57 protein-coding genes and 1 pseudogene are annotated in these 50,044 nt (G+C 59.5%); 14 read left to right on the top strand and 44 right to left on the bottom strand.

Annotated elements, in window-relative coordinates; all coding sequences use genetic code 11:
• From ACIOVB_RS18265 to ACIOVB_RS18255, 3 genes are all read left to right on the top strand, one after another.
• Positions 1-100 (top strand): hypothetical protein (locus tag ACIOVB_RS18265; protein ID WP_401270044.1); only part of this gene is annotated, 100 nt, incomplete at its 5' end.
• Positions 100-1,395, top strand: coding sequence for a virulence factor family protein (locus tag ACIOVB_RS18260; protein WP_401270041.1), 1,296 nt, complete (start codon positions 100-102; stop codon positions 1,393-1,395). The genes ACIOVB_RS18265 and ACIOVB_RS18260, both read left to right, overlap by 1 nt.
• Positions 1,396-1,945: 550 nt before the next feature.
• A complete protein-coding gene (locus ACIOVB_RS18255) occupies positions 1,946-2,257 on the top strand; it encodes a DUF3077 domain-containing protein (protein ID WP_187679494.1) in 312 nt (103 codons plus the stop codon).
• Between the two features lie 75 nt (positions 2,258-2,332).
• On the opposite strand, the gene ACIOVB_RS18250 is transcribed toward ACIOVB_RS18255, so the two are convergent.
• From ACIOVB_RS18250 to ACIOVB_RS18240, 3 genes are all read right to left on the bottom strand, one after another.
• The gene (locus ACIOVB_RS18250) at positions 2,333-2,620 is read right to left on the bottom strand and encodes a type II toxin-antitoxin system RelE/ParE family toxin (protein WP_401270036.1); all 288 of its coding nucleotides are present in this window, start codon (positions 2,618-2,620) and stop codon (positions 2,333-2,335) included.
• 11 nt (positions 2,621-2,631) lie between these two features.
• The gene (locus ACIOVB_RS18245) at positions 2,632-2,922 is read right to left on the bottom strand and encodes a type II toxin-antitoxin system Phd/YefM family antitoxin (RefSeq protein ID WP_401270033.1); all 291 of its coding nucleotides are present in this window, start codon (positions 2,920-2,922) and stop codon (positions 2,632-2,634) included.
• Between the two features lie 174 nt (positions 2,923-3,096).
• A complete protein-coding gene (locus ACIOVB_RS18240; RefSeq protein WP_095126536.1) occupies positions 3,097-4,998 on the bottom strand; it encodes a potassium transporter Kup in 1,902 nt (633 codons plus the stop codon).
• A 290-nt stretch (positions 4,999-5,288) separates the two neighbouring features.
• Between ACIOVB_RS18240 and rimO the strand changes: the two genes are divergently transcribed.
• The 6 genes from rimO to tsaA all read left to right on the top strand — a co-directional run bounded on the left by rimO (position 5,289) and on the right by tsaA (position 10,450).
• Positions 5,289-6,626 carry a 30S ribosomal protein S12 methylthiotransferase RimO gene (rimO, locus tag ACIOVB_RS18235; RefSeq protein WP_401270030.1) on the top strand — a complete coding sequence of 446 codons (1,338 nt, stop codon included), beginning with the start codon at positions 5,289-5,291 and terminating at the stop codon, positions 6,624-6,626.
• Positions 6,627-6,849: 223 nt separating this feature from the next.
• Entirely contained in the window at positions 6,850-7,323 is a 474-nt protein-coding gene (locus ACIOVB_RS18230; RefSeq protein ID WP_401270027.1) for a GNAT family N-acetyltransferase, read from the top strand.
• Positions 7,324-7,425: 102 nt separating this feature from the next.
• Positions 7,426-8,136: an rRNA pseudouridine synthase gene (locus ACIOVB_RS18225; RefSeq protein WP_187679499.1), complete on the top strand. Its 711-nt coding sequence runs from the start codon at positions 7,426-7,428 to the stop codon at positions 8,134-8,136.
• A 72-nt stretch (positions 8,137-8,208) separates the two neighbouring features.
• Positions 8,209-8,679: a DUF1456 family protein gene (locus ACIOVB_RS18220; RefSeq protein WP_401270023.1), complete on the top strand. Its 471-nt coding sequence runs from the start codon at positions 8,209-8,211 to the stop codon at positions 8,677-8,679.
• A 131-nt stretch (positions 8,680-8,810) separates the two neighbouring features.
• Complete coding sequence (locus tag ACIOVB_RS18215) at positions 8,811-9,581, top strand: SDR family oxidoreductase (protein WP_187679501.1); 771 nt, start codon at positions 8,811-8,813, stop codon at positions 9,579-9,581.
• A 170-nt stretch (positions 9,582-9,751) separates the two neighbouring features.
• Positions 9,752-10,450: a tRNA (N6-threonylcarbamoyladenosine(37)-N6)-methyltransferase TrmO gene (gene tsaA, locus ACIOVB_RS18210; RefSeq protein ID WP_401270019.1), complete on the top strand. Its 699-nt coding sequence runs from the start codon at positions 9,752-9,754 to the stop codon at positions 10,448-10,450.
• Positions 10,451-10,559: 109 nt separating this feature from the next.
• Here the strand turns inward: tsaA and fpr are convergent, their stop codons facing one another.
• Entirely contained in the window at positions 10,560-11,339 is a 780-nt protein-coding gene (gene fpr / locus ACIOVB_RS18205; RefSeq protein WP_002554680.1) for a ferredoxin-NADP reductase, read from the bottom strand.
• Positions 11,340-11,481: 142 nt separating this feature from the next.
• On the opposite strand from fpr, the gene ACIOVB_RS18200 reads away from it, so the two are divergent.
• Positions 11,482-12,408 (top strand): LysR family transcriptional regulator, encoded by a 927-nt coding sequence (locus ACIOVB_RS18200; RefSeq protein ID WP_187679092.1) that lies wholly within the window; start codon positions 11,482-11,484, stop codon positions 12,406-12,408.
• Here the strand turns inward: ACIOVB_RS18200 and ACIOVB_RS18195 are convergent.
• The 3 genes from ACIOVB_RS18195 to ACIOVB_RS18185 all read right to left on the bottom strand — a co-directional run bounded on the left by ACIOVB_RS18195 (position 12,405) and on the right by ACIOVB_RS18185 (position 14,461).
• Positions 12,405-12,767: a diacylglycerol kinase gene (locus ACIOVB_RS18195; RefSeq protein ID WP_129390014.1), complete on the bottom strand. Its 363-nt coding sequence runs from the start codon at positions 12,765-12,767 to the stop codon at positions 12,405-12,407. The two genes, ACIOVB_RS18200 and ACIOVB_RS18195, sit on opposite strands and share 4 nt — an antisense overlap.
• Positions 12,768-12,841: 74 nt before the next feature.
• Positions 12,842-13,492, bottom strand: coding sequence for a response regulator transcription factor ErdR (gene erdR / locus ACIOVB_RS18190; protein WP_042557931.1), 651 nt, complete (start codon positions 13,490-13,492; stop codon positions 12,842-12,844).
• A gap of 222 nt (positions 13,493-13,714) precedes the next feature.
• Positions 13,715-14,461 carry a tRNA-uridine aminocarboxypropyltransferase gene (locus ACIOVB_RS18185; RefSeq protein ID WP_187679093.1) on the bottom strand — a complete coding sequence of 249 codons (747 nt, stop codon included), beginning with the start codon at positions 14,459-14,461 and terminating at the stop codon, positions 13,715-13,717.
• A gap of 189 nt (positions 14,462-14,650) precedes the next feature.
• Between ACIOVB_RS18185 and ACIOVB_RS18180 the strand changes: the two genes are divergently transcribed.
• Positions 14,651-15,076, top strand: coding sequence for a PA3611 family quorum-sensing-regulated virulence factor (locus tag ACIOVB_RS18180; RefSeq protein WP_187679094.1), 426 nt, complete (start codon positions 14,651-14,653; stop codon positions 15,074-15,076).
• Here the strand turns inward: ACIOVB_RS18180 and ACIOVB_RS18175 are convergent, their stop codons facing one another.
• Positions 15,077-15,271: a hypothetical protein gene (locus ACIOVB_RS18175; protein WP_401270014.1), complete on the bottom strand. Its 195-nt coding sequence runs from the start codon at positions 15,269-15,271 to the stop codon at positions 15,077-15,079.
• Between the two features lie 353 nt (positions 15,272-15,624).
• On the opposite strand from ACIOVB_RS18175, the gene ACIOVB_RS18170 reads away from it, so the two are divergent.
• Entirely contained in the window at positions 15,625-16,743 is a 1,119-nt protein-coding gene (locus ACIOVB_RS18170) for an LOG family protein (RefSeq protein ID WP_401270011.1), read from the top strand.
• 55 nt (positions 16,744-16,798) lie between these two features.
• On the opposite strand, the gene recX is transcribed toward ACIOVB_RS18170, so the two are convergent.
• The 35 genes and pseudogenes from recX to ACIOVB_RS17995 form a co-directional block, all read right to left on the bottom strand.
• The gene (gene recX, locus ACIOVB_RS18165) at positions 16,799-17,266 is read right to left on the bottom strand and encodes a recombination regulator RecX (RefSeq protein WP_187679097.1); all 468 of its coding nucleotides are present in this window, start codon (positions 17,264-17,266) and stop codon (positions 16,799-16,801) included.
• A 9-nt stretch (positions 17,267-17,275) separates the two neighbouring features.
• Complete coding sequence (gene recA / locus ACIOVB_RS18160) at positions 17,276-18,334, bottom strand: recombinase RecA (protein ID WP_187679098.1); 1,059 nt, start codon at positions 18,332-18,334, stop codon at positions 17,276-17,278.
• 83 nt (positions 18,335-18,417) lie between these two features.
• On the bottom strand, positions 18,418-18,918 hold the full coding sequence (locus ACIOVB_RS18155) for a CinA family protein (RefSeq protein WP_187679099.1): 501 nt from the start codon (positions 18,916-18,918) through the stop codon (positions 18,418-18,420).
• Between the two features lie 68 nt (positions 18,919-18,986).
• Positions 18,987-19,505: a lysis system i-spanin subunit Rz gene (locus ACIOVB_RS18150; RefSeq protein WP_401270006.1), complete on the bottom strand. Its 519-nt coding sequence runs from the start codon at positions 19,503-19,505 to the stop codon at positions 18,987-18,989.
• The gene (locus tag ACIOVB_RS18145) at positions 19,484-20,050 is read right to left on the bottom strand and encodes a glycoside hydrolase family 19 protein (RefSeq protein ID WP_401270003.1); all 567 of its coding nucleotides are present in this window, start codon (positions 20,048-20,050) and stop codon (positions 19,484-19,486) included. The genes ACIOVB_RS18150 and ACIOVB_RS18145 overlap by 22 nt, the downstream gene beginning before the upstream one ends.
• 137 nt (positions 20,051-20,187) lie before the next feature.
• Entirely contained in the window at positions 20,188-21,348 is a 1,161-nt protein-coding gene (locus ACIOVB_RS18140; RefSeq protein WP_401270000.1) for a phage tail protein, read from the bottom strand.
• Positions 21,349-21,359: 11 nt separating this feature from the next.
• On the bottom strand, positions 21,360-21,959 hold the full coding sequence (locus ACIOVB_RS18135) for a YmfQ family protein (protein ID WP_401269997.1): 600 nt from the start codon (positions 21,957-21,959) through the stop codon (positions 21,360-21,362).
• Positions 21,947-22,990 carry a baseplate J/gp47 family protein gene (locus ACIOVB_RS18130; RefSeq protein WP_401269995.1) on the bottom strand — a complete coding sequence of 348 codons (1,044 nt, stop codon included), beginning with the start codon at positions 22,988-22,990 and terminating at the stop codon, positions 21,947-21,949. Before ACIOVB_RS18130 ends, ACIOVB_RS18135 begins: the two co-directional genes overlap by 13 nt.
• Positions 22,980-23,378 carry a phage GP46 family protein gene (locus tag ACIOVB_RS18125; protein WP_187679114.1) on the bottom strand — a complete coding sequence of 133 codons (399 nt, stop codon included), beginning with the start codon at positions 23,376-23,378 and terminating at the stop codon, positions 22,980-22,982. The genes ACIOVB_RS18130 and ACIOVB_RS18125 overlap by 11 nt, the downstream gene beginning before the upstream one ends.
• On the bottom strand, positions 23,378-23,887 hold the full coding sequence (locus ACIOVB_RS18120) for a phage baseplate assembly protein V (RefSeq protein WP_401269992.1): 510 nt from the start codon (positions 23,885-23,887) through the stop codon (positions 23,378-23,380). The genes ACIOVB_RS18125 and ACIOVB_RS18120 overlap by 1 nt, the downstream gene beginning before the upstream one ends.
• A 134-nt stretch (positions 23,888-24,021) precedes the next feature.
• On the bottom strand, positions 24,022-25,071 hold the full coding sequence (locus ACIOVB_RS18115) for a phage baseplate assembly protein (protein WP_401269989.1): 1,050 nt from the start codon (positions 25,069-25,071) through the stop codon (positions 24,022-24,024).
• Between the two features lie 3 nt (positions 25,072-25,074).
• Positions 25,075-26,310, bottom strand: a complete 1,236-nt coding sequence (locus ACIOVB_RS18110) for a DNA circularization protein (protein ID WP_401269986.1) — start codon at positions 26,308-26,310, stop codon at positions 25,075-25,077.
• Positions 26,297-27,877 carry a phage tail protein gene (locus tag ACIOVB_RS18105; RefSeq protein WP_401269983.1) on the bottom strand — a complete coding sequence of 527 codons (1,581 nt, stop codon included), beginning with the start codon at positions 27,875-27,877 and terminating at the stop codon, positions 26,297-26,299. The genes ACIOVB_RS18110 and ACIOVB_RS18105 overlap by 14 nt, the downstream gene beginning before the upstream one ends.
• A 130-nt stretch (positions 27,878-28,007) precedes the next feature.
• Positions 28,008-28,303, bottom strand: a pseudogene (locus ACIOVB_RS18100) (phage tail assembly protein).
• On the bottom strand, positions 28,300-28,647 hold the full coding sequence (locus tag ACIOVB_RS18095) for a phage tail tube protein (RefSeq protein ID WP_007908779.1): 348 nt from the start codon (positions 28,645-28,647) through the stop codon (positions 28,300-28,302). The pseudogene ACIOVB_RS18100 and the gene ACIOVB_RS18095 overlap by 4 nt, the downstream one beginning before the upstream one ends.
• 67 nt (positions 28,648-28,714) lie before the next feature.
• Positions 28,715-30,211, bottom strand: a complete 1,497-nt coding sequence (locus tag ACIOVB_RS18090; RefSeq protein WP_401269980.1) for a phage tail sheath subtilisin-like domain-containing protein — start codon at positions 30,209-30,211, stop codon at positions 28,715-28,717.
• Complete coding sequence (locus ACIOVB_RS18085) at positions 30,211-30,393, bottom strand: DUF2635 domain-containing protein (RefSeq protein ID WP_095188872.1); 183 nt, start codon at positions 30,391-30,393, stop codon at positions 30,211-30,213. Before ACIOVB_RS18085 ends, ACIOVB_RS18090 begins: the two co-directional genes overlap by 1 nt.
• Complete coding sequence (locus tag ACIOVB_RS18080) at positions 30,390-30,974, bottom strand: hypothetical protein (RefSeq protein ID WP_401269977.1); 585 nt, start codon at positions 30,972-30,974, stop codon at positions 30,390-30,392. Before ACIOVB_RS18080 ends, ACIOVB_RS18085 begins: the two co-directional genes overlap by 4 nt.
• A gap of 146 nt (positions 30,975-31,120) precedes the next feature.
• Complete coding sequence (locus ACIOVB_RS18075; RefSeq protein WP_401269974.1) at positions 31,121-32,137, bottom strand: phage late control D family protein; 1,017 nt, start codon at positions 32,135-32,137, stop codon at positions 31,121-31,123.
• 9 nt (positions 32,138-32,146) lie between these two features.
• Positions 32,147-32,359, bottom strand: a complete 213-nt coding sequence (locus ACIOVB_RS18070) for a tail protein X (protein ID WP_100847353.1) — start codon at positions 32,357-32,359, stop codon at positions 32,147-32,149.
• Positions 32,352-32,735 (bottom strand): phage tail protein, encoded by a 384-nt coding sequence (locus ACIOVB_RS18065; protein WP_401269971.1) that lies wholly within the window; start codon positions 32,733-32,735, stop codon positions 32,352-32,354. The genes ACIOVB_RS18070 and ACIOVB_RS18065 overlap by 8 nt, the downstream gene beginning before the upstream one ends.
• Entirely contained in the window at positions 32,732-34,936 is a 2,205-nt protein-coding gene (locus ACIOVB_RS18060; protein ID WP_401269969.1) for a phage tail tape measure protein, read from the bottom strand. Before ACIOVB_RS18060 ends, ACIOVB_RS18065 begins: the two co-directional genes overlap by 4 nt.
• A 129-nt stretch (positions 34,937-35,065) precedes the next feature.
• The gene (locus tag ACIOVB_RS18055) at positions 35,066-35,647 is read right to left on the bottom strand and encodes a phage tail assembly protein (protein ID WP_401269966.1); all 582 of its coding nucleotides are present in this window, start codon (positions 35,645-35,647) and stop codon (positions 35,066-35,068) included.
• Between the two features lie 169 nt (positions 35,648-35,816).
• Positions 35,817-36,323, bottom strand: a complete 507-nt coding sequence (locus ACIOVB_RS18050) for a phage major tail tube protein (RefSeq protein WP_095188865.1) — start codon at positions 36,321-36,323, stop codon at positions 35,817-35,819.
• Positions 36,323-37,489, bottom strand: coding sequence for a phage tail protein (locus tag ACIOVB_RS18045; protein WP_401269964.1), 1,167 nt, complete (start codon positions 37,487-37,489; stop codon positions 36,323-36,325). The genes ACIOVB_RS18050 and ACIOVB_RS18045 overlap by 1 nt, the downstream gene beginning before the upstream one ends.
• 2 nt (positions 37,490-37,491) lie before the next feature.
• A complete protein-coding gene (locus tag ACIOVB_RS18040) occupies positions 37,492-37,677 on the bottom strand; it encodes a hypothetical protein (RefSeq protein ID WP_003222199.1) in 186 nt (61 codons plus the stop codon).
• Positions 37,678-37,778: 101 nt separating this feature from the next.
• Positions 37,779-38,207: a phage tail protein gene (locus tag ACIOVB_RS18035; protein WP_401269961.1), complete on the bottom strand. Its 429-nt coding sequence runs from the start codon at positions 38,205-38,207 to the stop codon at positions 37,779-37,781.
• 2 nt (positions 38,208-38,209) lie between these two features.
• Positions 38,210-40,579, bottom strand: a complete 2,370-nt coding sequence (locus tag ACIOVB_RS18030) for a phage tail protein (RefSeq protein ID WP_401269959.1) — start codon at positions 40,577-40,579, stop codon at positions 38,210-38,212.
• Entirely contained in the window at positions 40,580-41,215 is a 636-nt protein-coding gene (locus ACIOVB_RS18025) for a phage tail protein I (RefSeq protein WP_221732474.1), read from the bottom strand.
• Complete coding sequence (locus ACIOVB_RS18020; RefSeq protein WP_401269957.1) at positions 41,212-42,207, bottom strand: baseplate J/gp47 family protein; 996 nt, start codon at positions 42,205-42,207, stop codon at positions 41,212-41,214. Before ACIOVB_RS18020 ends, ACIOVB_RS18025 begins: the two co-directional genes overlap by 4 nt.
• The gene (locus ACIOVB_RS18015) at positions 42,204-42,536 is read right to left on the bottom strand and encodes a phage baseplate protein (RefSeq protein WP_095188860.1); all 333 of its coding nucleotides are present in this window, start codon (positions 42,534-42,536) and stop codon (positions 42,204-42,206) included. The genes ACIOVB_RS18020 and ACIOVB_RS18015 overlap by 4 nt, the downstream gene beginning before the upstream one ends.
• 14 nt (positions 42,537-42,550) lie before the next feature.
• Entirely contained in the window at positions 42,551-43,159 is a 609-nt protein-coding gene (locus ACIOVB_RS18010; protein WP_401269954.1) for a phage baseplate assembly protein V, read from the bottom strand.
• 3 nt (positions 43,160-43,162) lie between these two features.
• Positions 43,163-43,684 carry a hypothetical protein gene (locus ACIOVB_RS18005; RefSeq protein WP_187679134.1) on the bottom strand — a complete coding sequence of 174 codons (522 nt, stop codon included), beginning with the start codon at positions 43,682-43,684 and terminating at the stop codon, positions 43,163-43,165.
• A gap of 70 nt (positions 43,685-43,754) precedes the next feature.
• Entirely contained in the window at positions 43,755-44,093 is a 339-nt protein-coding gene (locus tag ACIOVB_RS18000; protein ID WP_038357950.1) for a phage holin family protein, read from the bottom strand.
• 527 nt (positions 44,094-44,620) lie between these two features.
• Complete coding sequence (locus ACIOVB_RS17995) at positions 44,621-45,355, bottom strand: XRE family transcriptional regulator (RefSeq protein ID WP_095191963.1); 735 nt, start codon at positions 45,353-45,355, stop codon at positions 44,621-44,623.
• A 208-nt stretch (positions 45,356-45,563) separates the two neighbouring features.
• On the opposite strand from ACIOVB_RS17995, the gene mutS reads away from it, so the two are divergent.
• Both mutS and fdxA read left to right on the top strand, forming a co-directional pair.
• A complete protein-coding gene (mutS, locus tag ACIOVB_RS17990) occupies positions 45,564-48,146 on the top strand; it encodes a DNA mismatch repair protein MutS (protein ID WP_401269950.1) in 2,583 nt (860 codons plus the stop codon).
• Between the two features lie 163 nt (positions 48,147-48,309).
• Positions 48,310-48,633 carry a ferredoxin FdxA gene (gene fdxA / locus ACIOVB_RS17985; RefSeq protein WP_401269947.1) on the top strand — a complete coding sequence of 108 codons (324 nt, stop codon included), beginning with the start codon at positions 48,310-48,312 and terminating at the stop codon, positions 48,631-48,633.
• 485 nt (positions 48,634-49,118) lie between these two features.
• On the opposite strand, the gene rpoS is transcribed toward fdxA, so the two are convergent.
• Positions 49,119-50,044, bottom strand: a 926-nt coding sequence (rpoS, locus tag ACIOVB_RS17980) for an RNA polymerase sigma factor RpoS (protein ID WP_401269944.1), incomplete at its 5' end; no start/stop codon positions are given.

The following is a 50,044-nucleotide window of genomic DNA, read 5'->3' as shown; positions in this document are numbered from 1 at the left end:
CCGTTATATGGCCGTGCCCGCCGGACTCGATCCGCTGGTGGCGCTGGCCGACACTGCTGCCCTGATCGCGGGCGGCTTGACTGGATTGGTGAAACGCTGATGATTCAACGCTCCCTGAAGTACATCCTGGCCGCACTGATCGTGCTGGCCGTGATTGCCGGCGGCGGTTTCTGGTACCTCAAACGTCCGGCACCGGAACCGACCGTCGAACAGCTGACTCCGGCCGATGGCCCGGCCATGACCCGTGTGATTCCCGGCACCAAGCCGAAGTCTCAGGTGCTGGTAGCCGTCAATGACGATCAGAAGCTCAGTGAAAAGCAACTGACCACCCTGAGCCGCAGCGCCTCGGCGCAAATCGTTCAGGTGATTCTGCCCAAGGACTGCCTGCTGCAAAGCCGCGCTCTGCAAACCGGTCTGCGCGAACTGAACGGCCCGGCCACGCTGGTCAGCGGTATCGGCCCCGGCGCTGTGCTGGCCTGGCGCTGGTTGGCCGAGCAAAAAAACGACAAGGCCCAAGCGATTTCCGTGGACCTGGCACTGGAAAAAGGTGGCTGCACGCACCTGCTGCCTAAATCCGCCACCCACGGTCACTGGCTGGCGGCATGGAACGACAACCCGGACGACGCCAGCGCGGGTTTTGTGCGCGATCAACCGAACGCCGAAACCAGCATCAGCGACTACGACATCAACCTGCCGCAAGTGCTGAACAACGAGCTGCGCAAGATCCTCGTCGGCGGTGACAAGGCCAACGGCGGTCTGGCGATCCCCGTGGTTGAAGTCCCGGCCGGTCAAGCGAAAGACACCGTGACCCTGTTCCTCAGCGGTGACGGCGGCTGGCGTGACCTCGACCGCGACGTAGCGGGTGAAATGGCCAAGATCGGCTACCCGGTCGTCGGCATCGACACCCTGCGCTACTACTGGCAGCACAAGAGCCCGGAGCAAAGCGCCCTGGACCTGACCGAACTGATGCAGCACTACCGGCAGAAATGGGGCACCAAGCGCTTCATCCTCACCGGTTACTCGTTCGGTGCCGACGTCCTGCCGGCGATCTACAACCGCCTCCCGGAGACCGAGCAGCAACGTGTCGACGCGATCATCCTGCTGGCCTTCGCCCGCACCGGCAGCTTCGAAATCGAAGTCGAAGGCTGGCTCGGCAACGCCGGCAAAGAAGCCGCCACCGGCCCGGAAATGGCCAAGCTGCCACCGGCCAAGGTCGTGTGCATCTACGGCGAAGAAGAAACCGATGAGAGCGGCTGCACCGACAAGACGGCGGTTGGTGAGGCGGTGAAACTGCCTGGCGGCCACCACTTCGACGAGAACTACCCGGCACTGGCCAAACGCTTGGTGGATCTGATCGAGAAGCGTCAGGCGGCGAGTCAGGTAGCTGAAGAGTGATCTGAAGCGCACCCACAAAAAGCCCCCGCCATCTCACGATGTCGGGGGCTTTTTACATTCAGATAATCACCCCATTCCCCTGTAGGAGTGAGCCTGCTCGCGATAGCGGAGTATCAGTCACTGATTTGCAAGCTGACACTCTGCTATCGCGAGCAGGCTCACTCCTACAGGGAATTGCGTGTCAGGCGTTTAGTTTCGTTTACTTCTCGTCTCGCAATATCGGATGACGCCGACAGACCTTGTAGGCAAACTCCGAATCGCGTGTTGCGGCGCCTTGCCGCCCTGTTGCGCTGTTTTTTGACGGGATACTCTCCGGACGTCGCTGACCCATTCAGCGATCGGGCTTGGTAACCCGGTGGAATAAGGCGCAACAGCGCACTCGACACGACTCAGGCGTATCTCGTCCGAGTCCCTGTGTTATGGCAGCTGTGCGTGGGACGCTTTCGGGCGTGCCGGTTTCCTTGGTTCCCCGGTTTACCAACCTGCGCACAGCTGCCACCCATTCGCTTGGTATCGGATGCGGCAGCTCTCGAAATCAAGGGAATTGAACATGAGCAATCAATCTGATCTGAAAACAATCGGCTTCACCCCCTTCCTCTACAACTCGGATCAAGCGTATTTCAACGTTCGCTCCGGCATCCCGATCATCGATGCCTTGTCCCAATCCTCCGATCTGCTGTACCTCGCCAAATCCTTCGCCGAGGATGCCGCCTACACCAAAGACACCGACCGCCACGCCTGGGCCGCGCATTATCTGACAGTGATGGGCAAAGCCTTGATTGATGACGTGATACAAGCACTGATCCCACGACCTGCGCGGACGAAGACCGAGTCTGAAGAAGATTTCCCTGAAAGCCTGTAAAGGCAACCGAGACAAAAAAGCCCCCGCAGCCTTTAAGGCTACGGGGGCGCTTGATCTTGCTCAATCCTCACTTGATTACAAGCGGCGCTCTGCGGCGTCGTAGACTTCTTCGTCACGTCGAGCACCGACTGCAACGATCAACACCTGAATGGCTATACCATCGACGCGGTAGACGATTCGTGTGTCCCCCGTTCGAGTCCTTCTACAACCCGCAAGGCTGGCTCGAAGGGGTTTACCACTCTTATCCGGCTCGCCGTTGATGATCCGTTCCTCGATAACATCAAGTATCCGGTTGGCAGCCGCCGATCCCAGTTGATCCAGATCTCCTTGGACCTCCGGATGATAAATTACTCCCCAAACCATCCAGCGCTCCTTTAATCCTTCTTGGCATACCTTGCCCGCATAGCGTCATGGCTGACTGCTTTGGTTTGATCAAAATTGCTCAGACGCTCACGAGCTGCCGCCTCGATGCGAAGCTCCTCAAGCTCATCCAGCATTTCCTGGTAGGCCTGCACATTGATAATGACCGCTGCCGGTTGATTGTCCTTGAAGATAACCAGACGCTCAGTGGCACGACTGGAAATCTCCTTGAGCCTCGCACTGAAGCTCCTGACCATGGCAGTCACGGAAATAGCCTGGTCAGCACGTTCTAATAATGCCGTCATAATCACCTCTTGCTCAGTTGCTGCAGCGCAGAATAATGCACAGAGTATTGCGTTGAATTAAACACCCTGCAACTTTGTATTTCTTTTGACTGACCAAATGAAAATCCGCCGGGCGCCCACAAAAAAGCCCCCGCCAGCCGCAAGGCTGACTGGGGCTTTTCAGTTGAGGCGGGGTTACATCTCCACCTGCGTCCCCAGCTCAATCACCCGGTTCAGCGGCAGATTGAAGAACCGCAAATTGCCATTGGCATTCTTCAACATGAACGCGAACAGCGCTTCACGCCAACGCGCCATACCCTCGAGCTTCGAGGCGATGACCGTTTCACGGCTGAGGAAGTAAGTCGTGCGCATCGGGCTGAAATCCAGATCATCCAGATGACACAGCTTCAAGGCTTGCGGCACGTCCGGCTCGTCGGTGAAGCCGAAGTGCAGGATCACCCGGAAGAACCCCTCCCCGTGCGCTTCCACTTCGAAGCGGCGCGATGGTGGCACGCGCGGGATGTCTTCGTAGACCACGGTCAGCAACACCACTTGCTCGTGCAGCACCTGGTTGTGCAGCAGGTTGTGCAACAGCGCGTGGGGCACGGCGTCGGAGCGCGCGGTGAGGAACACGGCGGTGCCCTGTACGCGGTGCGGTGGTTGCACGCGGATGCTGCTGATAAAGATCGGCAGCGGTAGCGCGCCTTCGTCGAGACGATCGACCAGCAGCTCCTTGCCGCGCTTCCAGGTGGTCATCAGGACAAACAGCACAATACCCGCCAACACCGGGAAGGCACCGCCCTGGATGATCTTCGGTACGTTGGCAGCAAAGAACAAACCATCGACCAACAGGAACCCGAGCAGAATCGGCACCGCCAACAGCGGTGGCCATTTCCACAGCAGCAGGATCACCGCCGACACCAGGATGCTGGTGATCAGCATCGTGCCGGTCACGGCCACACCGTAAGCAGACGCCAGCGCGCCCGAGGATTCGAAGCCGATGACCAGCAGGATCACGCCCACCATCAGCGCCCAGTTCACCGCGCCGATGTAAATCTGGCCCTGTTCGGCACTGGACGTGTGCTGAATGTGCATGCGCGGAATGTAGCCGAGCTGGATGGCCTGACGAGTCAACGAGAACGCGCCGGAAATCACCGCCTGCGAAGCAATGACAGTGGCCAGGGTCGACAACACCACCAACGGCACCAGTGCCCAGTTCGGCGCCAGCAGGTAGAACGGGTTACGCGCCGCTTCCGGGTTTTCCAGCAGCAACGCGCCCTGACCGAAGTAGTTCAGCACCAAAGCCGGCAGCACCAGAATCAGCCAGGCGCGTGCGATAGGCTTACGGCCGAAGTGACCCATGTCGGCATACAACGCTTCAGCACCGGTCAGCGCCAGAACTACCGCACCGAGGATCGCTACGCCCATACCAGGATGTACGATGAAGAAACGCACGCCCCACACCGGGTTCAATGCGCTCAGCACTTCAGGGTGTTTGACGATACCGTTGACACCCAAAGTGCCCAGCACCAGAAACCACGCCACCATCACCGGGCCGAACATCTTGCCGATGCGATCGGTGCCGTGTTTCTGAATCAGGAACAAGGCAACCAGCACGATCAACGACAGTGGCACCACCCAACGCTCAAGTCCGTCGAAGGCCAGCTCCAGGCCTTCAACCGCCGACAATACGGAGATGGCCGGCGTGATCATGCTGTCGCCGTAAAACAGCGCTGCACCGATCAGCCCCAGAATCACCAGCACCGTTTGCAGTTTCGGGTAGCGGCTGGATGCACGTCGCGCCAGAGCGGTCAGCGCCATGATCCCGCCTTCCCCCTGGTTGTCAGCGCGCAGTACGAACAACACGTACTTGATGGTGACGACCCAGATCAGCGACCAGAAAATCAACGACAGAATCCCGAAGACTCCATCGTGGTTGACCGGCACACCATAATGACCGGCGAAGACTTCTTTGAGGGTGTACAGCGGGCTGGTGCCGATGTCGCCGTAAACCACCCCGACCGCGGCGACCAGCATGCCGATCGGCTTTGCCGTCGAATGCTCGGCGCCCGCCGCCTGACTACTTGCCTGACCCATCCAACACTCCTACTTCTCAGAACCGGCTTCTTGGAATGAAGCACTATGCTTTGTGGTGCAGCATGCGCTGTTTTACCTGCTGTTACAGACGTTTTGTTGACTGTAAATAATCGGTAAAGCTCAACGGCGCGAAGCATAGCGCAGCACTCGTCGCATTTCCCGGCATAAAGCTGGTCAAGTGCGCTCCTCACCGCTAGAATTGCGCACTTTTTGATCAGAGGCGCGCCCTAAGCGCCCATCCGTCGGCTTTCCCACACGGCAAGCGACGTCACAAAATACCGAGGTTAGACATGTCCACCACTCCTGCGCCGGCCAATCCAAAGGTTGGCTTCGTATCTCTGGGTTGCCCGAAAGCACTGGTCGACTCCGAGCGCATCCTGACCCAGCTGCGCATGGAAGGCTATGACGTGGTGTCCACCTATCAGGACGCCGACGTCGTGGTGGTCAACACCTGCGGCTTCATCGACTCGGCCAAGGCTGAATCTTTGGAAGTGATCGGCGAAGCGATCAAGGAAAACGGCAAGGTGATCGTCACCGGCTGCATGGGCGTGGAAGAAGGCAACATCCGCAACGTGCACCCGAGCGTGCTGGCCGTGACCGGTCCGCAGCAGTACGAGCAAGTGGTCAACGCTGTGCACGACGTCGTGCCGCCACGCAAAGACCACAACCCGCTGATCGACCTGGTGCCACCGCAAGGCATCAAGCTGACCCCGCGTCACTACGCCTATCTGAAGATTTCCGAAGGCTGCAACCACAGCTGCAGCTTCTGCATCATCCCGTCGATGCGCGGCAAACTGGTCAGCCGTCCAGTGGGTGATGTGCTCGACGAGGCCCAGCGCCTGGTCAAATCCGGCGTCAAAGAGCTGCTGGTGATCTCCCAGGACACCAGCGCCTACGGCGTCGATGTGAAATACCGCACCGGTTTCTGGAACGGCGCGCCGGTGAAAACCCGCATGACCGAACTCTGCGAAGCGCTGAGCACCTTGGGCGTCTGGGTCCGTCTGCACTACGTTTACCCGTACCCGCACGTTGACGAGCTGATCCCGCTGATGGCCGCCGGCAAGATCCTGCCGTACCTGGACATCCCGTTCCAGCACGCCAGCCCGAAAGTGCTGAAGTCGATGAAACGCCCGGCGTTCGAAGACAAGACCCTGGCGCGCATCAAGAACTGGCGCGAAATCTGCCCGGATCTGATCATCCGTTCGACCTTCATCGTCGGCTTCCCAGGCGAAACCGAAGAAGACTTCCAGTACCTGCTGAACTGGCTGACCGAAGCCCAGCTCGACCGCGTCGGCTGCTTCCAGTACTCGCCGGTTGATGGCGCACCGGCCAATGACCTCGATCTGGACATCGTGCCGGACGACGTCAAGCAAGACCGTTGGGACCGCTTCATGGCGCACCAGCAAGCGATCAGCTCTGCGCGCCTGCAAATGCGCATCGGCCGTGAAATCGAAGTGCTGGTGGACGAAGTCGACGAGCAAGGCGCGGTCGGCCGCTGCTTCTTCGACGCCCCGGAAATCGACGGCAACGTGTTCATCGACAACGGCAGCAATCTCAAGCCGGGCGACAAGGTCTGGTGCAAGGTGACTGACGCAGACGAATACGATCTGTGGGCTGAGCAGATCTAAGCATCACCCAGTACCTGTGGGAGTGAGCCTGCTCGCGAATGCGGTGGGTCAGTTGCTGAAATTGTTGACTGAACCAACGCCTTCGCGAGCAGGCTCGCTCCCACAAGGGGAATAGTGTTGTATTGAAAAGCCCCGCTCTTTTTACGAGATGCGGGGCTTTTTTACGTCTATCGTTTGCTGAGGGAAGGATCCTCATCAAACCAGGCACAAGAGGCACACAGGCATGCGTCACCATTCGGTCATCCACACGCCGAAACTCAGCGATTATCAGGAACTGACCCGGGTCTGGGAGGCCTCGGTCCGCGCTACCCATGATTTTCTGCCGGACAGCTATATCGAATTGCTGCGCAACCTGGTGCTGACCCGCTATCTCGACTCCGTGATGCTGATCTGCACCAAGGATCACGAGCAACGCATCACCGGTTTCGCTGGTGTCGCAGCGGGCAAGATCGAAATGCTGTTCATCGATCCTGCGCATCGTGGCCAAGGCCTGGGCAAGAAACTATTGAATTACGCCATGCAGCATCTGAACGCCGATGAACTGGACGTCAACGAGCAGAACCCGCAGGCGCTGGGGTTCTACTTCAAGCAGGGGTTCGAGGTGATCGGCCGTTCGGAGGTGGATGGCATGGGTCAGCCGTATCCGTTGCTGCACATGCGCTTGCGCCAAAACCAGCAGCGCTCGGGCAATGGCTGATACACCACAGCTCCCGCATGATTTCACTGCCTGCAAATGGAACCGGGCTTAACCGGCGCCACACAGGTACAATGTCCACCCCTTTTTTGTTACGGCCCTGTCATGACTGACCCGATTCGCCTCTCCAAACGCCTCATCGAACTGGTGGGTTGCTCCCGCCGCGAGGCCGAGCTGTTCATTGAGGGCGGCTGGGTTACCGTGGACGGCGAAGTCATCGACGAGCCGCAATTCAAGGTCGGCGACCAGAAGGTCGAGCTCGACAAGGACGCCAAGGCCACCGCGCCGGAGCCGGTGACCATCCTGCTCAACGTGCCGGCGGGCATGGATGCGGACAGCGCGATGCAAACCCTGAGTGCCGAAACCCTCAGCGAAGAGCACCGTTTCAGCAAACGCCCGTTGCGTGGCCACTTCCTGCGCCTGACCGCCAGCACTGATCTGCAGGCCAAGGCCAGCGGCCTGTTGGTATTCACTCAGGACTGGAAGATTCTGCGCAAGCTCACCGCCGACTCGGCCAAGATCGAGCAGGAATACATCGTTGAAGTCGAAGGTGACATGGTCGCCCACGGCCTCAACCGCTTGCAGCACGGCCTCACCCACAAGGGCAAGGAGCTGCCGCCGGTCAAGGCCAGCTGGCAGAACGAAAACCGCCTGCGCTTCGCCATGAAAAACCCGCAGCCGGGCATCATCGCCCAGTTCTGCGAAGCGGTAGGCCTGAAGGTTATCGGCATCCGCCGCATCCGTATCGGCGGCGTCTCGATCGGCAAAGTACCGGTCGGCCAATGGCGCTACCTGTCCGGCAAAGAGAAGTTCTAAGACTTCCACTGCCGCCACATATTTCGGCATTGCCCCCGCGCGATGCCCACAACGCCTATCAGGATTACTCACATGATTCATAACGACGTATTGCGCAGCGTGCGCTACATGCTCGACATCAGCGACAAGAAGGTTGTCGAGATCATCAAACTCGGCGGCATGGACGTGACCCTCGCCGACGTGATCACCTGGCTCGACAAGAAAGAAGAAGACGAAGAAGGCTTCGTGCGCTGCCCGGACGAAGTCATCGCGCACTTCCTCGATGGCCTGGTGATCTTCAAGCGTGGCAAGGACGAAAGCCGTCCGCCGCAGCCGATCGAACTGCCGGTGACCAACAACATCATCCTGAAAAAGCTGCGCGTGGCCTTCGAACTGAAAGAAGACGACATGCACGCGATCCTCAAGGCTGCCGAGTTCCCGGTGTCCAAGCCGGAGCTGAGCGCACTGTTCCGCAAGGTCGGCCACACCAACTACCGTCCGTGCGGCGACCAGTTGCTGCGCAACTTCCTCAAGGGCCTGACCCTGCGCGTTCGCGCCGCCTGATATTGCTTCCAGCGGTGGCGACTGACCGTCGCCGCCGCTGCGCATGACCGCTCATTCCCTTCGAAAATAGTGGCTCCGCTTTTCGCGGCTGGCGACTAGGGTGTATTGATCCCTAGCCCTCAGGATTCGCCATGCACCCGTACTTTTCCCTGCAAGGCCGCACCGCTCTGGTGACCGGCGGCACCCGTGGTATCGGCAAAATGATCGCCAAGGCCTTTGTCGAGGCCGGCGCCCGTGTGTTCGTCTGCTCTCGTGACGCCGAAGCCTGTCATCAAACGGCGGAAGAGCTCAGTGCCCTGGGCACTTGCCACGGCGTGGCGGCGAATCTGGCGACTGAAGAAGGCGTACAGGAACTGGCCGCGAGGCTGGGCGAGCAGATCACCCATCTGGATATTTTGGTGAACAACGCCGGCACCACTTGGGGCGCGCCGCTGGAAAGCTACCCGGTCAAGGGCTGGGAGAAAGTCATGCAGCTCAACGTGACGTCGGTGTTCAGTTGCATTCAGCAGTTCCTGCCGCTGCTGCGCAAAGCAGGGTCGGCGGCGAATCCGGCGCGGATCATCAACATCGGTTCGGTGGCGGGTATTTCGTCTTTTGGCGAGCAGGCGTATGCCTATGGGCCGAGCAAAGCCGCGCTGCATCAACTGTCGCGGATTCTCGCGCGGGAACTGGTGAGCCAACACATCAACGTTAACGTGATCGCTCCAGGGCGGTTTCCGAGCAAGATGACCCAGCATATTGGTAATGATCAGCAGGCATTGGCCGAGGACACGGCACTGATTCCGATGAAGCGTTGGGGGCGTGAGGAAGAGATGGCGGCGTTGGCGATCAGTCTGGCGAGTACGGCTGGGGCGTACATGACGGGAAATATCATTCCGCTGGATGGTGGGTTCAGTCTCTGAGATCGGCGGCGCGGCCTTCGCGAGCAGGCTCGCTCCCACAGGAATTTTGTGTACGACACAGGTCAACTGTGGGAGCGAGCCTGCTCGCGAAGAGGCCGGTCCTGCTACCACCAGTCTTGGGGCCTGCCGGGTTATCATGCCCGCCCTGATCCCGCTTCTGACTCTCAACCATGACTTACAGCGTCTCCCCCATCGGCTTCGTGCGCTCCTGCTTCAAGGAGAAGTTTGCCATCCCTCGCCAACCGCAACTGGCCCCCGCTGCCCGGGGCGTGCTGGAACTGGTGGCGCCGTTCGATCAGGGTGACGCGGTGCAGGGTCTGGAACAGGTCAGCCACGTCTGGCTGCTGTTCCTGTTCCATCAGGCGCTGGAAGAAAAACCGCGCCTGAAAGTCCGCCCTCCCCGCCTCGGTGGCAACAAGTCCATGGGCGTCTTCGCCACCCGCGCCACCCACCGCCCGAATGGCATCGGCCAATCCGTGGTGAAACTCGATAAGGTCGAAGCCAATCGCCTGTTCATCTCCGGCATCGACTTGCTCGATGGCACGCCGATTCTCGACATCAAACCCTACGTGCCTTACGCCGACATCATCACCAGCGCCTCCAACAGCATCGCCAGCGCTGCGCCGCTATTGATTGACGTGCAGTGGACGGACGCAGCCTTGCAACAGGCTCACACCCACGCTCAGCGCCTCGCCGAGCCACTGGTCGAGTTGATCGAGCAATGTCTGGCCCAGGATCCGCGCCCGGCGTATCAGACCCCGGCGCCGGAACGTGAATATGGCGCACAGTTCTGGGATCTGGATGTGCGCTGGCACTATCCGACCCCTGAACAGATTCGCGTCCTCGAAGTCATCCCCGCCAGCGCCTAAACCCCGAAAACGAAAAAGCCCGCGCTGCCTTCTCAGGCAACGCGGGCTTTTTGCTGTCACACCACAACACCTATTGTGGGAGCAGGCTCGCTCCCACAGGGAATGTGTCTTACTTCTCGACGAACGCACGCTCGATCAGGTAGTCACCCGGCTCGCGCATACGCGGCGACACGGTCAGGCCGAAGCTGTTGAGCACTTCGCTGGTCTCGTCGAGCATGCTCGGGCTGCCGCACAACATGGCGCGGTCGTCCTGCGGGTTGATCGGCGGCAGGCCGATGTCGCTGAACAGTTTGCCGCTGCGCATCAGATCGGTCAGACGACCTTCGTTCTCGAAAGGCTCGCGAGTGACGGTCGGGTAGTAAATCAGCTTGTCGCGCAGCGCTTCGCCGAAGAACTCGTTTTGCGGCAGGTGCTCGGTGATGAATTCGCGGTAAGCAACTTCGTTCACGTAACGCACGCCGTGGCACAGGATGACTTTTTCGAAACGCTCGTAGGTTTCCGGATCCTGGATCACACTCATGAACGGCGCCAGTCCGGTACCGGTGCTGAGCAGGTAAAGGTGTTTACCAGGCTTCAAATCGTCCAGCACCAGCGTGCCCGTAGGCTTTTTGCTGATGATGATCTCGTCGCCTTCCTTCAGATGCTGCAACTGGGAGGTCAGCGGGCCATCAGGTACTTTGATGCTGAAGAATTCCAGATGCTCTTCCCAGTTCGGGCTGGCAATCGAGTAAGCGCGCATAAGCGGGCGGCCGTTTGGCTGTTGCAGGCCGATCATCACGAACTGCCCGTTCTCGAAGCGCAGGCCCGGATCGCGGGTGCACTTGAAGCTGAACAGGGTATCGTTCCAGTGATGAACACTGAGGACACGCTCGTGGTTCATGTTGCTCATGTACGTTTGACTCCTGGATATTGGCTCTGCGCTTGCTCTGGGCTGAATAAATGCCGATGGTGCGCAATTGCATCGCATTCTAATAGCGCCGACAATATCTGTTAACTGGATTATTAAGATAAGGGTTATCGGTTATATCGATATGCGATTTACTCTCCGTCAACTGCAAGTCTTCGTCGCTGTCGCCCAGCAGGAAAGCGTATCCCGTGCTGCGGGTCTGCTCAACCTCTCGCAATCGGCGGCAAGCACCTCGATCACCGAACTGGAGCGCCAGTCCAGCTGCCAGCTGTTCGACCGTGCCGGCAAACGGCTGAGCCTCAACGCCCTCGGTAAACAGCTACTGCCGCAAGCCGTGGCGCTGCTGGATCAGTCCAAGGAAATCGAAGACCTGCTCAACGGCAAATCCGGTTTCGGCTCGCTGTCGGTGGGCGCAACGCTGACCATCGGCAATTACCTGGCAACCCTGCTGATCGGCAGTTTCATGCAGCGCCACCCTGAAAGTCAGGTAAAGCTGCACGTGCAGAACACTGCCAATATCGTGCAACAAGTCGCTCACTACGAAATTGATCTGGGTCTAATCGAAGGCGATTGCAGCCACCCGGACATCGAAGTGCAGAGCTGGGTCGAGGATGAGCTGGTGGTGTTTTGCGCGCCGCAGCATCCGCTGGCCAAACGCGGCAGCGCGACCATGGAAGAGTTGACGCATGAGGCGTGGATTCTGCGCGAACAGGGTTCCGGCACGCGCCTGACCTTCGATCAGGCCATGCGTCACCATCGCAGTGCGCTGAATATCCGTCTGGAGCTGGAGCACACCGAAGCGATCAAACGCGCGGTGGAGTCGGGGCTGGGGATTGGCTGTATCTCGCGGCTGGCGCTACGTGATGCCTTCCGCCGTGGGAGTCTGGTGCCTGTGGAGACGCCGGATCTGGATCTGGCGCGACAGTTCTACTTCATTTGGCACAAGCAGAAATACCAGACCTCGGCCATGCGCGAGTTTCTCGATCTGTGCCGCGCTTTCACCGCCGGGGTGCAGCGCAGCGACGAGATCGTCTTGCCCACTATCGCTTAAAGCAGAATCACCGCCCAAACCAGAGCGATCATGGTCAAGGCCACGAATTGCGCGGCGCTGCCCATGTCCTTGGCGTTCTTGGACAGTGGGTGCAATTCCAGGGAGATGCGGTCAATGGCCGCTTCCACCGCCGAGTTCAGCAACTCGACGATCAGCGCCAGCAAGCACACAGCGATCAACAGTGCCTGTTCGACGCGGCTGACATTGAGGAAGAACGTCAGCGGAATCAGCACTACATTAAGCAGCACCAGTTGGCGGAACGCCGCTTCACCGGTGAAGGCTGCACGCAGACCGTCCAGCGAGTAACCGGAAGCGTTGAGGATGCGTTTCAGGCCGGTCTGGCCCTTGAAAGGTGACATAAAGTGGAAACCAACTGAAAAGGAGTGAGAAAGCTAGATCAACGAAAGTCAAAAAAGCGTGAATACGCCAATAGTTATTGGCTCGGAATTGACTCAAGTTGTTGCAGCAGTAAAGCCGCTTGCGTGCGAGTACGCACATTCAACTTGCGAAAGATCGCCGTGACGTGGGCCTTGATGGTCGCTTCCGACACGCTCAGCTCATAAGCAATCTGCTTGTTCAGCAAGCCTTCGCAGACCATGGTCAGCACGCGAAACTGTTGCGGAGTCAGGCTGGCGAGGCCATCACTGGCAGCCTTCGCTTCGGCGGAAACGCTGACCGCTTCGAACGCCTGCGGCGGCCAGAACACATCGCCATCGAGCACTTTACGCACCGCTTCCTGAATCACGCTCAGGTCGCTGGACTTGGGAATAAAGCCACTGGCACCGAATTCACGGGATTTGACCATCACCGAGGCTTCTTCCTGCGCCGAGACCATCACCACGGGAATCTGCGGGTATTGACCGCGCAACATCACCAGCCCGGAAAACCCGAACGCGCCGGGCATATTCAGATCCAACAGGACCAGATCCCAATCAGCTTTTTCGGTGAGACGGGTTTCCAGTTCGGCGATGCTCGCCACTTCCACCAGCCGGACGTCCGGGCCAAGGCCCAGCGTCACCGCTTGATGCAGGGCGCTACGAAACAGGGGGTGATCATCGGCAATCAGGATGTCGTATGTGGCCATTTTTCAAATGATCCTGTTTTTGATGGCTGACCCGGTGTATTCGGGGTTCGCCAAAGCAACTCAAGATGCGCGTTTAAGCGGCATCCACAGGGGCACGTTCAACGCCAATAACCAGCAAACACGGCGTTTCAAACCTTGGCCGCACCCTAATCGGCGCCAAGCATGCCCAGCGAAGACGGGGTGGTCAAGCAGCACGGCCGCCGCCGCGTACAGTATGGGCCACTATTGGGCCAACTCCGGCTGCGGCTTTCGTATATAGGGTTGCAACTCGGCGTGAGCCGGCGTGGATTCATTCATGTCCAGCTGCTGTTTGGCGCCCAGATAATGCTGGCTGAACACGTCGAAATAGGCGTCCAGCGCCGAGGCCGCGTCACTGTCACCCGCCAGTTCCAGGCACAGCGCCGCAACTTCTGCGGTGCACAGGTGCTCGCTACGGGTCGAACGACGCAAGCGGTAGCGCGAAAGTTTGTCGGGCAACAGGCTGAGGATCGGCAGGCTGTCGAAGTACGGGCTCTTGCGGAAGATCTTGCGCGCTTCGGTCCAGGTCGCGTCCAGCAGAATGAACAGCGGCCGCTTGCTGTTATCGAGGGCGACGGTATTCGTCACGCGCGACGGCTCGACGTATTCGCCGGGAAACACCAGATACGGCTGCCATTGCGGGTCGTTGAGCAGCGCCAGCATCTGCGGGTCCGGCTCGGTGCGCGACCAGATGAACGCGTGGTTATCGCGCACCACATCGGCAATCAGCCAACCGGTATTGCTCGGTTTGAACACTTCCTTGCCGGTCATGATCAGGCACACGCCGGAACGGGTTTCCACGCTTGGCCGCCAGGCGCACAGGCAATGACTGATGATCACCCGGCAGTCGCGGCAACGTTCGGAGCGAAAGCCCCGGGCCTGAATCGGCTTGATGCCCTCGTCCTCGCGCTGATCGCGCAGGCGGGCTACGGCGTTGGGGGCATGGTTCATCGCAGGCAAGGCCGGCAGACAGGGAAACTCGACACGAACAACACTCGGCAGGGCAATAAAGGTCGGCAGTTTACCAGAGCAACGGGCACAAGCCTGTACCGTCCAGACCGGCTCCCCTATAATTCGCCGCCACTGAACGCACAGTCACGTGGCTGGTCGAACCACCAGTCACTGAACCAGGAGAGTTTCATGCTGCGCCTTATCGTTCCCACCGCTGCCATTCTGCTGGCGTCGTCCTTCACCGCTCAGGCCGCGTCCTTGAGTGAGCAGAATCTGAACAGAGAGCTGCGCAACGTCGCCGCCCAAAGCAGCGTCGGCACGCCTCGGGCAATCAATGAAGACATTCTTGATCAGGGCTACACCGTTGAAGGCACTCAATTGATCAACCACCTGAGCGTGCAAAAGAGCCACGCCGACAAGATGCGTGCTGATCCAAAAGCCGTGTATTTCCAGCTCGGCGCCTCGGTCTGCAACAACCCGTCGTACCGCAAGCTGATGGCTAAAGGCGCGGTCATGCGTTACGACTTCACTGAAGTGAAAACCAATAAGGCGATCGGCTCCGCCAGCTATCAGGACTCGGATTGCCCGAAAGCCGCCCCGGCGAAGAAGAAGTAATCATCGCGAGTTGGCGCGCCGCTGTTCATCCTCGGCGCGCAGTTCGGCCACCAGTGCCTGTAAATAACGCGAACGGCGTTCCCCGCCTGCCAACCTGCGGCAGCACTCCTCTTCGAGACTCACTTGGTTGGTCTCGGCCGATGCTTTCAACATCCGATACAGCTGCGTATCGATCTCCAGAATCACTCTGGTCATGTTCCCTCGCCTCCTTGCCACCCGCAAATCCTTGAATCGCATGCACCTTGCGTATGGTGATTGACGCAAAATTTGCATGGTGCCTGTCAGAGAGTTAATCAGAGGGTTTGCCGTCCGGCACACGTTCGGACGAGCGGTGGTGCAATTGGCTGAAAAACAATAAGCGGTTGCCAGTCAGGACTTTGCAGCGCAATGATCAAGTCAGCGCAAATGCGTGCAAGGGTCTAGATTCAAAGTATTCCCGATCACTTGTTCAAGGCAGAAAAGGAACTGCCGATTGTGTGTGTTTTTTTGCAGCGCGGCACTGACGCCGCTAATCAGGGCCACCCGCTCTGTGCAGAAGGAGACGTTGAATGCCTTACCAACCGAATGACCTGCTCAGCCGTCATTTTCAGGAAAGCGGCCCCGACCTCATCAGCCAGGTTGAAGAGCAACTCACCCGTGTTTCACCCAACAGTCCGAATATTCCCATCTATCGCGACATGATCCTGACCGTGCTGCGCATGGCCCAGGAAGACCACAACCGCTGGAACGCCAAGATCACCCTGCAAGCTTTGCGCGAGCTGGAGCAGGCGTTTCGCGTATTGGAGCAATTCAAGGGGCGGCGCAAGGTCACCGTGTTCGGCTCGGCGCGCACGCCAGTCGAACATCCTCTGTATGCGATGGCTCGGGAACTCGGTGCGGCACTGACGCGTTCGGACATGATGGTCATCACCGGTGCCGGTGGCGGCATAATGGCCGCCGCGCATGAAGGTGCCGGACGTGATCACAGCCTCGGGTTCAACATCACCCTGCCCTTCGAGCAACATGCCAATCCGACGGTGGGCGGCACAGGTAATCTGTTGCCCTTCCACTTCTTCTTCACCCGCAAGCTGTTCTTCGTCAAGGAAGCTGATGCATTGGTGCTGTGCCCGGGCGGGTTCGGCACGCTGGACGAAGCACTGGAAGTGCTGACGCTGATCCAGACCGGCAAAAGCCCTCTGGTGCCGGTGGTCTTGCTGGATGCGCCGGGTGGCACGTTCTGGCAGGGGGCGATGGATTTCATCCACCAGCAACTCGCGGACAATCACTACATTTTGCCAACCGACACGAAGCTGATGCGGTTGGTCTACACCGTCGAGGAAGCGGTGGAACAGATCACCCAGTTCTACAGCAACTTCCACTCCAGCCGCTGGCTCAAGCGCCAATTCGTGATCCGCATGAATCACAAACTCAGCGACCAGGCGCTGGAGCATATGCAGGAAGCCTTTGCCGATTTGTGCCTGAGCGACCAGTTCCATCAACACGCCTACGCCGGCGAAGAGCACGATGAAGCGCAGTTCAGCCACCTGACGCGGCTGGCCTTTGCTTTCAACGCCCGGAATCACGGGCGTTTGAGGGAGCTGGTGGACTACATCAACTTGCCGGACAACTGGGCCGACTCCAAACCACCGACCGCGCAACGCAGCCGAGAACCGTCGAAAGTCATTTAAAAGGCAAAAAAAACGGCCCGCTATTTTCATAGCGGGCCGTTTTTGTTTAACCGTTTTAATCGTCCATCCCTCTGCCGCTGAACAAGCGGTTGATCATCTCCATCGAGAAACCTCGATAGGCCAGGAAGCGGCCTTGCTTGGCTCGCTCCTTGGCATCAATCGGTAAGTGCCCGGAGAATTTCCGCTGCCACGTTTCCTTAAGTTGCTCCTGCCAACTGATACCGCTTTCGCGCAGGGCGAGTTCGATATCGGCACGTTGCAAACCACGCTGGCTGAGTTCCTCGCGGATTCGCAGAGGGCCATAGCCGGAACGCGCTCGGTAGGAAACAAAGCTTTCAAGATAACGGGCTTCGGAAAGCAGCCCTTCTTCCGTCAAACGGTCGAGGGCTGTTTCAATCATCTCCGCCTCAGCGCCGCGCTGACGCAGTTTACGCGTCAGTTCGACTCGACCGTGCTCGCGACGTGCGAGCAGGTCCATGGCGGTTCGTCGCACCGCGACGAGGGTATCGAGTACAAGAGTCATTCAAAAACTTCAAACGTCGATGTCGGCCTCGGCCATATCGTCGACCTTGTCACGGGTCGCCAAAGCCTTGACGTCTGCTGCTGGCGCCAGCAGCTTGTCGCGCAGTTGCTTCTCGAGCTTGGCGGCGATTTCCGGATTGTCTGCCAGGAACTTGGCCGAGTTGGCCTTGCCCTGACCGATCTTGGTGCCTTCGTAGGCATACCAGGCGCCGGATTTTTCTACGAAGCCGTGCAGTACACCCAGGTCGATCATCTCGCCGTTGAGGTAGATGCCCTTGCCGTAAAGAATCTGGAACTCGGCCTGACGGAACGGCGAAGCCACCTTGTTCTTCACAACCTTGACACGGGTTTCGCTGCCGACCACTTCGTCGCCTTCCTTCACCGCGCCGGTACGGCGGATGTCGAGACGAACCGATGCGTAGAACTTCAGCGCGTTACCACCGGTGGTGGTTTCCGGGCTACCGAACATCACACCGATTTTCATGCGGATCTGGTTAATGAAGATCACCAGGCAGTTGGCGTTTTTGATGTTACCGGTGATTTTACGCAGCGCCTGGGACATCAGACGGGCTTGCAGGCCCACGTGCATGTCGCCCATTTCGCCTTCGATTTCAGCCTTCGGCACCAGTGCAGCCACGGAGTCGACGATGATCACGTCAACCGCATTGGAACGCACCAGCATGTCGGTGATTTCCAGGGCTTGTTCGCCAGTGTCCGGCTGGGAAACCAGCAGGTCGTCGACATTGACGCCCAGTTTGCCGGCGTATTCAGGGTCGAGGGCGTGTTCGGCGTCGACGAATGCGCAGGTCGCGCCGGCTTTTTGAGCCTGTGCGATCACGGACAGTGTCAGTGTGGTTTTACCGGAAGATTCAGGACCGTAGATTTCAACGATACGGCCTTTTGGCAGGCCGCCAATGCCGAGTGCAATGTCCAGACCCAGAGAGCCAGTGGAGATGGATGGGATCGCCTGACGGTCTTGATCGCCCATACGCATTACGGCACCCTTGCCGAATTGACGTTCGATCTGACCCAGGGCCGCAGCCAAGGCTTTCTTCTTGTTGTCGTCCATTAAAGTCCTCACGTAATCAATAAGGCCTGACGGCCAACACCTGTATAAGTAGCCAGTATTATTCCACAGCGTTCGCGGATCGCCTACCCCTGATTTTCGATTTCTCGTGCCGCTAGTCGCAGGAGCCCCTCTAGCGCGGCCTTCACCGTTTGTCGGCGGACTTCATCGCGGTTGCCGGGAAAGTGCTGCACCTCGCTGGAAACCACATCGTCGACACCCCAGGCCAGCCACACCGTGCCCACCGGTTTGTTCGGCGTGCCGCCGTCGGGGCCGGCCACGCCGCTGACCGCCACGGCGAACCGTGCCAGGCTTTTCTCCTGAGCGCCGCCCACCATCGCCTCGACCACTTCGCGACTGACCGCCCCCACCGTGCCGAACAGCTCGGCCGGCACGTTGAGTTGCTGGGTTTTCTGCCGGTTGGAATAGGTCACGTAACCGGCCTCGAACCACGCCGAGCTGCCCGGAATCCGCGTAATGGCTTCGGCAATCCCGCCACCGGTACAAGACTCGGCCGTAGTGACGTGGGCATTGAGCACTTGCAGACGTCGGCCAAGTTCGGCGGCCAGTTGAGTGATCTCTTTCACGGTGCGCTCCGGATCGGGTGGAATGGGTCCCACCGTACACGAGCCGGTTGCGCTTTCAATACACAAGCTTATTCAAAATGTGCGGGCGCCAATGCTCTGACATAGGCCTGACAGGCTTGCAAGGCAATCAGTCCGCGGTCGCCGGTGTCGGTGATGGCGACAATTCGTTGAGCATGCGCCGGGTCAAGTCGGGCGCGTACGGTTGCATGATCCACGCCGCCGGTGCCGGCGGTGGCTGGCACCGTACAGCCGGCGGCAACGTCGCCGGCGTCGAGAAGGACTGACAGGCGCACATCAGCAGTGGCAAGGCGATCGCGCAGGCGATCCTGATCACGTTGGGCATCGGTCATGGCTCGAAAATGGTTTTGTTCACTGGCCGCGAGCCGTTGCTCCAGGGCCAGACGTTTATCCTGCTCGGTCTGTTGTGCGGTGGCGGCGGCAATGGTCTGTTGATTAAGGGCTTCGGCGTTTAACCGAGCCTGCTCGGCCAACTGCCGACCATACCGCCAGTCCTGAAACTGCCAGGCCAGCGCCGCCGCCCCGGCGGCGAGCAAAACAACGCCAATCACTCGCCAGGGGATTGGCATAGCACCGCCCTCGCCCGCGCCCAGATTTCCAGCCGATCCTGCAAACCGTTCAACCCGCCGTTGATGCGGCGGGTGATCGTGTTGAACTGGTCGCGATCGGCCAGTTCGTTCAAGCCGCTCTTTTCCCAAAACCATGCGGCGGATTCGGCCGCCCATTGCGGTTTTTCCAGCAGTTCAGGCAACGCCAACAAACGCTCATCGCCGAACAAGCCGAGGCTGCATTGGCGATAATTGGCGCGACCGGTGATCTGGATCAACCCGCGCCCACGGTACTTTTGCCCGTCGCCGTCAGCTTCCGGCGTGTTTCCCAGACGTAACGCCAGAGTGCCGGTGTCGTATTTGCTCAAGTATTGGTTATTGCCCAATTCGCGCACGTACCGCAATTGGCCCGACTCGTGGCCGATTTGCGCCAGAAACGCAGCGATACGCTTGGGCGTGTCGATCCGACGGTTAGCCATTGCGCTGTTGAGCGCAGAAACAAAAACGCCCGCTTGGGTGCGGGCGTTGGGCATGATGTTGATAAGGTTGTTTTCAGTTATTTGCATAATGCGTAATCCTCCCTGGATGCTCCGATTGAACCATGGCTGGCGGCAAATGCCCGCCAGCCATTATTTGCCAGAGTTTTCAGGGTGCTGTCCTGTACTGTTTTCCCGGTCAGCCAATACACCCCGGCAAGGAGTCATCAATACTTGATGACGTACAACAAGGCCGTGTTCATCGGGCGAGCCTCGTTACCACCCGACGCCGCGACAGACATCGTATGCGTGTGTTGCCCGTTGGCATCCACGCCGACGTTATGCGCATGGTTGCCATCCGCCACGATGCCGTGAGAGTGAGCGGGAGCGTTGGTTGTAAAGTTACGGTTAATGAAAGGGCCCGAACTGGAACCCATGATCGAACCTGCAGTATTGCCGCCGTTGATCTGGCCCTGCCCCCCCATGACGGTGTCGATGTTGAACGCACCACCACTCACAACGGCGCCGCCGTGTGCGTGCAGTCCGGCAGCGTCAGTGCGCGCCGTGTGAGCATGGTTGCCCGCAGCGGCAGCCGACACATCGTGAATGTGGGAAGCGTTCTGCCCCGCCTGTTTGCTACCCAACACGCGACCCGGGTCGACACCACGACCATCGTCGAGCCCCCGTACAAACTCACCACGCAGGTCCGGCAGGTTGAAGGTATTCGCGCCGTCCCCGGCGCCGAATCTTGTTCCGATTGCAGCAAACAGGTTGGCGTATTGAGTCCTTAATACCGGCTGACCGTTGCACTTGAGCCAGCCACTGGGCGCATCAACGGTTGCAACGGTTTTCACATCGCCGACGTCAGCCCCCAGTTGCCTCGCCACCCCGGTACTCGCAATCAGAATCCAGGCGCCGCTCCCCAAGGAGCTATTCCATTGCACCCAGGCATCGCCTGTCGCGACAATTTCGCCAGAACGCAGGGTAGTATGATCAATGCCGACGAGAGGTTTGGCGACCGAACCGGCCACAGAGAAAGTACTGGCCCCGGTGTTGGTATTGAGTGCCTTGAAACGCAAAACCATGCCATCTACCAGCGCAGTCGGCGCTGGCGAGTAGCTGGCTGCGTAGGCATTGGCAGTACCGGTATCCAGAGCGAAATCGATGAGTCCGGCCTGATTGATTTTGCGTACGGCAGTCAGCAACTGGCCGACGTTGGTTTCATCGGGAACCAGGGCGCCGCCCTTGATCACGCCGAGTATTTCTTCGGTAACAGAATTTCCCCATACCGCCGGGATCAACGATCCCGGTGTTCCGGCCACCGGGTTCTCATCGACAAACTTGCCATTGACCAGTCCTGCGCTGGGCACACTCTTTGGGTAATCCATTGATTTATTCCTTAATCAAAATTGATGTACACCTGGGCATGAGCCGGTGCACTACGGTGAATGAGGCATTCCAGGGCCGAGCCCGGATACATGCCGAAGCGCTCGCCCCAGTAACTGGCGCCAAAGCGGCGTCCGATTGCCAGGCGACCGCCGGTATTGAGGAGCCACATGAACTGCGCCCGCGAAGTGCCGAAATGCGCCGAGCCAAATCGTGAGCGCCCCATACGCGGAACCCGAAGTTCAGTGACGGTGGCGTCGGGATAACCCTGACTGCGTGCAATCTCGATGAAGTACGCAGCGGTCTGACTCCCCACCGCCAGCAGTCGCCGACGCACCGCCAGACGCCGGTCGTCATAGAGCGGTGTGGTTCCCAGGCAAGGATCCGGCAGATTCATCACGGCCTCCCAATCCGGTACCAACTCGCTGACGCCCGTGGGGTCCATCTCGTTGAGCAGGTCAATTGCCCGTGCATCCAGACGAGCCAGCTCCTGGGCAACACCTTCAAGTACGCGATCAAGTTCGGGGACGCGCTCCGGTTCCCAGGCCAGGCCACTGGGCAGCAGGCTGCGCAACTGGTTCTTGTACTGCGCGGCGTTTCTCAAGACAGCCATTCGCACCCCCCGAACGTCAGCAACTGATTGCTGGCTGCCGTGACATTGCCCGTAGGCAAATCAAGCGTGTGGTCAGTCTCACCGGTAGCACTGCTGATAGCTTCGCGGATATGACTGAGCAGTAAGGTTTCACCGAGCCCCGCCTCGCGTTTATGCAGATCACGCAGCTGACTTTCTATCGCCGCGCGAACTGCACTGGTATCAGGAGTGATGCGCATTCTGTAGGTGACCAGCACTTGCACCGGGGCCAGCACCCGCACATCGGCCGTCACCGGACGCAGAGGGTCGATGTAGGCTTGAACCTGCGCCAGTTGCTCATCATTCGGGATCGGCTGTGGATCGTCGTCACGCATCACGAACAAGCCAACAGTGCCGGGGCCGAGAAAGTTGCCACGGCACCACGCACGCGTCACGCCCGGCACTTCCAGCGCCCAGGTTTCGTAGTCGCTGGCCGAGCCGCCGTGCGGGATCACACGATAGGAACGAATCACCCGCGAGCGCAGCGATTCCAGGCTTTCGCGCGCCACGCCGCCACTGAGCCCCGGCGCCAAGACGATGAAGCTGTTGCCGACGATGCCGGCGATCGGTTGTACCGGGGTCAGCGCCAGACCCGCGTCGGCATTGCCCAGACTGCCGGCATCCAGCGCAGCGATAGAGGTGCTGTTACTGCCATTCACCGTGGTGCGCGAAGCGGTGACTTTGTAAGTACGACCGTCGCTCGATTGCAGCAACGTATCGACGTCGAGCACCGCACCGGCGGTCGCAGTAAAACTGACGCTACCGGTGGCCACTTGCGCGGGTTTGCGTGGCTGGTTCAGGCGCAATGCAGCGATGCGCTCCAGGGTCGATTCATCGGCCTTGTCCGGCAGGATCTGCTCGGCAATCCAGTCGAGATAACCGTACAGGCCATAAGCGGCGCCACCTAAGGTGCGGGCCAGCACTTGCGCATCGGACTGGCGCAGCGAATCGCCGGCCAGGTCGCTTTGGGTGCGCTTGATCAGCACCGGTAGCGAAGGGGTTTCAAACGGCATAGATCACCTGCCAACTGTTATCGGGGTTGATGTCCAGACGTTCACCGTCGGCCAGGGTCAGGACCGTGCGCAGGTTCAGGCGCTGGGCGTCGAGGCGTTCGCTGATGATGTCGATGGCGCTGCAGTGGCCGTCGTCGATCAGCCATTGCAAGGCTTCACGGGCATAGAACTCGGCATCCATCTGGGTCTGTCGGGTCAGCTTGACCCGGCGCAACAGCCACAGCCGCGAGCCGATGCGGTCGTCGGCGACGGTGGGAAAGGTGTCGCCCCACCAGCCGTAGCGTTCGTCGTCGTCGAGGGCGTCGTCATCGGCGGCACGGCGCCAGGTGAACAGGCTGATGAGCACGGCACGGGTCAGCGCGGCGTGGAGGTTCTGGCTGATGAACATCACTTGCCTCCTGCCGGCGCACCGGTCTGGCCGTTGCCGGCCTGCACGCCGACGTGCACGTGTTTGATCTGGCTGATGCCGCCGGCGAGTTGATCGCCAGTGGAAACGATTTTCCCGGTCTGATTAATGACTGGTGTATCGAAGTTCACAGCGGTACTGGCGCGGATATTCAGCGTGGCGGTTTCGATGTCGATGATCCGCCCGCGCTTGAAGTGAATCTTGTCGCCTTCGTCGGTGTAGATCGCCACTTCGCCGGCGGCCAGCGATTGCAGGCGATAGCGGCGGTCGGCGACTACCAGGGCGATGGCGTGGGAACGGTCACCGCCGAGGAAAGTGACGACGCCCTCGGCGCCAGCCAGCGGGTGGCTGGTGAAACCGTAGGGTTCGAAGTGTTCGAGATCGTCGTTCACCTCGCCGGCGGTGAGGCGCATTTGCAGCGATTGCAGCTTGGATGCCGAATTGGCGAGCACGACAGTGCCGCGCGCCAGCAGGCGTGTCAGTAGGCTCATGGGGTGTCCTTCAAAAAATGGCCCGAACGGGATCAATGTGGGAGCGAGCCTGCTCGCGAATGCGCTGGATCAGGCACTGTGATGCTGAGGCTGCCGACGCTTTCGCGAGCATGCTCACTCCTACAGGGGCGGTGTCAGGCCGAAGTTTTTTTCGGTGGGATTGGATCGGGATCGAAGGTATGCGGCGGCGCGACTTGCAGGGTCGTCACCGCCCCCTGCGCCGACAGTGAATAAGTCACTTTCGAAATCAGCATGTCGCCCTCAAAACCGAGCACCGGATCCGTGACCTTGACCAGCGTGTTGTGGCGCCACAGACCACCGTTGGACTGACGCCAGCCCTGCACTTGATAAGTAGTGGACTGCGCCCTGCCCATTCGGGTGGCACTTTCCCACTGGGCACGTTGCTGGGCCAGCTCAAAGGTCAGTGCAGTGCCCTCGTTGATGATCGTGGTGCGCCGGCGCTTGAAGGTCAGATCGGCCGCGGTGGATTCAACCTCGCTGACCGCCGCCCCGCTCTTCTTGTCGGAGCCTTTCTGCTGGCCGATCACCCGGTATTCGGAGAACACCTGGCTTTGATCCATCGGTGCGTTGGCGGACAAAATGTTCTTGCCCAGCTCCAGCGCATCACTGGCCCGACCACCACTGCCGGGCTTGGCCAGCACCAGCCGGCCCTGCTCGTCATCGGTGGAAAACACCCGGAAAAGAGAGAGCAAACGGTCGATCGACTGAAACACCGTTTCACCCGGCACAATCGTGTGTTTGGCCAGCCGCGATGTCTCGGGGATCTCGTTGACGACCATCAGCGAGTACTCCATCGCCAGCGCCTGCACGATGGTCAGCAACGGTTGTTCCTGCCATTGACCGGGCCGGTTGGTGGCGGCGCAATCGACCAGGTCCTGAGTCTTGGAACTGCCCTCGATACTCAGGCTGATCTGCCGGCCGTCATAACGAATCGGCGCCTTGAACACGTAACCGGTGAGCACCAGATCCTTGCCGATCTTCACTTCGCACGGGTCGCCCGGTTTGATCCGTTGGTCCACCGTCTGCCCCGGCCATTGCCAAGTGATGTCGAGTTTGAAGGTACGGAACTGGCGCTCCAGATCAGCGCTGATTTCCACGCTTTTCCAGCCGCCGTATTCCATGTTGTTGACCGTCAGCGTGACGCGGTTATCCATCTCGCTCATGGTTTACTCCCTGGACACTTTCACGTCGTTGGGTGAAAAGCCCGGATGGTTCATCTTGTTGCTCTGAGTCACTTGAGTCACCCGTGTGGCATCGGCAAATTGCTTGTAGGCCACGACTAGCGCCGGCAGGCTTTCCTGGAACGACTTACTGACCTGTCGCACACCGGATGACGCCACTGCCTTGAGATGCGCAATCAGCGCTTCCTTCACATCATTGATTGCCTGGTGATGCTTGGGATCGGCCTTGTCCAGCATCGGATCAATGGCCGCCCCGACAGCCTTCTGCAGAGCTTTCATCTCATCGGTCACCGGCACTTCCTGACGGGTCACCGGTTGATTCGCCTGCTGAGCCAGCGAAGGTGTCGATGACAGTTTTACCGCAGGGGTCGCCACCGGCATTGACGCCACCCACTGCGCCACTTTGACCAGCAGAGTGTCCTGCACCAGATCGGCCATGGCTTGTGCCGCTGCGTTGGTGTCCTTGCCGGTGGTGATCTTCGGCGCATCAGCCTTGCGGATGGCTTCGAGTTGTTGGGACACGTCGGCAATCACGCCACGGTAGCCCTCCTTCGCGAATTCCTTGAGCTCCTTGATATCGCCGAGCAAGCCCTTGAACTCCGCCGCCACTTCCTTGGGCAGTTCCTTGACCGCTTTGACCAGTTCGGTGATCTGCCGGTATTGCTCGATCAGCGGTTTGAGCTGCTCCTTGATCACCTCATAAACCCCGGTGAGGCTGTTGCGCAGATTGGCGATGCCGATCCGCGCAGCCTTGATCAGGGTCATCGCCTGTTCGAACCGCGCTACCGCCGAACCCAGCAGCGTGTCGGCTTTCGACAACAAGACCTTCTGGGTGCTGACGGTGGCGGTCGGAAATGGCAGCGGCTGATCGGGATAGAACTTCAGCGCAAACGTCACCAACCCGCCGTCCTGGCGGGTGTGGGTCATGTCGCACTCGCCGACCTTGACTTGCAGGCGGCCGAGCCACGGATGCACCAGTTCACCACTGCCCGCCTCCAGTGCCTTGAGCAGCTTGTCGCGCTGCTCCAGGCAATCAGGGCCGATGATGAACGCCGTCAGATCGTGGGTCTTGGCCTGCTGGCCGAGGTCCTCGAAAAACGGCAGGTCACGCTGCGGGTACTCATGCAACTGACCTTTACGACCGACCGGGGTTTTCGCCTGATCGATCCAGAACCCGACACCGCGAAAGGATGCCGGCAACAAACGGTCACGCCAGTTCATTGGAACCTCCTGCCGACAGCGAGCGATAGCCGATGCGCGAAGACAGCGCCAGGCCCGGTTGATTGGTTTGCGGTTGATCGGTACGCAGCCCCGCCGGCGCATTTTCGAAGCGCACGGTCAGGCCGCCTTCGAGTTGTGTGCGGTTGTTGGCGGCGCTTTGCTGGATCAGGGTATTGGAGGTTTGCGACAGTGAGCCGGCCTGCATCGGCGGTTTTTCCGGCAGATGCCCCGGTGTTGCCAGGTTTCCCGGTACCGACAACTCGCTAGAGGTCGGTTCACTGCTGCCCTTGAAAAACACCGGCGCCAACTCGCCTTTGCCTTCGGCATTAGTCTTCATCTGAGCCTGAGTGAAGACATCCACGCGGGCCTTGGCATCGGCAATCAGCTCGCCGAAACCGCCGTTGAAAAACGCCTTGATCGGTGCGATGGCGTCCTGAAACTTCTGCGCCCACTTTTCAATCCAGGCGGTAACGGGTGCCCAGTTCTCGATGATTTTTTCCAGTGGCGACCAGCCCAACTGCTCTCGAATAATCGCGTACATCGCCAGGAACGGCAGCTTGATGTAATCCCAGATCGCCGTGAACACACTGACCACTGTGCCCCAGATCGCCTGGATCACCTCAAGCGGTGACCAATCAAAGAAGCTCTTCAGAAAGGCCTGCACGGGTACCGACACCGCCCTGAGCAAATCCCAGATCGATGCGAACAACCCCACCAACGGCATCCAGTTATTGATGATCAACCCTTGCGGCGAGTAGTTGAACCAAGTCTTGAAGAACTCGATCACCGGCACGGCAACAGCCTTGACGCCCTCCCACAACACAGAGAAAAACGCCGTAACCGGCCCCCAGTTGCTGATCAACTGTCCCAGCGGCGTGTAGCCGAACATGGTCTTGAAAAACTCCGCCATCGGGATGACAACCGGGGCAATCTTTTGCCAGAGGCCGATGAAAAACGTCGAGATCGGTTTCCAGTAAGCCACGATTAAACCGGCGGCCAAGGCAATGCCTGTGGCAATCAGCATGATCGGGTTGGCCTTCATCACCATGCTCATGACATCGAACACCTGGGTCGCTCCGGCCACGGCGGTTTGCATCGCTGAAAACGCGATGGCCCCCGCCGCCAGCCCCTGCACCAGCTCCGGGTTGTCATCGAGCAAACTGCCGAACCCCGTCAGCATCGGCTCAAGTCCAACGACCACGGCACCGACCGCCGGCACCAGCGCGGCATTCACCGCATTGGAAACCTTCTCCATCGAAGCACTGAACACGTTCATGTTCTGCGCCGCGACTTTCGGCGCGCCAGGCAGGTCGACGGTTTTCGCCGTCTCGCTGACTTCAGTCAATTTCCCCTGAAAGGCTGCCGCCGATTTGATGCCGTCCACGAACGGCGTGATCACGCTGCCGCCCTTGAACAACCCGCTGATATCGAGTTTGCCCAGACCGGTCTGCTCGAGGTTTTTCTTGAAGCTCTCGACCTTGGCCCGAAGGGCACCGAGTTTGGGCGACAGCTCATCGATGCCAGTAATCAGCACCGAGGTTTTCGGTTTGCTATCTGTGTCTGCCATCACTGCACCTGCTGCATCGCATTGATCCGTTGCGCGTGCTCCAGCGATTCGCGGAGCACATCCAGTGGCCTGGCCATCATCTGTTCGGGGTCAACCTTCCAGAACCAGGCCAGGTCATAGGCGACTGCGATCAGGTCGGTGATGGCGCCGACGCCGCACTCATGAAAAAACTCGCAACGGCCCAGCTCAGCGCATTGAGGTCCGCCAGATCGAGCTGGTTGACCGACGACGGCGGAATGCCGGCGCACACGGCGATGTATTTGGCCGCCACGTCCATGTCGAGGCTGACCTCTTCGCTCTGGTCGATCTTGTACGGCAGCGCCTTGATCGCTCGCCCTTCCTGCACCGTCGCCGGCGCAGGACGAGTTCGGTCAGGGGCTCGCCGTGAGCTTCGATCGCAACCTGAAGCTTCACGGCGCCGCTCATTGCCAGGTCCCCTTGATGCCTTCGAACTTCAGTTCGATGGTGGCGTCATCGCCCTTGGAGACTGGCTCCTCAACCAGGTACGCACCGGCCAGAACATAGACTTTGCCGTTGCTGAATTCGCAGGTGACGGTGATGTCGGTGCCTTCGATCAGTTTCTTCAGCGGGAAGTCGGCGGTGTGCAGCGCGGTCACTTTGAACGACGGCGCGATGTCGGTTTCCTTGTAGAAGCCGGGTACGACGGTTTCGCGTTTTACGGCCATCAGCGGGGCTTCGCAGCCGCCGTTGATAGTCAGTTGCGCGCCGTCGACCTTGACGTAGCAGGTGCCTGCAATCAGTTGACCCATGGTGTTACTCCCTTGAATAAAAAAGCCCACGCGAGGTGGGCTGAATGCTTGACGCTAAACGCGGTTATCAAGCCGCGTCGTCGTACTGCAGACGGAATTGGTTGAGCAGTGCGAACACGCGCAGACCGTTGATGTAATCAGGCGGGAACAGCACGTTCACGCGGCTCGGGTCCTGCACGTCGCGCTCAACGATAAGGTGCTCGGCGAACAACTCGGCGTTCTCGACGTGGCCTTCCAGTTCGAGCTTGGCGTACTGGGCGATCAGCTCACCGCGAATGGTGCTCGGGGTGACGATGGGCTGGCCGGCGCCGAAACGGGTGCCGTCGGAGGCCAGTTTGTGCCGGCCATATTTGCTGGTGATCACGCTTTGCAGACGACGCACGATGAACGCCGACTGGTGCATGGTTTCGCTGTCCAGATAGGAGTTGTCGGCCTGGCCGTAAGCGTTTTTCTGGTAGGTGGTGATCGAACGCTGGATGCGCACGTAACCGCCTTCGTAGTACGCAGTGGCGATGCCGTAGTTGAGCAGCGACTGACGCTCGGTCAGGGTGAAACGCTCGCTCGCTGGCGCAGGATCGACACCCGGCAGGCTGCCGCTCTGGGTCGGACGGCTGGCGTCGGCGGAGATGAACACCGCAGTGCGCGCAGCCAGTGCAGCCGCTTGTACCCAGAACGGTTGCGGAACGCCCGGCTCCAGCGCCTGAATGGTCATGTGCTGGTCGTTACGCGCCTGACCGGCCGCCACCAGAGTGCCGACGGTGCCGCGCTTGGCGCTATAGACGTGACCGAACAGTTGCTTGGCCCAGGACCAGCGACCAGTACTGTCATCCATGACCGCTTGCCAGGTGTTGAGGGTCGACAGATCCGACCAAGGCAGTGCGATGAACTCGAATGGCTCGTCACCCAGTGCCGCAACGGCAGCGATCTGATCCGGCACGCCGGCGCCGCCAATCATTGCAGTGATCGCCGTGACCAGACCGGCCGGGGTTTCTTCCCCGTTGCTCTTGCCCAGGCGATTGAATTGCAGGCTGATATCGTTACCACTCTCGCCAACCCATTTGGCGTTCACTGTCACGACACCATCGACAGCTGCTGCGCTCACCGGCAGATCGGCCGTGGCGTTGATTTTCTGCGCCAGCGCAGTCGCTGCTTGAGCGGCGGTAGCACCGTTGACCACGGTGGCTTGCACACGCACACCACCAACATACAGGTTGAGTACGCCAGCCTGAGTCGCGGTGCCGGTCAGGGTCAGCACGCCTTTGGCGATGGCGCCTTCAGCGTTGTGCAGCGGCAGGCACCAGATCTCGCCGATCGGGTCAGCCTTGCGGAAGGTCTCGTACATCGAAGCGAGCATGGAACCTTGGCCGCCGATGCTCTTGGCCAGCGCCACGCTGGAGACCAAAACCAGTTTGCCGACTTCAGTCGGGGCGATGTTGTCGTTGACCTGAGCCACGATCAAACGGCGCATGGTCGAGCTCGCGCTATTGGCGGCCGAGTTGTCCATTTCGGCATAGAACAGCGGTACACGAATGTCCGCGGGGATGTTGCTGAATCCGATCGCCATTATTTGGCTCCCTGTGGTTTAGCCGCTTTTGCGGTTTTGAGTGTGATATCGCCGTCGGCCAGACGTCGGCGCCACCAGGCGCTGTCCAGCACTTCACGGCCTTCGAGAGGCAGCAGATCGCCCGCCTCCGGGTCTGGCACGGCACGGCCAGCGGCCGGCACTACGGTGATGCGATTGCTCATGGGGTTACGTCTCCAGAGAAAGTCAGTTCCACGCGCCCATCGGGGCCCGGGCGTTTCAGGTTGGGGTCGGCCGGGTCGATCGCATCGACCCGCACCGTGACCCCGGTAAAGGACGACAAACCGTCCAGTTCACGTTCGTGCCAACTCTCCGCAGGCTGACTCGGCAGATTGCGACCGAGCTGGAACTCGGCAAAAAAGCGCAGCCGATAAAAGGCGCGACTGCTGTTGATCGAGACCAGTTCACCGCCGTCGTAGGCGATGGCGCTGTAGTCGGTATCGGGTTTGAAACCCACCAGTGCGCGCCACAGTTCGGCGCGCAGGTCGTGCAACAGATCCAGCGCTTTTGTAGCGTCGGTGGCGTCAAGCACCAGGACAATTTCGAAGCGGTCGCGGATCGGTTGCGAGCTGAGGTTTTGTGCGGTGCTGTTGCTGGCCAGATCGGCCAGCGGTGTGACGTGGGCCGAAGGTGTCGGCAGATCGGGCTTGCCTTGCAGCAACGCCAGGTCGACACCCACCGCGATGTGATTGGCAAGGCTTGGGCATTGCGCACGCAACTGCGTGAGGATCGGGGTGATCTTCATGGTGGTGTTCCGGAATTAGAGGGAGTTAACGCAGAACCCAATGTGGGAGCGAGCCTGCTCGCGAAAGCGCTGGGTCAGTCGCCATCAATGTTGGCTATGCCGGTCTCTTCGCGAGCAGGCCGCTCCCACAGGATGTTGTGGAGGGATCAGGCATTGGGATCGAGGCCGGTTGCCTCGATCAAGCAGCGGTAGCTTTCCTCACGCTTGCCGCTGGCGGTGACTTTTTCGATCGACCAGCGACCGCGCATGAAGTCTGGCCAGGTGTCATCGAGCACCAACAGGCCTTCGGCAGCCAGCAGCGGATCGCCCGGACAGGTGACCCTCAGCTTGTATTTCTCGCGCAGCATCTTGCGCACTTCGGCTTCGCCGATGGCTTTGGCTTCTTCTTCACTGGCCTGTTTCTGGCGAATGACCTTGTAGGGCTCGGAACCGGTTATCACCTCGCGCAGTTTGCCGGCGGCGATGTCCCAGAAGCAGGTCTTGCAACCCTGATTCTGAGTACGAGCGGTCTCTTCCAGTGTGGCGCTGATGAAGGCGTGATCACCCGGTCGATTGTTACTGGTCACCGACAGCCTGACGTCCGGTATCACCTGGCCCGACAGGTTTTTGAGCTGCGCAGGTTTCGCCAATACGTAGAGGTCGTTGCACGGTTTGGCCACCGCGTCGTACTTAAGCGCCAGTCGCGTGATGAAGCTCATGTCGGTTTCGTTCGACTGATCAACATGAGCAATCCGGATCAGCGCCAGCTCGGGATCGACGCGCGGCGAAAAACCGTGCGGCGAGACCAACTGGCGAAACAGTGCGCCAAGGGTTATGGGGCCATGACTGACCGTGCGCCGTTCCTTGAATCGGGTCTCATCCTTGCCGCTAAAAGGCGCTGCGGTAGCGACCAGCGTCAAGCGCAACGGGAACAGCGTCGGGGTCAGTCGAGTCACCTTGAACTGGCCCTTTTCGACCAGCCCGGACTCCAGATAGCCAACCCGCAGGCCGATTGTTCCGCCCAGAGTCGGCAAGCCTTCAAGGCCTTCCAGGTCGATCACCAATGTCAGTTGATCGGACTCCATCCCGGCAGCATCAATGTGCTCCCAACTGATCAGACGCTGGTTCAGCAAGGCGTGGTTGGCGCCGTAGATTTCGATCGCCGGTGTAAATCCCTGTGCCATGCAACCTCCTTAGTCCCAAGCCAGAACCGGCTTGATTGCGGCCGGTTTGCTGTCGAGCTCCGGCAGCGTCACCCAGACACCTGCCGGCAGGATCGAGCCGTGCTCGGCCAGGGTCGGGTTGAGTGTCCACAGGGCTTCTTCGGCGCTGTCATCGCTGCGACCGGTTTCGCGGTACAGCAACAAATTCAGCGAATCACCGGCCACGCTTCGTACCTTACGCATTGTTGAACTCCGACAATCCGATCACCCACTTGATCACCATCGCGGTGCCGTCATCGATGACCTCGCTCTGGTTTTCATCGATGCTGTTGATTCGCCACAAACCCCAGTTGCGACCAATGCCGTCAATCAACGGCAGCGGTACTCTCAACGCTTGCAGCGCACGCAGCTCATCGAGCCGCTCCATGGCCACGGCGTACATCGCTGTGCCGCCGATGGTCAGGGTTTCGGGCTTCTGTCCGGTCTGATGGGATTTGGGTTTACTGGTGAGAATTGGCAGTTCCGTCCAGCCACCGTCGGACTTTCGCGCCAGCGTGCTATAGGCGAAATTACGCGACAGGCCGAAGATGAAACTGCCCAGCGCCATTTGTTGTTTCATGTACCGGCTCCGTCAGTCAGGGCTGCATCACGACGCGTCCCGAGTGGGTTACCGCCCATCAGCAGCGGCATGAATTGGCCATGGAATTGACCGGAAATCTGTTGCTCGATAATCGAATGAATCTGTTGGGCAGTGTCGGGGGCAGGACAGGTGACCTGGATCGTCGGAGAGAAGGAAACCTGCTGATTTTGCGTCTGTGCGCCAGCTAGGTCTTTGGCGACTTCGGCCGGCGGGGCGAGTTTGTCCGGCGCGGTAGTCATCAGTTTCTCCCCCAAAAAACCTCCCCCTTCAAAGCCCAGCCATCCCCCGATCAGTCCACCAATGACACTCCCAAGTGCCATGCCCGGCGCCAGCCCGGGACTTCCCAGGGTCGCGCCCATCGAGCTACCGGTAAGCGCGCCGGCCCACGCACCACCGGCGGCGCCGAGGCCTTTGCCAATCTGTTGTTTGTCACCGCTGGCAACACCTTCGGCGACCATGGAGGCCCCCATCAGCGCCTTCATCGGCCCGGGCATTGCACGCGACACCGGCTGTATCGAGGCAACCAAAGGCTCCAGCCTCGGAGCAGCAGACCTTGCAGTCTGTTCCAGTATCTTCAAACCGTTGCCGGCATTTGCTGTCCGGCTGGCAAGAGCAGCTCCCTGCGTTTCAGCCACGCCGGTCACTGCAGCTGCTGCGGATGGGGCGAGCCCTGAACGACCGGGGAGCCGACTGGCAGCTTTATCCACGATCCCTTTGCCAACCCGATCTTTCATCTCCCCGACAACTGCATCGAGCACGAAATCGAACACCGGTTTGATCCAGGCTGCCGCCGTCAGAGCCACTCCCGTGGTTTTCGGATAGGTTTCGGCCAGTTCGCTCAGTTGGTCTACCGAATGACTCTCACCCGGCGTTTCGATATCGGGCGCCAGCGCATTGCCTTTGGCGACCGACAAGCGCTCCTCACGGGCATTTTTTATGTTCAACTGCCCCTGCTGGGTATTGGCAAGGGCCATCGCGGACTCTCTGACCGAGCCTTTTTCCTTGAGCTTCGATGTCGCGTACAGGCTCTTGTCGCTCACCTGCAAGAAGGCATCATTCACCTTGCTCAAGTCCCCGGACAACGAGAGCGCCGCACTGCCACTGTCCGCAAACAATGTCCGGGACAACGTCGAGCGCTCTTCCGGTGATTTGTTATTCAGAGCCGCCAGTACCGAGATAACGGCGCCTTTCTGCAAGCCCTTGTGCTCGGGATCGCGCATGGCTTGCGCGACTGCCTTGGGATCCAGGCCTAATTGATTCCAAGCAGCCTTTTCAGCCCCGGACGCTTGATCGCCCTTGGCCAACGCATCGGAAATGTTCTTCAGTGCGCTACCGGCATCGTCTTTCTTCAGGCCGCTGTTCAACAGCGCCGCCGACAACGCCGCCGCTTGTTCGGGTTGAAAGCCTGCGCCGACGGCAGCTTCACCCGACTGCTGCAAGACAGAACCGATAGCCCCTGCCTGGACATCTCCGGGCATTTTGCCGAGATGATTGGCCGCATCCGCCAAATCAAGGGCTTGATCGCGCGAAAGCTTCATCGAGGTGCGCCAGACCTTCAACATTTCGCCGGCTTCCAGCCCCGTAACCTTGAATGCCGATGCAGTGATGGCCGCATCGCTGGCAAACGTCAGCAATTCGCGTTTCTTGCCCTCGTCGTTTACCGCTTCGCTGCCGACTCCCGCCTTGGCTGCCAGGGTTTCAATCTTGACCAGCTCGACCCCGGTAGTGCCTCCGGCAGCCACCAAGGTGGCACTGGCCATTTTCAGGCTCGTGAGTGCCATGTCTTTCCCGTCGTCGCGGGAAAGCTGCGCCACACTCGCAAGAGTGGCCGCAGCCGAATCCATGGCAATCGCTGCCTTGCGCGTCTCGGGAAGCTCAGCTCCCGTGGAAGATTTTTCCGGTGTTTTCTGCCCACCGGATGACTCACTCTTCGCTTCGGCACTCGCTGCCTGTGGCAACGCACGCAATGCGGACAGAGTCACGCTCAATGCATCGATTGCCGTCGTCAGCAGCACGATTCTTCCGCTGGCCGTCAGCAATGCCTGGCGCAGCCCGCTGATCTGCTCCACGGCAAGCCGCCCCGCACCTGCGTTCAGCGCGGCAACGCTCAGGGTGATACTGCCAAATCCTGCGCCGGCGCTGTCACCGACATTCATGGGCGAAAATTTGCTCTCTGCCATTGCCGCTCTACTCCTGTTTCACGCCAAGGCGAGTGATCGCTATGTCGTAGCGGCGCAACGCCTTTGCGGCGTCCCATTCCAGAATTTCCGCCTCACTTACCGGGTAAATGAGCGGGACGATATCGAGGATTACTTCGATGTCGCGTTCCGAAAGTAGGCCGCCGGCTGGTTTAAAAAATCGTCTATGCGCACCTGTAGCTGAGTCCAGTCAGGGACGGTCAACTGCGCCAGATCGGGGATCATCAGACCGGTGCAATGGGCGGTGATGAACTCGGCGCGTTCCTTGGCCGTTTTCAGTTTCTTCATCACTTTGGTGGCGCGCAGTGCCGGCATTTCCAGCGACAGCGAGGTCACGGTGCAGCCGGTGACTGCGAGCGGTTGCAGCAGCTGCACCTGATCGGGATCGGCGGATTTTTCCGCGTCTTCGACCTGGTCGAGAAAGTACGAAGCCGGGCGAGTCGACATCTCGTGCACGTACTGGGCGATGCTCACATAGTCCGGGCGTTTGAGCTGGTCTAGCTCTTTGATCGACAGGCCGGTGGCGAGCAGCGCCAGCTCGAAGAACTGATCGTCTTCGTCATCGCCAGCGCGTTCCAGCGCTTCTTTCTGCGCGGCGTAGAACAGCGGTTTGAGTTGGATCTGCTCGATCTGCGCGCCGTCATCGCCGGTGATTGGCGACAACAGGTCATGCTTGGGTGGCATCCACGACATGAATGAATTCCTTGGTGATTCTTAGGGGGGGTGTTGCTCATTTGCAGCCAGTCACACTGGCCCAAGGTGGGAGCGAGCCTGCTCGCGAAAACAGTCTTACAGTCACATCAATGTTGAATGTGATGGCCTCTTCGCGAGCAGGCTCGCTCCCACAGGTTCTGCGGTGTGTTTACGGCATCAGCACCGCACGACGGGCATCACCGAGAATGTCGACGCCGTTGAGCACGAACTTCTGGGTGCGCACGTCGATGTCGATCACCGGAATACCGTTTTCCAGGCGGGTGTAGGTACGGCAGGACAATTCCAGGGTGGTCTTGGGTTTATCACCCATTTTGATCACGCCTTCATCGAGAATCTTCAGCTTGCCGCCGACGGTGTGGTAGGTGAACCACGTGTTGCCGTCCTGATCCTGACCGGCTTCACGCACGTTCAACAGAATGTCATCGCCGAGCTTCACGCCCAGTGCGAGCATGATTTCCGGGCCAGCGCCCTGCAGGATCAACTTGGCGCCAAGCGCCTTCGCGCTTTTGGCCATTTCTTCGACGATGAAGCGTCCGCCCGCCATGTTTTCCATGTCGAATTCGATCTTCGGCGGGGTGAATTCCTCCACGGTCGCCGACAGCGGCAAGCCTTGCAGGGTGGCCGCGATGGCCTGGCGATTGCGGTTGGTAAACATTAGAGAACGTCCTCCAGGAACTGCTCGATGATTTCATCGCGGGCGTTGAGTTGATAAACCATGTGTTCGTTCGGCGCGTAGCGGCCGTAGTCGATAACCACGTACCAGGTGCCGTTCTTGTACTTCTCGACGCTGTTGAGTTCCGGGTGCAGATAGACGCTGCCGCCAGGAATGGTTTCGTCGGCGACCAGGGTTTGCAGCCAGTCGTTGATGCGCTTGACCTCTTGATCCATGAAGGACTTGGTGAGGTTCTTGGCCATGGCTTTCTGGCCGGCCTTGACCAGCTTGCGGCTGATCGCATCTTCGAGGCCGACGTAGCTGATGAACTTGCCGGTGATCGAGCGGTTACCCAGCAGCGAGAAGCCGCCGAGCACGGTGCGGGCGTAGTAGCTGACGCCGTAGCGGTTGAGCAGATCGCCTTCGGTGGAGGTGTCGAGGATGTTGTATTCCACGACGCGGGAAACGTCTTCGGAGTAGGTCACCTGGTTGCCCGGGCTCTCCCACTGCTTGACCTTGGCCAGCGCGGCAATCGCCAGGCTGGACGGTGCAATGAAGACGTTTTTCTTCGCCGCTTTCGAGTACACGGCCGGCATGTTGTGCACTACCAGGCAACGGTCGAAACCGAGATCGGCGCCGCCGAGTTCCTGGCTGTAAGTCACTTGATCAGCGACCGAGGCGTCCTTGCCATCCAGTACCACACGAGCCTTGATGCGCTTGCCGAACGAGGCGAACTCGCTGGCCACCGCTTTGGTGCCGGTGAAGCCCGGCGCGCCGATAATGGTCAGGTCTTCCGGGACACTGCCCAGTGCGGCCAGACCGAGCTTGCGGCCAGTCGCCGGCTCGACGCCGCCGATCACTGCGTTGACGGTGTCGGCCGGAGTCGCGCCCGCTTCGACAATCACCACATACACCGGCACCTTGACCACTTTGAGGATCTGGTAAACCGCGTGATACAGGGTGCCCTCTTCCGAACCGGTCGGATCGAGCAGCGCATGGGTGGTGAAGCTGTTGATGCGGAACGGGGCGTTACGCGGAATCAGCGGATCGGCTTTCGGCGCGGTGCCGACCAGACCGATGACATTGTCACCCAGGCCACCCATGGCCTCGGGGGATTCAGTGGCATTGACGGTAATGCCGTTGTGCTCGAAGTTCAAAACCTCAGCCATGTTCAGTCAGCCTTCTTGGCAGCGGCCTTTTTGGCCTGGGTGGTAGGTGTTTTCAGTTCCAGTCGACCGGCGGTGTGCAAGGCACTGGCCTCGACGTCGAGCAGATCAAGGTCTTGACCGACGCTCGACCAGTGCCCACCGCCGGTGGGGAATGGAACGAGCACGGTGTAGGTTTGGCGGGTTGCCATTTTTCGTTTCTCCATAAACGGGAAAGCCCCTCGTGGGAAGGGGCTTGGCGGGTGTTGGGTATTATTGGACAGATAAGAAAACGCCCCGGGTTCCGGGGCGTTTACTGAGTCTGCTCAGCGATCCAGGAAGGCACGATCGGACGTGCTTCTGCCGATGGAAAATCTGGCGATTGGGGCCAGTCGCGCAAGCTGCGAATGTAGATCAACAGTTCGCTGAATTGCTCAGTTGTCAGCGATGGTGTCTGGTTCAGATCGAGTTGGTCGCGATGACGCTCACGCAACCAAAGAACAGTGTTGATCTGTTCGTCTCGCCAACTGCGTTCCAGCTTCTCTCTCTCTTCTGAAGTCAAACCCGGCGGATCAATCAAGATCGGCAGTCCGCTTTCATCCAGACTACGGATTTTTCCGAGCATGGGATTGGCGAAGACTTCCTGATAGAGAGCGTCACTGATTTCAATCACGTCATCCGGCATCACCGAATGCACACGATCCAGATAAGTGCAGTCTGTTGATTTGCTGTAATAACGCATTTTTAGTTACCTATGGCCAGATAGCGGAAGTTCGTTGTCGCCACATTGCCCCAAGCGGTGAAGCCGGTCGTTACTGGACTTACACCCAATGAATGGGCACCACCGCCGCCATCAGTAGCTATCATTTGAAAAACATTGTTGCGGAAGGCAATCGGGAAACTGAAGTTTGCGGATGTCCCCGGCATATTCGCCAATCCCCATTGCAACATCAGGCCGCCAAGCCACGATGGGAAAATGATGTATCCATTGGCGGCAAGGCTGATCTCGAATCCGAGGCGCAGTTTTTTCGGTGAAACAATGACTGTGTCGTCGGTTCCGGCGTTGGTTTGAATCTGCGTGGCAACCTTAGCGGTGCCTTGACTCGTTTCAGTCGCTTGCTGTGCCAAAGCGGCCAACGCAGCAATGTCGATGCTTCCCTGATTGATCGGCGCGTTCCAGGCCTTGATGCACCACATGACGGAGAGGTTGCGTGGGCGTGTGACACCGCCCTCGACAGGGAACTCGCCTACGCTGAGGTTGGAGGCGGTATAAGTAATTCCGACGCCCGGATAATCGGTAGAGCGATAAATATCCGCTTGAGCCTGCGCGGGACTGCAGCGCAGGATATCGACCGAAGCACCACCGGGAGTGTTACTGTCGAAAGCCGTCAAAGTGCCAAGTTGATAACTGCCAATTACCCGAGCAGGGTCCGCTCCGCGTCCATGATCCCAGCCACGCAAGAACTCGCCACGCGATTCCGGCAAGCGGAAGTTACCCGCGCCCTCATTACCCTTGTTGTAAGTGGTGCCGAGATAAGCCGCCAGATCCGGATACGTCGCAATGCTCTGCACACTGCCGTCAAGCTCCAGATAACCAGGCGCAACAATCCCGGTCGGGAATGCCAGAACAGCTCCCACTGGAACGGCGGACTTGAGCCGTTCGACTTCCTTGGCCAGTGCGGCTACGTCGATGGTTCCCTGATTGACCGGGGCGTTCCAGGCTTTGATGCACCACATAACGGCGATGTTGCGAGGGCGGGTTTCAACCCCTCCAGCAGCGTTCGTTTGCACACTATTCTGAGTTCCGAAATCCTGAACAAAGTTGCGAGTAACGGTTCCTGCTGCAAACAAATCAGTGACTAACTCGTAAACGGTCGCATGAGCGTGCGCTTTTATTTCGTCAGCCTGCCGGCTGCCCATCGCGCGCCCAACATCGACGCCGCGCCCATGATCCCAACCACGCAAGAACTCCCCACGCGCCTCAGGCAGTCGGAAATCCCCAATACCCTCATCACCCTTGTTGAACTTGCCGCCCAGATAAGCGCTCAAGTCCGGGTAAGTAGCGCTGCTCTTGACGCTGTTATCCAGCTCCAGAAAACCGGGTGGCGGTGCATCAACCGGGAACGCGACAATCGAGCCCACCGGCAACGCCGACGCCTTGGCAATCAACGCTTCAACTTCAGCCTTCGTGTACGAATCCTTAATACCAAAACCGGCCAGCGTCTCAGGGTTCGCACCCGCCGTCGCGCGGCCATATTCATCAACGGTCAGACTCTTGTAAGTCCCGGCAGCAATCCCGGTGCGCCCGGCCAGCATCTTGAACGTCAGCGCGGTAGTGCCGAGGGTGATCGGCGCATTGGTAGTCAGGTGCCACAGCGAATCACCGTTCGCCGTGCCCTCCTCCACCATCACCGTTAGCCCCGGAGTGACCTTGGCGCTGCTGTTGGCATCGCTCGCCCGCACCCAGTCACCGTTGGCGACAATCCACAGACCGTTATCCTTGGCCAGCGTCTGATTCGGCAGCAACACACGATCACCGGCAACCACCGCCACGCCGTCGATCTGCTGCGCGCCGCTCAGCACGACGTTGGCAGTCGCGGCAACACGCACCGACTGTTTGCCATCCAATTTGCCAAGTTCTTCGGCGAGGTAACTCATGACCCACGCACGGGTAGCCTTGACCACCGTGTCATCAATCAACAACGTCACCAGCGACGCATTGCTGGTCTCGAAGATCGAGCGAATGTAGAACTCTTTGCCCGAGCCGGACGTGGCCAAAACCGGCTTGAACGACTCCGGATATTTGACGATGGCGTAGAGAATCCCGGTATCGGTCCACAGCCCTGCCTCACGCACATACCAACCGCCAACATCCGGCGGAATGGTCACTTCAGCGAGCAGCCAGCTCGGATTTTTCTCGTCCTGGAAGAGTGCATTGAGCGGCCCGCGCCAGACTTCGCGTTTCAGCGCCGTAGCCGTCGCGGCCGGGTTGTAGATCGAGCCGCCACCGTCGCCGACGGAAATCTGCGTCAACTTGATCGGCGTGCCCGCGGCCTTGCACGCCGTTTCGTAGGCAATCCCTGCATTGGTGAGCAGGGTGTAATAGTCAGCCATTCAGGCCCCCTGAGGATAAATTGTGGATGTTTCGACGGTGTACATACCAGCGGCCATGAACGCCTCTCCCGAGGTTTCGAGCCCTTCGATGAACACCGGATAAACCGTGGTCAGCTCGCCGCAAAAGGTCGCGGCGCCGATGTAATGGCTGCCGAATGCGCTCAACCCGACCGAGACCGACAGCACATCCCGTTCACTTTTGGCATCGGCCAGGCGTCGGTCGAGACGGGCGTCGATTTCTTCGCTGTAGGGTTGTTCGCTGAAGGCGCGTACGGAGAAGCTGTAAGGCGCGCCGGGCGGCGTCTGTTCGTACCAGGCGCGGATTTCCGGACGCAGTTGCAAACCTTTGGCGGCGTTTTCCAGTGCCTTGCGAGTGCCGGCCTGGCGTGCGGTGGGCCAGGCGAGTTCGACGGTCAGGCGTTTTTCCGTTTCAGGCGCGGCGGTACTCCATTCGGCGACGCCGCGATCCGCTGCGAGATACGGCAGAAATGCGACCGGCGTTTCGCTTGGATTCATCAGCTCGGGGAACGGTGGCGCGATGCGATCAAGCAGCGCGCCGAAGCCCAGATCCAGACCGCGCTCGAGTGCCGAGCTGTTGGCCGGCAACAAGGTCGGGCGTTGCGTTGGCTCACTCATAGCGTCAGCACCTCGACCTCGACTGCCGTGCAGTACGGCGCCTGAAACGCAGTCGTCACGATCGGCGCCAGCGGTTCCAGAATCTGCAATTGCACGGCGCCGGCGCTGTGCAGCGTGTAGTCGATCCAGCTCGGATCGACCCGCCCTTCGAGGCGATGACAACTGTCGGCGTAAGCCTGCAATTGTTGCTGCGCAGCGACTTGGGTCAGGCCCGAATCGGGGCCGGAATTGATCTTGGCGACGACGCGAATTTTGTAGCGCTGGATCTCGGCAGCCTTGACGGTGACCAGATCGGTTTCCGGTCGCACATCGGGCCTGGCGAAATGTTGGCGGACGCCTTCAAGCAATGCCTCGGATGGCGTGCCGTCAGCATCCCGCGCAAGCACGGTGACCTGTACTTCGCCCGGCGCGGTGCGTCGTCCATTGCCGTCCTTGACCTGCGCGGCGAGGCCATCCGGGTTGAAGGTGTAAGTGACATTCACCACACCGGCATCGGTGGATTCGACTTTCACCGTCGGCCGTTCGCCGAGGGTGAACACCTCGCGGCGATACTGCATCCGCGACCCCGCCGCCGGTGCATGGGGCGCCAGGTAATAACGCAACCGGGCGTCGTCGTCGCTTTCGTAAATCGCCGGTACTGGCGGGAATGCGGCGGGATCACCCGGATCGAGCAACTGCCGCTCCAGGCCCATGTCCGCCAGCCGCGCATCGAGATTGCTGCCGGTCGCCCACCACGCCAGCATCTGCTTGATGCGGGCGTTGTATTTACGCTCGTGGGTTTGCAGCCGAACGCAGAAGGCTTCCAGCGCCAGGGTCAGCAGTTCGCTTTCGTTTTCCAGGCTGTTCTTGAGTTTCGCTGCGCTGTCCGGCGAGCGGACGCCGACGTATTCGATAACGAAGGTCTTGAACTCGGCGAGCAGGTCTTCGAAGGCGTCGACGGCGATCAGCGCGGGTTCGGCCAATTGGTTCTGGCCGGGGATCAACATGCTCATGTCACGACCTCGAAGGTTTGTTGACGGTTTTTCCAGGTGCCGGCGAAACGCAGCAGCAGACCGGCGCCCTGACGGCTGGCGACAATCACTTGCGGCTGAAAATCATCGATGCCGTTTTGCTTGTTGTAGAACGCTTGCGCTGCGTGGCTCTGAGCCAGAAGCAAAACGTCGTCGCCGAGGTTCTGCCCGAGCAGCGAGGGGATCAGCGAGCCATACAGGGGCCGTTTTTGCCGGGTGCCCAGCGGCGTGGTCAGAGCCCGGGTCGCGCGCTGCACAAACTGCAGCCAATCGTCGACCGTGGCCCCGCTGTCTCTATCGATTCCGATCATGGGAAGCTCTTGAATCAGGGGCTGATGACGCGGCCCTGGTGATCGACCAGCGGGCCGCTGAAGTGAACGCCCGAAGCGTCGATGGTCAGGCCGACGGCGCCCAGTTGCAGGTTGATGGCCTGCGGGTTCATCGCCAGTCGCGCCGGGCCGATGCTCAGCTCAAGCGATTCGCGAGAACCGCTGAACGTTGCCGGACCGTTCTGCCAGTGAAGGGTGTGCGAGGCGTCGTCGTAACCGCTTTCACTGCCGTCCGGATGTACGCGGCGCGTCAGCGTCGGTACGGTCGAAGTCGGCGGAAAGCGATCACTGTTCAAACCGAACAACGCCACCGATTGCGCACCGCTTTCACCGCTGCCGTAGTTGAACAGCAGACACTGCTCACCCACGGTCGGGATCCGCGATTCGCTCTGCGCTCCGGCGCTCGGATTGAAGAACTTGATGGCCGGCGTGAGCAGTCCACCGTGGCTGACCGTGCAGGTGTTGCTCGCCGCGTCGACTGTCTGGCAGACGCCGATGCGGCAGTAGCTCTCGGCACGCCGATGCAGGTCTTCGATTTCCGCTTCCATCTCGGCCAGGCGTTCGATGATCGGGCCCAGTTGCATACGCAGTAATGCGTCGAACATCGGTCACGCCTCCAGCGCGGTGTATTGGTCGGGGTCGTCGATATTGCTGACTTCCCAGGTACGGGCGAATTTCGGCGTGCCGAGTGGATCGTCGAGCAGGGTCGGGCCGAGATAGAGGGTCTGGTTGAACGTCAATGTCCAGGCCTTGTATTGCTGATCGGCGCGGATGAGTAGTGAAGGCAAGCCATCAATATTCATCGGCAAATCGCATTGATCGCCAGGCAGATTCCAGCGGTTGTCGGTGATCAGGTTTTTCAGCACGGCGATCAGATCGCAGGCGGCAAATGCCGTGGCGGAAAGCGCCGGGATGACTTGCAACGACAACGTCATGACATGAGCGATACGCCCATCAGCGGAGCGAACTCCCGACGCATTTCGGTCAAAGTCGATCAGCACCCAGGCCTGATCGCCGGGAGCATTGAAATCATCTTGATTGCCGACACTGAGGGTGAGTCCTGCGGTGTTGCGCAACGTCGTCGCAATGGCTGTGAACAATTGCGACGGCTGCTGGATCGGTGTGGGCATACATGACCTCCTTTTCAATCGTCCACGCGAAGCCCTGCCGCCCATAGGGCGGCACGAATAACATTCAAGGTTAAGGCTGGTCGCGGGGTGGAACTTCGCAGACGCCGATGCGCTTGGCAGCCCAGCGTTCGTATAGACCGATAGCCACGTCGGCGCCAGCCATTGCTGTCAGGCAGCCGAACGCGCCGGCGGCCCAGATCGACAATCCTGCGGCATACAGCAGCATGATTGCCGAGACGCCGCAGATCATGCAGGCGCCGGAGCGCAGGGCCAGGCGCCGCAGCAATGACCAGCCGCGGGCGCCTTCCTTGTCGGCGCGCCACATTTCGCCGGACACCCCGCCCACTACGGCGAGTAGGATGACCAGCCAGATCGGCATGTCCGCCAACGCTTGTTGCTCGCTTGTCATGTCACGCCTCCTGGGGGTGATTGATGAATGGTGTGTGTTGGGTTCAATCGTTTTCTCTGGAGGTAGGCATTCCAAAAAGCCCGGCAAATCCGCCGGGCTTTTCAGTAATGCGCTCCTTCGCCCTTCCTTTAAATCCTGTGTTCAAAAAAGGAAGCTGACTTTTCGGCGCTACTGGCGCGGTACGAGTCCATTCAAATTGTTTTTCCGACCGCGGTCCCTGCCCGCCGGATAACTGCTTCTGGTGCTTTACGCTGCACACCCGGGTCAGTTGCCAACCCTCTGAACCGTTGAGGCCGGTTCATCGCTGCCTGTTCTTGTGGAACTAAAGAGCTTTCGTTTCCAGCCGCTTTGTCGAGCGGCTTGGTGGCAATAGTATGCATGGATGCATATACAGTCAATGCGTAAATGCATTTATTTATGCGCAAGAAATGCGCTGACGCATGCATGCCGCATAAATCGTGGCGTTGAGGGTTTTGCGCAGGCGAAAAAAAACCCGCCGATGGCGGGTTTTATCTGACCGGGTCTGCTTAGCGGGCGTACATGCCCCACCAGAAGACGTGACCGAGGATGACGATCTGCTCTTCCTGGATTTCCTGGAAGGTGTAGTCCTCGTCCGGATGTTCGTCGCGATTGAAGCTGCGCAGGCGGATACCGGTAGGCAGGCGATAGAGTTGCTTCACCCGCAACTGGCCGTTGTGATTGATCGCGTACAGGTCGCCATCAATGATGTCGCCAATACCGCACTTGCCCGCGTTCACGCCGACCGTGGCGCCGTCACGCAGCACCGGCAACATGCTGTTGCCACGCACCGTCACGCACTTGGCCTGATCGAATTGCACGCCGTTATGGCGCAGGCTGCGCTTGCCGAAGCGCAGGCTAGAGCGCTCGCTCTCTTCGATGACGAATCTTCCTGATCCAGCTGCCAATTCAACCTCACGAAGGAAGGGCACCGACACCTCGTCATCATCGACAGGCGTGTCGTCGTCCCACAGCATTATGTCCTTGAGTTCCGCATGCACGTCATCACGCGCAGCACCGGCAGACGGCGCAACATCCGCGCGCCCGCGCAACTGATCGGTGCTTACATTGAAGTACTCGGCGATTTTCGAAATGTGTTTATCCGAAGGATCGACGATCTTCCCGCTGAGAATCCGCGAGAGAGTGGATTGAGGCACGCCGGTGCGACGATGGAGCTCCGTGGGGGAGATCCCGTGCTGGTCGAGCAGTGCTCTTAAGACGGAGGATACGTTGCGTTTTTGCATAACGCGCATAGTGCTTGAAGTTTTTCGCGAAGACAAATGCTGATTTGCATAAATTGTGCATAAACACACAAATCATGGGCAAAAGTGTCAGCGGGCCGTCATGCCTGCGTCGGATAGACCGCCATGGTAATCTTGCGCCCATCGCGGAAAAGCCCGGCGGATGCCCCGCTTTTGCCCTACACCTTTGAACGAGTTGCCTGACAATCCGATGAATAAAGCCGTCTCCGACCTGTCCTCCCACACTCCGATGATGCAGCAGTACTGGCGCCTGAAGAACCAGCACCCGGATCAGCTGATGTTCTATCGCATGGGCGATTTCTACGAAATCTTCTATGAAGACGCGAAGAAGGCAGCCAAGTTGCTCGACATCACCCTGACTGCGCGCGGGCAGTCGGCGGGGCAGGCGATTCCGATGTGTGGGATTCCTTACCACGCGGCGGAAGGGTACCTGGCGAAACTGGTCAAGCTTGGCGAGTCGGTGGTGATCTGCGAGCAGGTTGGCGATCCAGCTACCAGCAAGGGGCCGGTTGATCGTCAGGTCGTGCGGATCATCACACCGGGCACGGTCAGCGATGAAGCCCTGCTCGATGAACGCCGCGACAACCTGATTGCTGCTTTACTGGGTGACGAGCGTCTGTTCGGTCTGGCGGTGCTGGACATCACCAGCGGCAATTTCACCGTGCTGGAGATCAAGGGCTGGGAGAACCTGCTGGCGGAACTGGAGCGGGTCAACCCGGTTGAGCTTTTGATCCCGGACGATTGGCCGAAGGATCTGCCGGCGGAAAAACGCCGTGGCGTGCGTCGTCGTGCGCCGTGGGATTTCGAGCGTGACTCGGCGCTGAAAAGTCTCTGCCAGCAGTTTTCCACACAAGACCTGAAAGGCTTCGGCTGCGAAACCCTGACCCTGGCCATCGGCGCCGCCGGTTGCCTGTTGGCCTACGCCAAGGAAACCCAGCGCACCGCCCTGCCCCACTTGCGCAGCCTGCGCCACGAACGTCTCGACGACACCGTGGTACTGGACGGCGCGAGCCGGCGCAACCTGGAACTCGACACCAACCTGGCCGGTGGACGCGACAACACTCTGCAATCGGTGGTCGATCGCTGCCAGACCGCCATGGGCAGCCGCCTGCTGACCCGTTGGTTGAACCGTCCGCTGCGCGATCTGACTGTATTGCTGGCGCGCCAGACCTCGATCACCTGCCTGCTCGACGGTTACCGCTTCGAAAAGCTTCAACCGCAGCTCAAGGAAATCGGCGACATCGAGCGCATTCTTGCGCGGATCGGTCTGCGCAATGCCCGTCCGCGTGACCTCGCGCGCCTGCGTGATGCCCTCGGCGCGCTGCCGGAACTGCAAGTGGCGATGACCGATCTGGAAGCGCCACACCTGCAACGCCTGGCAACCACCACCAGCACTTACCCGGAACTGGCAGCGCTGCTGGAAAAAGCCATTATCGATAACCCACCTGCGGTAATCCGTGATGGCGGTGTCCTGAAAACCGGTTACGACAGCGAACTGGATGACCTGCAATCGCTGAGCGAAAACGCCGGGCAGTTCCTGATCGATCTGGAAGCGCGGGAGAAAGCCCGCACCGGCCTGTCCCACCTGAAAGTCGGCTACAACCGCATTCACGGCTACTTCATCGAGCTGCCGAGTAAACAGGCGGAATCGGCTCCGGCGGACTACATCCGGCGCCAGACGCTGAAAGGCGCCGAGCGCTTCATCACGCCGGAACTGAAAGAGTTCGAAGACAAGGCGCTATCCGCCAAGAGCCGCGCCCTGGCGCGCGAGAAGATGCTCTACGAGGCGCTGCTGGAAGATCTGATCAGTCAGTTGCCACCGTTGCAGGACACCGCTGGCGCGCTGGCTGAGCTGGATGTGCTGAGCAACCTCGCCGAACGTGCGCTGAACCTTGATCTGAACTGTCCGCGCTTCGTCAGCGAGCCGTGCATGCGCATCACCCAGGGTCGTCACCCAGTGGTTGAGCAGGTGCTGACCACGCCGTTCGTGGCCAACGACCTGAGTCTGGATGACAACACGCGCATGCTGGTGATCACTGGCCCGAACATGGGCGGTAAATCCACCTACATGCGTCAGACTGCTCTGATCGTGCTGTTGGCGCATATCGGTAGCTTCGTGCCAGCTGCCAGTTGCGAACTGTCGCTAGTCGATCGGATCTTCACCCGGATCGGTTCCAGCGATGACTTGGCCGGTGGCCGTTCGACCTTCATGGTGGAAATGAGCGAAACCGCCAACATCCTGCACAACGCGACCGAGCGCAGTCTGGTGCTGATGGACGAAGTCGGCCGCGGTACCAGCACCTTCGACGGTCTGTCGCTGGCATGGGCGGCGGCTGAGCGTCTGGCGCACCTGCGTGCCTACACGCTGTTTGCGACTCACTATTTTGAACTGACTGTTCTGCCGGAAGCCGAGCCGCTGGTGGCCAACGTGCATCTCAACGCAACAGAGCACAACGAGCGCATCGTGTTCCTGCACCATGTGCTGCCGGGGCCTGCGAGCCAGAGCTACGGCTTGGCGGTTGCGCAACTGGCCGGTGTGCCAAGCGAAGTGATCGTGCGTGCCCGCGAGCACTTGAGCCGCCTGGAAGAGACGGCATTGCCGCATGAGGCACCGAAACCAGCCGCCAAAAGTAAACCGGCCACGCCACAACAGAGCGACATGTTCGCCAGCCTGCCGCATCCGGTCCTGGATGAGTTGGCTAAACTGGATATCGACGACATGACGCCACGCCGTGCGCTAGAAATGCTCTATGCATTGAAGAACCGGATATAAGCACTGAAGAAGCGGATATAACGCAAACGGCTTCAAGCTGTTAGAATCTCGCGCGGTTTGGGATGCTGCTGGCTAATAGCCTGGCCAGCAGGCATCGCTCCCAAACCTGGCGACCCCAACCGTGAAGGGGCAACGCTGCCGCCGCCTGAGGAGAAAATTAGAAATGACCTTCGTCGTCACCGACAACTGCAGCAAGTGCCAGTACACCGACTGCGTAGAAGTCTGTCCGGTGGACTGCTTTTACGAAGGCCCGAACTTCCTGGTCATTCACCCGGATGAGTGCATCGACTGCGCCCTGTGCGAACCAGAATGCCCGGCCGTAGCCATTTTCTCCGAGGACGAAGTTCCGGAGGAGATGCAGGAGTTCATTCAGTTGAACGTCGAGCTGGCCGAGATCTGGCCGAACATTACAGAGAAGAAAGAATCGATGCCGGATGCCGAAGAGTGGGATGGCGTCAAAGGCAAGATCAAAGACCTCGAACGCTGATCTGCCTCGCGTTCAATAAAAAGGCCCCTAGCGGGCCTTTTTGCTTTTCCGGGATTGCTTTTTTGCAGACAAAAAAAGGGGCGGTTTGACCCGCCCACATTTTTTCCCTATTCCCTGTGTTCCTTTTCATCGTCCTGATGAATCGCGTCCTGCGATGTCCTTTCCCCTCGTCCTTGAAGGGCGTGTCTGTCCGTCGACACAACCCAGATACTAAAGAGTTCCCTGCCAAGAGCAATTGGCGCTGGAGACTGGAATGGGCTGTCACAAGCACTTCATATTAATAAATAAAGATATAAATCAATAAGTTAGAAAAATACCGCAATCAGAATAGACGTCTGCCACCGTGCAAATCTTGCGAACACTTACGAAAGAGTAAGCCGAAGCTTACACCGAGAGACTACAAATGATGGAAATGCTGACCGTATGTCCGGCAACAAAAAACCCCGAACCAGTCGGGGCTTTTTGTGGGCGGTGGTTCGATGCGTTTACTGGAATAACGACTCGCTCGACAGGCCATTCTTCTCGAGAATTTCCCGAAGGCGCTTGAGGCCCTCCACCTGGATCTGTCTCACCCGTTCCCGGGTCAGGCCGATCTCAAGGCCTACGTCTTCCAGTGTGCTGCTCTCGTGGCCGCGCAGACCGAAGCGGCGAATGACCACCTCGCGCTGCTTGTCGGTCAGCTCCGACAGCCATTGATCGATGCTCTGCGACAAGTCGTCATCCTGCAGCAGTTCGCATGGATCGGTTGGCCGATCATCCGTCAGGGTGTCCAGCAGGGTTTTATCCGAATCCGGACCCAGCGAGACGTCGACCGAAGAAACCCGCTCGTTCAGGCCCAGCATGCGCTTGACCTCGGCCACTGGTTTTTCCAGCAGGTTGGCGATTTCTTCGGGTGAAGGTTCGTGGTCGAGCTTTTGCGTCAGCTCCCGTGCAGCCCGCAGGTACACGTTGAGCTCCTTGACCACATGAATCGGCAGCCGAATGGTCCGGGTCTGATTCATGATGGCGCGCTCGATGGTTTGACGAATCCACCAGGTCGCGTAGGTCGAGAAGCGGAAACCGCGTTCGGGATCGAACTTTTCCACCGCGCGGATCAATCCGAGGTTGCCCTCTTCGATCAAATCCAGCAGCGACAACCCCCGATTGACGTAACGCCGGGCGATTTTGACCACCAGCCGCAGGTTACTTTCAATCATGCGCTTGCGCCCGGCGGGATCGCCACTTTGCGACAAGCGCGCAAAATGAACTTCTTCCTCCGGGGAGAGCAATGGGGAAAAGCCGATTTCGTTGAGATACAACTGCGTGGCATCGAGTGCCCGCGTGTAGTCGATGTACTTATGTTGTTTAAGTGAAGCGGAGTGTTTGGATTTGGAACGAACGGAAGGTGGAGCAGCCCCTTCATCATTCGACA

Source organism: Pseudomonas sp. NPDC087639, from assembly GCF_044743385.1.
Lineage (GTDB): Bacteria > Pseudomonadota > Gammaproteobacteria > Pseudomonadales > Pseudomonadaceae > Aquipseudomonas.
The sequence above is the reverse complement of the archived record's forward strand: the minus strand, read 5'-3'. Positions and strand labels throughout refer to the sequence as shown.

Bases quoted from the DNA above. Each gene is read 5' to 3' on its own strand.
- ACIOVB_RS18260 (WP_401270041.1), top strand. From the start codon at position 100: ATGATTCAACGCTCCCTGAAGTACATCCTGGCCGCACTGATCGTGCTG.
- ACIOVB_RS18255 (WP_187679494.1), top strand. From the start codon at position 1,946: ATGAGCAATCAATCTGATCTGAAAACAATCGGCTTCACCCCCTTCCTC.
- ACIOVB_RS18250 (WP_401270036.1), bottom strand. From the start codon at position 2,620: ATGGTTTGGGGAGTAATTTATCATCCGGAGGTCCAAGGAGATCTGGAT.
- ACIOVB_RS18245 (WP_401270033.1), bottom strand. From the start codon at position 2,922: ATGACGGCATTATTAGAACGTGCTGACCAGGCTATTTCCGTGACTGCC.
- ACIOVB_RS18240 (WP_095126536.1), bottom strand. From the start codon at position 4,998: ATGGGTCAGGCAAGTAGTCAGGCGGCGGGCGCCGAGCATTCGACGGCA.
- rimO (WP_401270030.1), top strand. From the start codon at position 5,289: ATGTCCACCACTCCTGCGCCGGCCAATCCAAAGGTTGGCTTCGTATCT.
- ACIOVB_RS18230 (WP_401270027.1), top strand. From the start codon at position 6,850: ATGCGTCACCATTCGGTCATCCACACGCCGAAACTCAGCGATTATCAG.
- ACIOVB_RS18225 (WP_187679499.1), top strand. From the start codon at position 7,426: ATGACTGACCCGATTCGCCTCTCCAAACGCCTCATCGAACTGGTGGGT.
- ACIOVB_RS18220 (WP_401270023.1), top strand. From the start codon at position 8,209: ATGATTCATAACGACGTATTGCGCAGCGTGCGCTACATGCTCGACATC.
- ACIOVB_RS18215 (WP_187679501.1), top strand. From the start codon at position 8,811: ATGCACCCGTACTTTTCCCTGCAAGGCCGCACCGCTCTGGTGACCGGC.
- tsaA (WP_401270019.1), top strand. From the start codon at position 9,752: ATGACTTACAGCGTCTCCCCCATCGGCTTCGTGCGCTCCTGCTTCAAG.
- fpr (WP_002554680.1), bottom strand. From the start codon at position 11,339: ATGAGCAACATGAACCACGAGCGTGTCCTCAGTGTTCATCACTGGAAC.
- ACIOVB_RS18200 (WP_187679092.1), top strand. From the start codon at position 11,482: ATGCGATTTACTCTCCGTCAACTGCAAGTCTTCGTCGCTGTCGCCCAG.
- ACIOVB_RS18195 (WP_129390014.1), bottom strand. From the start codon at position 12,767: ATGTCACCTTTCAAGGGCCAGACCGGCCTGAAACGCATCCTCAACGCT.
- erdR (WP_042557931.1), bottom strand. From the start codon at position 13,492: ATGGCCACATACGACATCCTGATTGCCGATGATCACCCCCTGTTTCGT.
- ACIOVB_RS18185 (WP_187679093.1), bottom strand. From the start codon at position 14,461: ATGAACCATGCCCCCAACGCCGTAGCCCGCCTGCGCGATCAGCGCGAG.
- ACIOVB_RS18180 (WP_187679094.1), top strand. From the start codon at position 14,651: ATGCTGCGCCTTATCGTTCCCACCGCTGCCATTCTGCTGGCGTCGTCC.
- ACIOVB_RS18175 (WP_401270014.1), bottom strand. From the start codon at position 15,271: ATGACCAGAGTGATTCTGGAGATCGATACGCAGCTGTATCGGATGTTG.
- ACIOVB_RS18170 (WP_401270011.1), top strand. From the start codon at position 15,625: ATGCCTTACCAACCGAATGACCTGCTCAGCCGTCATTTTCAGGAAAGC.
- recX (WP_187679097.1), bottom strand. From the start codon at position 17,266: ATGACTCTTGTACTCGATACCCTCGTCGCGGTGCGACGAACCGCCATG.
- recA (WP_187679098.1), bottom strand. From the start codon at position 18,334: ATGGACGACAACAAGAAGAAAGCCTTGGCTGCGGCCCTGGGTCAGATC.
- ACIOVB_RS18150 (WP_401270006.1), bottom strand. From the start codon at position 19,505: ATGCCAATCCCCTGGCGAGTGATTGGCGTTGTTTTGCTCGCCGCCGGG.
- ACIOVB_RS18145 (WP_401270003.1), bottom strand. From the start codon at position 20,050: ATGCAAATAACTGAAAACAACCTTATCAACATCATGCCCAACGCCCGC.
- ACIOVB_RS18140 (WP_401270000.1), bottom strand. From the start codon at position 21,348: ATGGATTACCCAAAGAGTGTGCCCAGCGCAGGACTGGTCAATGGCAAG.
- ACIOVB_RS18135 (WP_401269997.1), bottom strand. From the start codon at position 21,959: ATGGCTGTCTTGAGAAACGCCGCGCAGTACAAGAACCAGTTGCGCAGC.
- ACIOVB_RS18130 (WP_401269995.1), bottom strand. From the start codon at position 22,990: ATGCCGTTTGAAACCCCTTCGCTACCGGTGCTGATCAAGCGCACCCAA.
- ACIOVB_RS18125 (WP_187679114.1), bottom strand. From the start codon at position 23,378: ATGTTCATCAGCCAGAACCTCCACGCCGCGCTGACCCGTGCCGTGCTC.
- ACIOVB_RS18120 (WP_401269992.1), bottom strand. From the start codon at position 23,887: ATGAGCCTACTGACACGCCTGCTGGCGCGCGGCACTGTCGTGCTCGCC.
- ACIOVB_RS18115 (WP_401269989.1), bottom strand. From the start codon at position 25,071: ATGAGCGAGATGGATAACCGCGTCACGCTGACGGTCAACAACATGGAA.
- ACIOVB_RS18110 (WP_401269986.1), bottom strand. From the start codon at position 26,310: ATGAACTGGCGTGACCGTTTGTTGCCGGCATCCTTTCGCGGTGTCGGG.
- ACIOVB_RS18105 (WP_401269983.1), bottom strand. From the start codon at position 27,877: ATGGCAGACACAGATAGCAAACCGAAAACCTCGGTGCTGATTACTGGC.
- ACIOVB_RS18095 (WP_007908779.1), bottom strand. From the start codon at position 28,647: ATGGGTCAACTGATTGCAGGCACCTGCTACGTCAAGGTCGACGGCGCG.
- ACIOVB_RS18090 (WP_401269980.1), bottom strand. From the start codon at position 30,211: ATGGCGATCGGATTCAGCAACATCCCCGCGGACATTCGTGTACCGCTG.
- ACIOVB_RS18085 (WP_095188872.1), bottom strand. From the start codon at position 30,393: ATGAGCAATCGCATCACCGTAGTGCCGGCCGCTGGCCGTGCCGTGCCA.
- ACIOVB_RS18080 (WP_401269977.1), bottom strand. From the start codon at position 30,974: ATGAAGATCACCCCGATCCTCACGCAGTTGCGTGCGCAATGCCCAAGC.
- ACIOVB_RS18075 (WP_401269974.1), bottom strand. From the start codon at position 32,137: ATGGCACAGGGATTTACACCGGCGATCGAAATCTACGGCGCCAACCAC.
- ACIOVB_RS18070 (WP_100847353.1), bottom strand. From the start codon at position 32,359: ATGCGTAAGGTACGAAGCGTGGCCGGTGATTCGCTGAATTTGTTGCTG.
- ACIOVB_RS18065 (WP_401269971.1), bottom strand. From the start codon at position 32,735: ATGAAACAACAAATGGCGCTGGGCAGTTTCATCTTCGGCCTGTCGCGT.
- ACIOVB_RS18060 (WP_401269969.1), bottom strand. From the start codon at position 34,936: ATGGCAGAGAGCAAATTTTCGCCCATGAATGTCGGTGACAGCGCCGGC.
- ACIOVB_RS18055 (WP_401269966.1), bottom strand. From the start codon at position 35,647: ATGTCGTGGATGCCACCCAAGCATGACCTGTTGTCGCCAATCACCGGC.
- ACIOVB_RS18050 (WP_095188865.1), bottom strand. From the start codon at position 36,323: ATGTTTACCAACCGCAATCGCCAGGCCATCGCGGCCACCCTGCAAGGC.
- ACIOVB_RS18045 (WP_401269964.1), bottom strand. From the start codon at position 37,489: ATGGCTGAGGTTTTGAACTTCGAGCACAACGGCATTACCGTCAATGCC.
- ACIOVB_RS18040 (WP_003222199.1), bottom strand. From the start codon at position 37,677: ATGGCAACCCGCCAAACCTACACCGTGCTCGTTCCATTCCCCACCGGC.
- ACIOVB_RS18035 (WP_401269961.1), bottom strand. From the start codon at position 38,207: ATGCGTTATTACAGCAAATCAACAGACTGCACTTATCTGGATCGTGTG.
- ACIOVB_RS18030 (WP_401269959.1), bottom strand. From the start codon at position 40,579: ATGGCTGACTATTACACCCTGCTCACCAATGCAGGGATTGCCTACGAA.
- ACIOVB_RS18025 (WP_221732474.1), bottom strand. From the start codon at position 41,215: ATGAGTGAGCCAACGCAACGCCCGACCTTGTTGCCGGCCAACAGCTCG.
- ACIOVB_RS18020 (WP_401269957.1), bottom strand. From the start codon at position 42,207: ATGAGCATGTTGATCCCCGGCCAGAACCAATTGGCCGAACCCGCGCTG.
- ACIOVB_RS18015 (WP_095188860.1), bottom strand. From the start codon at position 42,536: ATGATCGGAATCGATAGAGACAGCGGGGCCACGGTCGACGATTGGCTG.
- ACIOVB_RS18010 (WP_401269954.1), bottom strand. From the start codon at position 43,159: ATGTTCGACGCATTACTGCGTATGCAACTGGGCCCGATCATCGAACGC.
- ACIOVB_RS18005 (WP_187679134.1), bottom strand. From the start codon at position 43,684: ATGCCCACACCGATCCAGCAGCCGTCGCAATTGTTCACAGCCATTGCG.
- ACIOVB_RS18000 (WP_038357950.1), bottom strand. From the start codon at position 44,093: ATGACAAGCGAGCAACAAGCGTTGGCGGACATGCCGATCTGGCTGGTC.
- ACIOVB_RS17995 (WP_095191963.1), bottom strand. From the start codon at position 45,355: ATGCAAAAACGCAACGTATCCTCCGTCTTAAGAGCACTGCTCGACCAG.
- mutS (WP_401269950.1), top strand. From the start codon at position 45,564: ATGAATAAAGCCGTCTCCGACCTGTCCTCCCACACTCCGATGATGCAG.
- fdxA (WP_401269947.1), top strand. From the start codon at position 48,310: ATGACCTTCGTCGTCACCGACAACTGCAGCAAGTGCCAGTACACCGAC.